The organism is Furfurilactobacillus entadae (genome assembly GCF_045862745.1).
Lineage (GTDB): Bacteria > Bacillota > Bacilli > Lactobacillales > Lactobacillaceae > Furfurilactobacillus > Furfurilactobacillus entadae.
In genome coordinates this window covers 1-46523 of record NZ_BQXN01000018.1, presented here as the reverse complement: position 1 = coordinate 46523, position 46523 = coordinate 1, and the positions used below count along the sequence as shown (strand labels likewise).

The window sequence follows — 46523 nt, the reverse complement described above, 5'->3', positions numbered from 1 at the left end:
TTTGAAATTTGTTAACCCAGTCAATAATTGTTTGTCTACTTGGAATATAGTATCTGTGGGTCAATGTCGTACTACCAATGCCCGCTAAGTATTCAGCGACAATTGTTGCTTTAAATTCATAATTATATTTAGCCATAGTAAAACCCCCAGAGTTGGATTTTGTCCAACTCTGGGGGTTCACTTCAAACTAGTCGTTTTTATTAATTCGCTGTTTAGTTCATGCTCAATGAACGGTTCAACCAGTTTTCATCGTTAGGGTCCTCAGATCCACGCTGGTTTTTATCTAGCTTTGCGATTGATGCCATTTCTTCATCTGTTAATGAAAAATCAAAAACGTCGATATTCTGGGCAATTCGTTCTGGGTGAATGGACTTTGGAATGACCACGATTCCACGCTGCAAGTGCCACCGTAAGATAACCTGAGCGACCGACTTGCCGTGGGCTTCAGCAATCTTAATCAACGTTTCGTCTTCAAGGACACCGCTCTTTCCTTGACCCAATGGGCCCCATGCCTCGTGTACAATACCGAGACCCGTTAAGTAGCTGTTTAAGTCGCCACGTTGGAAGTAAGGATGCGTTTCGATTTGGTCAATTGCTGGGGTGATTTCTGCACTTGCCAGTAGTTTATCCATTTGTGGCTTTTCAAAGTTTGAAACACCGATGGCCTTAATGCGACCAGCCTTGTACAAGTCTTCTAATGCACGCCACTTTTCCACGTACCCGTTACTTGGCCAATGGATTAAGTACAGATCCAGATAATCCGTTTGGAGCTTTTTCAAACTTTCCTCAAACGCCGTAATCGTATCATCGTATGTCTGAACACTATCCCACAGCTTTGATGTGATGAATAAATCCTCACGTTTCACGTCGCTTTCAGCAAGTGCTTCACCGACACCGGCTTCATTGTGATAAATGGCCGCCGTATCAAAATGACGGTATCCATCAGCTAGCGCAGTCGTAACAGATGTTTTTAAGTCATCCTCGTTTTCAACCAGAAAGACCCCTAAACCTAATTGAGGAATTTGAACCCCGTTGTTTAACGTTACGTTTTCCATGTGTTGACCTCCTCTTAGTTATACCCCTTATTCTACTAACATTTTTAAAGTAAGCAAGCAGGTACTTTTGGGTAACTGTCTTAAACGCGAAAAAAAGCGCAGACTTCGACGCTTCTAATGCCCACCAGTGCTCATGAATAAGGACCATTCATAAGTGCCCACCTTTTGAACTGCCTAAACGCGAAAAAAAGCGCAGACTTCGACTCATCTAATGCCCACCAGGTGCTCATGAATAAGGACCATTCATAAGCGCCCACCTTTTGAACTGCCTAAACGCGAAAAAAAGCGCAGACTTCGACTCAGGTAATGCCCACCAGTGCTCATGAATAAAAACCATTCATAAGCACTGGTGGGCATTACCTGAGGGAACCTCCCGCGCTTTTTTTCGCTCTCAGTCTATCTTTGCACCAAAATTGCTGAAAACAGTGGGTACACCGGATTTGCCGGATTATTCAGTCCTTGCTGGCTCATTGCCGTCAGCAGATCATCCAGTGCCGCTTTTCGTGCGTCGTTTCCCAACGCCTTAGCGTCAATCGCTTGAAATTTCTCTGCAAAGTCCACCGCATTCGGTAGTCGGTACTTTTGCCAATACGCCGGTGTTAACAACGTTGCGTTTAACTTACCATGATCCTTCATGTGTGAAGCCCCCGTGGTCGTTATTATTTACTGCTCACATTCAGTATAACGAATCACCGCAAAATCGCCGCACCAAACGGGCTGGTTACGCTTCATTTTCTTGCCAGAGCCGTTCAAAGCTATCAACAATGGTCGTTTTAACGAACCCGTAATCAGCCGCCACTGTTGGGCCCTTTCCACTGGCGCCAAAACGATCAACACAAACGTTGCATCCTCGTGATCCTGTGAATTCTGACCATCCAAAGGAACTCCCCATTTCGATGGCAATTCGTAAACTAACTTCCTTCGGCAACACCTGCTCTTGATAATCAGATGATTGCTGACGGAACAGTTCCATGCTTGGCATCGACACAACTGCCACATCGTAAGATCGTTGTCGGAGTTCTTCTTGTGCGGCCACGGCTAACGCAACTTCTGAACCTGTAGCAATCAAAAGCCCATCCGGCGTTTGGCTCTTAGCTGGTGATAAAACGTACGCGCCTTTTTTTACCCCTTCTGTTGATGAACCAGACAGCTGTGGTGTCGCTTGGCGCGTTAAAACCAGGGCACTTGGCCGATCCGTTGTGTTAGCGATCGTTTGCCATGCCCCTAACGTTTCCGTTGCATCAGCGGGCCGAATGACGTTAACGTTTGGAACGCTCCGTAATGCTGCTAACTGCTCAATGGGTTCGTGTGTCGGACCATCTTCACCAACAGCCAGAGAATCGTGGGTAAAAATAAACGTTGATGGCAAGTGTTGAAGTGCAGCTAACCGAATGGCCGGTTTTAGATAATCACTAAACACAAAGAATGTGCTACAGAACGCGCGGGTTCCCCCGTGCAAATTAATCCCATTCGTAGCCGCAGCCATTCCAAACTCACGAACACCAAAGTAAATGTTGCGTCCTGCTGGTGCTAATGGTGTCATGGCCTGTTCCATTGGCAAACTTGTTTTATTTGATGATGATAAATCGGCTGAGCCACCCCAAAATTGCGGATTATGCGCCGCAATTTGTTGTAATAAATCTGCGTTCACAACGCGCGTAGCAACTGGTTTGGCATATTTTTCTGTGTCTAACGCTACATCAGTCAGTGATAAAGACGATTGTTCAAATTGAGCTGCCAATTTCGGATATGCTTCCCGATAACGGCTCAATTGATCAACCCACGCTGCGTGAGCTTGCTGTTTTTTTGAGACAGCCGTTTTGTACTGGCCATAGATTACCGGGGCAATTTCAAACGGTTCCGCTGACCAATCATAGAACTGGCGCATTGCCGCTACGTTAGCTTCTCCCAGTGCCGATCCATGAACCTTATTGGTTCCGGCGTCTGGTGTTCCGTAACCAATCACCGTTTTAACTTCAATCAAGCTCGGTCGTTCACTGCGCTGAGCATGCTCAATCGCCCTTGTTAACGCAGGTAGATCATTTCCATCAAGCACCTCATCGTAGTCCCACTGAGCAGCTTCAAATCGTTTTCGCACATCATCATTCGTGCTCAATGCTAACGGACCGTCTAATGAAACGTCATTAGAGTCATACAAAACGATCAGCTTGTTTAATCGCTTGTCACCAGCAATCCCTAGGGCTTCATGGCTAATCCCCTCCATTAGGTCACCATCACCAACCAATGCGTAGGTGTAGTGATCAATCAGTGGATACCCCGGGCGGTTTAATTGAGCTGCTAAATGCTTTTCAGCAAGCGCCATCCCAACAGCCATCCCCAGGCCTTGTCCCAGTGGCCCCGTTGTCGCATCGATTCCTGGTGTCTCTAAAATTTCCGGATGACCTGGTGTCTTTGAACCGCGCTGACGAAATTGTTTTAGATCCGCCATGCTTAGGTCAAACCCATTCAAATGCAACAAGCTGTAAAGCAACGCTGAACCATGGCCAGCACTTAAGACAAATCGATCACGGTTTGCCCATTTGGGATCAGCTGGATCAAATTGCATAAATCGTTCCCACAGTACGTAGGCCATCGGTGCTGCGTCAATGGGAAGGCCTGGATGACCACTATTGGCGCGCTCAATCATATCAACACTCAGGAAACGGAGTGCATCAACTGCGTCCTGATCCGTCTTTGTAAACGTCATTTTCTTCCCCTTTCACTACTTTGCCATCCGTGCCTTTTCACGGTTCGTTAGAACAACACTCAATAACAAGACGGCCACTAAGAACCCGACAATTCCAATCACAACAGCAAGTGTTCCCGCGCTCCCCAGTTTTCCAAGTAAGATTCCGGGAACCAAGTAATCCGTGTCTGCGAACGTCGATGACGCAAGTTTCAACGTCCCTAAAACCGGCAGGATCAGCAATGGTAACCAGCTGATCAACAAACTATTCACCGCCGAGCCAATAATTGCCCCCCGGCGACCACCAGTTGCATTCCCGTAAATTGCAGCGGCAGCGCCACAGAAGAAGTGACCAACCACACCGGGGATAATCACCGTCGTCTTCAACGCTAACATTACAAACATGCTGAGCGTTCCGACAATAAAGCTTGTAAAGAACCCAATCAACACAGCATTAGGGGCATACGGAAAGATAATTGGAACGTCCAACGCTGGTTTTGAGTTAGGTACCAGACGCGTTGCAATTCCCTGAAACGCAGGAACAATTTCAGCTAAAATCATCCGAACACCTTGTAAAACAACCACAAATCCAGCCGCAAACGTTCCGGCCTGAACCAGTGCATAGACCAGATAGTTTGTCCCGGCGCTCAACTTGCTTTCAACAAAGTGCGGTCCAGCAATCAGTGCTAACGCAATGTAGACGATTCCCATCAATAACGTAATTGAAACGGTTGAGTTCCGAAGAAAGCTCAGTCCCTTTGGCATTTCCATATCTTCGGTGCTTTTCTGTTTATTACCAAACAGTTGGCCCATTAACCCAGCAGTTGCATAACCAATGTTCCCGGTATGCCCCATCGCAACGTCATCGCCACCCGTAATTTTTCGCATGTATGGCTGACATAATGCTGGCGTCACCGTCAATAATGTTCCTTCAAAGATCCCGCCTAAAATGATTGTTTGCCAGCCAGTTCCAAGGTTAGCACTCACTAGAATAACGGCCGTCAAACAAGAAACATACAGCATTGCTTGCCCCGTCAAAAAGATGTACTTAAACCGAGTCACGCGGGCTAACACAATGTTGACGATCATCCCAACCAACATGATCAATGCAGTCGGTGTTCCGTACTTCACAAGGGCAATGGCGACCACTGCTTCGTTACTTGGAACAACCCCTTGAACATGCAACGCAAATTGAAACATCTTTGCAAATGGGGTCAGTGAATTACTGAGAATTCCAGCCCCACCAACAAGCACCAAAAAGCCAGCAAACGTCTTAATGGTTCCTTGGACCACTTCAGTTGTCTTTTTCTTCTGTAAAATCAAACCTAACATTGCAATCAACGCGACTAAAATTGCCGGCTGAGTGGCAATGGAGACAAATAAATTCAGTGTGCTCTTCATAATTTAAGTTCTCCTTCAGTTAGTCATGAACGATCTGTTCACGATCTAAGACAGTGTTAACGTGCGCGGCTGTTTCTTTCTTATCGATCAGGCTCTTTAACAAGATCACCCGGTCTTCTGGGATCCCGCTTAATGCATCCGCTAGTGTTGACTCCACAAAGAAATAATCAGCTGAATTAGCTGTGGCACTGCCAACATCAGAATGATCGACCGTAATGTCGTTTGCATCGACATCCACGTGTTCATCCTTTAAAATTTGTTGAACGTTCATTTTAACCATGAAGCTACTTCCCAAACCACTTTGACACACCGCTAAAATTTTCATTTTTTCCTCCGTTTATAACGTCCGTGTTTGAATAATCTCGACTAGTTCAGCTGCCGTTGTTGCAGCCTTTAAGCGCTGAACTGTTTGTTCATCCATCAATAATTGCATCAACTGCTTTAACACTTCTAAATGGCTGTCACTGTCGACAGCAGAAAGAACGAACCATAGCGTCACGGGTGCTCATCGTTCACCAACGAAACTGGTTGAGCGGTCTTTAATAGTGCTAACGAAATTTTCTTTGCCCCATCCTCTGGTCGCGTGTGTGCCAGGGCAATATGTTCGCCAATGTTAATGTATGGCCCCTGTTCTTCAACTACGTTAACCATTGCGTCAACGTAGTCCGTTGTGACACTGCCATTGGTAACTAACGGCTGGGCCGCAAGTCGAATCACCGCACGCCAATCTAGGTCTGACGCGTCAACCACTTGCACCGTTTGATCGGTTAACCATTCGTTTAACATGTTTTCACCTCCTCTTGCTCATTGATGAGTTAATCGTAGCATTGATGTAAGCGCCAACAAGTGCAATACTGACACTAGCAAAAGTGCAAAAATTGCACCCTCTCACATTCATCAAAGAACATTTACGATGATCAACTATACGGACATTAAACATGGAAATGAGCTCCTCAATTTTCTGGTCAATAAGAATACGTTTGCCACGCTAACTGAGCTGGAAGACCACCTCAGCCTCTCTCGGCGTGGCGTTTTTTATGTTATTCACAAGGTCAATGCCGTTCTTAGCGAAGATCGCCTTGATACCATTTTGAACACCACTGGTGCGGGTTACTTTATTCCTGATGAGACCAAAAAAGAGCTCCTGAATCAACATTCAGGAGCTCAACCACCAGCCTACAGATTCACAAAAGCACAACGCTGCCAACTCATTATTTGGGATCTTATCAATCATCATAATCAGTCATTGACCCAGCTCGTTCACCAATTCCACATTTCTAAACACACAGCCATTGCTGACCTAAAAATTGTGCGGACAACCCTAACTGCCCATGGGCTCGATCTCGTTCAAACGTCAACGGGCAAGGCGATTGCCGGTGCGGAAATTGCTCAACGTAACTGGGTGTTGGAGGCGCTTAATGACCCACACTCTTTTCTTTTCAGTCAAATCACCACGACCTCAACACGGCTTGATTTGATTAACACCGAAATTCATCAACTGGAAAAGGCCACCGGTAACTACTTTACGGATGACGCCTTAACCACATTAGCTACGTTCATTCTGTGGTTTTTAGATAGCATCGCGACCCCTGAAGACCAGCTTCCAGACTCACCGGTTCGCAAAAGTTCGGTGGATTCCACTTCCATCAACTGGTCCATCAAGTTCTTAGCGGCACACGGTCACAATAACTTTAGTGAAGCCTACTTTCTTGGTCGCATTATTAACACGAGTCAATTTTATCAAGTCAACCAAACGGATACCCTTATCCAACAAATTTCCCCCATTGCTCGCCAGTTAATTGACCGGTTCAACACCGTTTCTGGTGCCAACATTGCCCCTCAAAAGCTGGAATTAACGTTAGCCACACATCTTCTGTCCACGTTTTATCGCGCGAAGTTTATGATTCCCTATCACCACCCCAACCTCAAACAGATCACCGAAGGCTTTAACGAACTATTCTCATTCACAAAGTACGCTGTTCATCCCTTTGAAGACTTCATCAATGGCCACCTTACTGATGATGAAGTGGCCCTTATTACCCTCTATTTCGGGGGCGAACTCCGGGCAATCGAAACTCAGCAAACGGGACAGCCAGACGTTCTTGTCGTCTGTTCCAGTGGCATCGGTACCTCGTTTATCCTGCAACAGCAGCTCACCCAGCGTTACCCAGAAATCGCCTTTTCACAACCACTCAGTGTCTTTCAGTATAAAAATCATGATTTAACGGCCACAAAACTAATCATTAGTACCATCACACTGCCCGTAACAACAAAAGTTCCGGTAGCCCAGGTTTCGCCCTTGCCGAACCGCCATGATTGGGAAACCATTGAAAAAGCACTTCTCAATGCTCATTTAACAGATACACATTTCAACGAAGCTAACGTCAATTCCCTTCTCGATGTCATTAGTAATTATGCCCGAATTGAAGACGTCGCCGGTTTAACGGATGCCCTCCGGGGGTATTTAAATCAGCGTGGTTCCATGTCAAAAACGCCTGCTGTAACAGGCCTGACCAGTTTAAGCCGCTTACTGCCGGCAACTCACTTAGGCGTCGCCACAACGCCAACAACCTGGCAGCAGGCCATCTCGATAGCCCTTCAACCGCTCCTTACAGAACACTTGATTGAACCGCGTTACCTACAGACTGTCCTTGACCTCACCACAACAAACGGGCCTTACATGGTTCTAGGCAATGGCATTGCATTATGCTGGCACATGCCACCCCAAATGATGGCGTTTATGACCTGGGAATGAGCCTACTTGTTCTGAATCACCCTGTCACAATTACTGTGCCAGATCACCCGCATTCAGAGCCGATTCACATCATTATCGGGTTGGCCCCGCTTGATCAAACCAGTCATCTCACCGCCTTGTCGCAACTTATGCAAAAGATTCAGGATGACAAGTGGGTTCATCGAATAAATCAGGCAAAAGATGTTGCAACCATCACCACCTTGTTAGAGCAACCGCTCAGCTAACCAAAAACGCCGTTTGATCAGTAATATTACTGACCAAACGGCGTTTTAAACGTTCTATTCGTGCTTATTTACTTTTGATGTAATCAAAAACTTGTTGACCAGCCTGACGTCCGAAGACAACGGTTTCGGCAATGGAGTTTCCGCCGATCCGGTTGTTTCCGTGCAGTCCGCCGACGACTTCACCACCGGCAAACAGGCCAGTGATGACTGAACCGTCTTCTGTGAGGACTTGGGCCTTGTGGTTGGCCTTAACGCCCCCCATCGTGTAGTGAACGGCTGGGGCGATGTGAATGGCGAAGAATGGTCCTTCGCTAATGTCACGATCCATCCCCGTTGTCCGTGAGAATTCGGCGTCATCATGGTTAGCAACGGCTGTGTTCCACTTAGCAACAGTCGCACCCAATGTGTCAGCGTCCATGTTCAACTTGCCGGCTAGGTCAGCCAAGCTTTCACCCGTAACAACAAGGCCAATGCTGTCGTAGAATTCAATGGCCTTGACCCGTGAACGAATGCCCTGATCAAGAATCAAGTAAGCACTGTGTTCTGGTAAGGCGGTGATTGAATCTGAAACGACCTTCCGCGTGTTTAATTCGTTAACAAACCGGCTTCCCGCTGCGTTAACCAGAATTGCACCTTCACCACGCACAGCTTCACCGATCAAGAACGTGTGGGGGTTGTCTTGTTGAACTGTTGGGTGAACCTGGATCTGATCCATTTGAACCAGGGCAGCACCTGCGTCCGTTGCCAACTTCAACCCATCACCAGTGGCCCCAGGTTGGTTCGTCGTCTTGTAACCCTTTAAGTCAGGACGGTAAGATTCGATCATTTCAGGGTTTGACCCAAATCCACCGGTAGCCAGGATAACTGCTTGGCCGTTAATGGTCTTGTGGTCACCGTTTGGCAACGTTGCTTCAACGCCAGTTATGACGCCGTCAGCATTCTTATCGATCCGGTTTACAGTCACTTGAGTGAACAGTGGTAATTGTTCAGCTTGCACTTGCTTTAATAATTCTGTAACCAGGAAGCCACCGATTGGGGCCATGCTTGATGGCCGGTGCGTCCGCATCTTGCTCATCCCACCGGTAATCGTCATGTCATCCAGTTTGATGCCGTGGTCAGCCAACCAGTCAATGGCAAGGGCTGAGTGTGTACTGAAGTATTGGAGCAAGTCCTTATCATTCAGCTCGCCACCACCCTTTAAGGTTTCAGCGTAGAAGTCTTCAAAACTGTCCACAACACCATGGTGCAACTGAACGTTTGTTTCAGCAGCGTTCATCCCGGATGAGGCACGGGTCGTGTTCCCACCGATTTTGTCCATCTTTTCAAGAATGACAGGCTTCAACCCCAGTTCATGTGCTTGCATCGCAGCCACTAAACCAGTGCTCCCGGAACCAATGACAACAACGTCGTATTGGTCTTGCAAGGTTGCAATATCGCTTGGAACAAACCGAAATTTTTCAGGCATAATAATAATTTCCTTTCTTACTTAACAAGTTTTTCTTCACTGACAATTTCGTGAGCACGAACAAAATCCACAAAGTTGTCAAAACAGGTATCCAAAAATTGAGCGCTTCGTTCATCCACCAGCTGGCCGTTATCGTCCAACTTTTGGGTAACGTTAGCGAGTTGAAATTCATTTCCGGGTAACACCTCGGCGTTGACACCAGGCGAATCCAGAATCTGACGCAAGTTCATTTGAGCACGAACCGTTCCCTGAATGCCGTACGAACCCCCGACAATCATCACGGGCTTGTGATTAAACGAATGGCGTGCTGATGATAACCATTCAATCAGGCTCTTTAAACATGCGGGAACGGAATGATCATACTCAGGAACCCCGAAAATGACACCATCCGCAGCTAGGATCTTCTGATCAATATTTTCAATAACCGTTGGGATATCAGTCATTGCGTCCTCGTTAAACAGTGGGACATCCTTGATCTCTTGAACTTCAATTTCTGCTTGATCAGCAAAATGTGACTTCATGTAATTCAGTAGAACACGATTATACGACTTACTCGCATTCGTGCCCACAATGGCAATAAACCGTGGCATAGTTGCTCTCCCTTGTTTCAGTTAGCACCGTTGATTGCTTAGCACCCGTCACTATTCATTGACTTGCGCTTTTTTTCACTTAGTAATCAAATGGTCCCCTTAACAATTCTCCCTTGTAGAATAACCGTTCACAGTGAGTATAGTCAAACGTTTGTGAATTAATTAATTTTATTTATATGACGCCCATTTTCTTTCTTTGTTATCGTTAGCGTCCATCCCCGTAAAGCGCTACAATAGCTCTAAAATTATCCCAGAGGAGTTTTCCCCATGACACTAAACTACCAAAGACATTGAGGCCGCTGTGAACGCTGAACAAGACGCAGGTGGCTTTGCTAAACTGATGCAGGCCTTTTCAGTGCTGGGCGTAACCCGTTATGATTACCTCGTTGCTGAGGGCCTTTACCGCTATTATGACGCGGATAGCCACGTTGACCTTGCAATGAACGGTGTGCCAAAGCCTGTTGCCAAGGTGGGCAATCAAGAAGCCATCATCGCTGCGGTTCGTGGTGCTCAGGCTGGTGACTTTGAGCGCTTTGCAGAACTTGCTGGTGAAGCCGGCGTGCCCGTTTGGACCAGCGATCTCGTTGCTAAAGAGGTCACTTATTACGATGGGGACCACAATGCCCTTCATGTTGAACCAATTCCCAGATTATAATAACTACAAAACGGCCATCATGACTGACATGTCTTTCACGTCAGCCATGATGGCCGTTTTACTCATTATTTTTCTTTTAGCCTTCAGAAGCGTCTGCTTCACTTCGTTTGACGACCATCACATTGACCTTGGCTTTGTTCACCACAAAGTCTGTGACGGATCCCAACACGGTTTGGCTAAACGCATCCATCCCGGTAGCACCAATGACGATTAAATCAATTTGGTGTTCTGCTGGGTAATCAAGGGCAATTGTCTTCTTCACGTTGCCCTCAACGACGTGCGCCTCGACGTTTGTAACCCCCGCCTTGTCTAACCGCGTCATGATCTTTTTGAGGTATGCCTTGAAATCGACTAGCAGATCGTTATCAAACTCACGAACAGCTAACCCGACACCAATGTTGGCCGCCATGTATGCAGGCAGATAAACCCGAATTAAGTGTAAATGGGCGCCGGTTTCTTTAGCGATATCAATCGCCGCCGTTAAGGCCTGTTCCGCATTTTCTGAACCATCTAGTGGCACTAAAATTTGTTTCGGTGAAAAACTCATTTTAAATCCCTCCTCGACTCGTCTAATCTTCCTTAACTATACGTGAACAAACCATGAAACAGCAATTATTTTGCTCTGCTGGTTCGGGCGCATCACCTTATTTAGCCGATAGTCAGCCTTCTTTTCGACCATGATTGCTTGTTCCCTGATATTTAACCATCGTTTCACGTGAAACACATCAATTTTTTGGCTTAAGCATGATAAAATAGGTCCACTATCATAATCTTGGGAACACCAATCAAACGAGGATAACACTATATGGATTTCATGCCGTACCTAACCTTTCACGGCCAAGCAGCACAGGCCTTAACCTTCTATCGCTCCATCTTTGGCGGCGAACTCAGCCTTAACCATGCTGGCGAGCTGTTTCCTGACGCCAGTGACGACGTTAAGGATCTAATCGTTCATGGAACACTTGCCATTCCTGATTCATTTACCATCACAGCCCTCGATGTCATTCCTGGCGCGCCGGACGTCACACCTGGCAACACCACTTCAATGGGCCTTCACCTAGAGTCAGTTGGTAAAGCCGTCATGTTGTTTCAACTCCTAGCAGATCAAGGCACCATGGTGCTCCCGTTAGAACAGCGCGACTGGGGCGGCTACTTTGGCGTCTTAACCGATCGTTTCGGCGTTCGCTGGAATATTGATGCATAAATTTAAAATCCCACTCAGAAAAATTTCTGAGTGGGATTTTGCTTACTTAGTGTATAGTGCGCTCACTTGTTCCTGAACGAGTTTATGATCCAAGAAGTCATCGTACGTTGTGTCTGCGCGTTCCACAACACCCTTATCGCTCACCTCGACAATGTGGTTTGCAATCGTCTGGATGAATTCGTGGTCATGTGAGGTAAAGACAATGGCACCCTTAAAATCAATCAGACTGTTGTTCAACGCTGTGATTGATTCCAAGTCCAAGTGGTTCGTTGGGTCATCCATCAACAGAACGTTGGCTTTACTCAACATCATCTTAGATAACATGGACCGAACCTTTTCGCCCCCTGACAAGACGTTTACCTCACGCATAACGTCTTCACCAGAGAAGAGCATTTTCCCTAAGAAACCACGGAGGAACGTGTTGTCATCCTCACCCTTTGGCGCAAACTGACGTAACCAGTCCAGGATCGTTAAACTCGAATCCTCAAACTGACTGTTAAAGTCACGTGGCAGATACGTTGTTGACGTCGTTTGCCCCCAAGTGACTGTTCCTGTATCAGGTTCCATTTCGCCAGCAATAATTTGCATCAGCGTAGTGGTTGCTAAATCATTCCGGCTGATCAACGCCGTCTTTTCATTTGGCCGCAGGGTAAACGTAATGTTATCCAAAATTTGGACCCCATCAATTGCCTTTGAAACACCATCCACCCGGAGTAAGTCATTCCCAATTTCACGGTCTGGCGTAAATTGGATGAATGGGTACTTACGTGACGATGGTTTGATGTCATCTAACGTAATTTTATCCAACTGCTTTTTCCGTGAAGTGGCCTGCTTTGACTTAGACGCGTTGGCACTAAACCGGGCGATAAAGTCTTGCAGTTCCTTAATTTGTTCTTCCTTTTTCTGGTTGGCGCTCGACGTTAACTTGGCAGCCAATTCGCTACTTCCCATCCAGAAATCGTAGTTCCCAACAAACAGTGTGATCTTTCCAAAGTCCACGTCACACATGTGCGTGCAGACCTGGTTCAAAAAGTGCCGGTCATGTGACACAACGATCACGGTGTTTTGGTAGTCGGCTAAGAAGTTTTCCAACCAGCTGATTGACTGAACGTCCAGCCCGTTGGTCGGTTCGTCCAGAAGCAGAATGTCAGGATTACCAAACAAGGCTTGTCCCAATAAAACCTTCACCTTTTGGGGTTCGGTCAATTCGCTCATCTTTACATGGTGCATGCTTTCATCAATTCCGAGCGCCTGCAACATCTGACTTGCTTCAACTTCAGCATTCCAGCCATCCAGTTCGGCAAATTCACCCTCTAATTCAGCGGCCTTCATGCCATCCTCATCAGAAAAATCAGGTTTTGCGTACAACGCATCCTTTTCCTTCATGATTTGGTACAGCTTTTCATGCCCCCGGATCACCGTATCCATCACTTCTTCGTCTTCAAAGGCAAAATGGTTTTGGTTCAGACTGGACATCCGCTCGTTTGGCCCGAGTGAAACGGTTCCCGTTGTTGGCTTCAATTCACCGTCGATAATCTTCAAAAACGTTGATTTACCGGCACCGTTAGCTCCGATAACACCGTAACAGTTCCCTGGTGTAAATTTTAAATTAATGTCTTCGTACAGTTTCCGTGTTCCAAACTGCATGCTGACGTTGTTAACAGTTAACATTAAGTCCCTCACATAATCTTTTTAAATGACAACAAACAACTTTTTGACCGCACCACTTCATGCGGTTGACTGACCATCAGGTAAGCGTTTCTTCGTTTACACGAAAGAGCACTTATGGAAGTAGCCCCCATAAGTGTTCTTTCACATAATCCGCGTGTGCCTCAAGCAAATGCACGCTTCTTTAATTACAATCAATTAGTTGTTCTAGGTTATCACATTTTTCGTGTTTCGTCTAAGGGAACCTACTTACTGGACGTCCGTTTGGTTAACGTCCCACCGGTCGTTTTGCCGGCTTGGTAACAACATCAAAATGAAGAACCAGATCCAACCAATGATTGGCAACGCGTACAACAAAATCCACCAGTTGCTGCGCCCGGTATCATGAAGCCGCCGGGCCCGAATCGTAAATTCTGCTAACCAGATCAACACTGCAAAAATCCCAAACAACAACGTGGGGCCACTAAAATGATGAATCAAATAATCGGGGCTAAACGTATTCGGATTTACATCTGTTAACCAGCCCACTACGGCCACCACGACAATGTTAATAAACCACGGAATCCAGTACTGAGACCGTGTTGCCGTTGCGTCCCAAACAAACATTTTGCGCCAAAACTCTTGATAACTTTGCATGTTTATCCACCCCTTTAATGATTGATTACATTCATTATATCGACTAGTAAATAACAATACAGCTAATTTGCCTTATCATTAATCTTTAGAACGTTGTCGCCATCGTTTGGGCCTGTTTAACGGCGTTTGCGATGATTTGATCCGCATGGTCTGGGTCAGCATCTGCGCCCTCTACATAGAGACCACGAACATCGTCAACACCAAAAAATTTCATCGTGTGCATTAAGTAGGCGTCGCCGAAATCAAACGTTGCGTGGTCCTGCGCCCCGGTTCCATGGTACACGCCACCAGCCGACTGAATGTGCACCATTTTCTTATCGTGAAGAAGCCCCTTAGGCCCCGCCGGCGTGTAAGCAAACGTCTTATGTGCCACGGAGATCACGTCAATGTACTGCTTCATTTCAGCCGGCAGAAAGTGATTATACATCGGATTAATAAAGACATAACGGTCGTAATCCACAAATTCATCAATTTCTTCCTGGTGCCGTTTCATCATCGTTTGAAGTTCAATTGGTAACGCTGATAGCGGTTTGCCATACTTCAGCTGTTTCCACGCATCAAACGTTTGGTTATTAATGGGTGGCACCCCTTCGGTATAGAGGTCGTGAATGGTGACAAGGTCATCTGGGTGTGCCGTTTGATACGCTTCGATAAACGCTTGGCCAACCGTCAATGATTTTGAATCGGTTTGTGTTTGTGGGTGTGCTTCAATAACTAACATTTTTTTCATAATAAAACTTCCTTTTCGTTTTTGTTGATGCGTAAACATTAGTCTTTTTTAGTTAACGTGTCAACAAAAATATAAACTCATTGGTTGGATTAACAAAAGAGCCCCGTTTCTCCCAAAATTCAAGGGAAAAACGGGGCTCTTTATCATGCGCTTATTAAACAGAACCTTAGTCTAAGCGTTTAATTTCGATTTGGTCATCCACCAAATCAGCTTCCAGCTTCTTTGCGTCAAGGTGATCCAGGTAGAAGTCCGTTACGCGATCACGAATCTCTTGTTCGATCACACGCCGTAATGGCCGTGCACCCATGGCTTCATCATACCCCTGGTCAATCAACCAGGCCTTGGCGTCATCTGTGACCGTTAACGTAATGTCTTTTTTCGCTAACGTCTTGTTCACATCCACGATCATAAGATCCACGATTTGTTGCAGATCATCTTTGGTCAAGTGGCTAAATTCCACGATGCCGTTAAACCGGTTCAAAAATTCAGGCCGGAAGTATGGTGTCAGCTTGTCCATCAATTTTTCATCGTGCTTTGTGTCCGCCGTTAATTGTTCGTTACCAAACCCGGCATTAGACGTCGCAATCACGATTGTGTTTTTGAAGTCCACAACGTTGCCTTGTCCGTCCGTTAACCGACCATCATCCATCACCTGAAGTAACAGGGTCAGGACCTGTGGGTTGGCCTTTTCAATTTCATCCAGCAACACAATGGAGTATGGGTTCCGACGAACCTTTTCCGTCAATGTGTTGGCGTTGTCTTCATAACCAACGTACCCGGCGGTCGTCCCGATCAACTTGGAAACTGCGGTCGTATCCGTGTATTCACTCATGTCCAACCGGATGATCGCGTCCTTGTTTCCAAACAGATCAAGGGCAAGTTGCTTGGCTAATTCAGTCTTTCCGACCCCGGTTGGACCAACAAACAGGAAGCTTCCAATTGGCCGGTTCCCTTCGTCAAAACCAGCCCGGTTCCGGCGAATGGCACGGGCTACAAGGTTCACCGCTTCATCTTGACCGATGACCTTACCCTTCAGCCGTTCGTTGATGGTCTTTAACCGTTCGATGTCGCTAGCACCCATTTGTGATACGGGAATGCCAGTCAGCCGCTCAACGGCTTCTGCCACATCGTTCACCGTTGCCACTGGCCGTTTTTCATCACCGTCATCACTAGCTAACTGGGCCTTCAGCTTGTCGACCATCGTCTTCGCTGTGCTAGCTGCTTCAAAGTCTTCCTTATCAGCGGCAGCCTGTTTATCTTGCTCAGCTTGCTTAAGCTGGGCTTCCAAACTGACTTTATCCGTCACCGGATGTTGCGCAGCCAAGTGAGCAGCCGTCATGTCCAACAGGTCAATGGCCTTATCTGGCAAGGAACGTTGTGGAATGTACTGGATGGAATAATCCACCGCAGCCTTCAACACATCATCTGGCAAGTCCACACTGTGGTGATCTTGGTACAACGCCCGAATCCCCTGAAGGATGGCAAACGTTGCTTCTGCACTTGGTGCGTTAACCGTAACGTCGTTAAACCGCCGTGCCAACGCTGCGTTTTTCATGATCGTATTCCGGTATTCGTCCTGCGTTGTGGCACCGATCACAGTCAGTTCACCACGACTCAACGCTGGCTTAATAATGTCAGCCAGTCCCTTACCACCATCTTCGCCACCAGTGGACCCGGTGCCCAAAATTTGATGGATTTCATCAAAGAACAAGATGACGTTGCCCGCCTGTTTAACTTCCTTGATCAAGTTTTGAATGTTTTCTTCAAAGCTTCCGCGGTATTGAGTCCCTGCTTCGAGTGATGACAGGTCGATGGACCATAATTCCTTGTCCTTAATGGCCGCTGGGACATCGCCACTAACAATCGCTTGGGCTAACCCTTCCACAACGGCGGTCTTTCCGACTCCGGCGTCCCCGACTAAAATCGGGTTATTTTTCGTCCGCCGACTTAAAATTTCAGCAGTTTCCTGAATTTCTTTGTTCCGGCCAATCACCGGATCCAGTTCACCATCACGCGCTTCCTGCGTTAAATTACGACCCAGCTTTGTCAACACGCCCTGCTTCCCAGCAGTGCCTGGTTGTTTTTGTGACGATTGGGCCGTTGGTTGTGATAACCGCCCCGTTTGCCGATATTCGGCAAATTCTTCCGGCGTCATCTCGCGACCGTTAACCAAGTAACGCGCTTCTGAATTAACGCCGTTCACGCGGCCCATTAATTGGTTAAAAATGTCATCCATGTTTGTGCCAAACGGGTCGTTTGAGTAATTTTGTTGTGCCATATTCAAGTACCTCCTCTGTACTATTGTTCCAGTTCAAAGTTCTTTAAAGGTTATTTCATGTAACGTGATTCAAGCTCCCGGAGAATCTCCCACATTTGGACGTGTTGTGCACGCGCTAGCGCATCCAAGTCACGCATGTTCAGTGGTGTTGCATCCGTTTGCCGTTTGTTGAACGATTTATGAAGGGTTGTGTAGCCGTAACCACTTCGCTTGGCAACCTCATAAATCGTGAGGTCATGCTCTGTTAGATAGGTCTTCACATCGATAATTTCCATCGCACTCTCGTTACCTCCCTTCAACAATGAATACTATAACACGTCTGTGGATGTAGCACAAGTGTGAACTAAACTTTTTTTAAAGCAGATTAATTGAGTGACTGGCAGAATCTTGGTACCGTAAAGATGACCAATCAATCATTTACTCAAAGGAGGACTTAATTATGGGCTGGTTATGGACATTAATTGTTGGTGGTGTCATTGGCGCAATCGCCGGGGCCATTACTAACCGTGATTTACCTGCCGGGATTATTGGCAACATTATTGCTGGGCTAGTTGGAGCCTCACTGGGGCAATGGTTACTCGGAAGTTGGGGGCCAAGTCTTGCCGGAATGGCGGTGGTTCCTGCCATCTTAGGGGCCGTGATCCTGGTCCTCATCATCTCAGCAATCTTCGGGATGCAAAAGCGTCACGACTGATGACATGTTACTCACCTAAATAACTGCAAAAAGCGCCGGTGGAAGGTCATTTCAAAGACTTTCCACCGGCGCTTTTATTTAGTTGTGTCACCATTTCGTTTATTGATCAACACGCACTTAGCAAATCTGGTTGCCTAATGCCGTGAGTTCTTCTTTTGTTAACGTTGGCTGACCTGCAAAGTGATTAATGGTCACTGCCCCATCTAGCAGCCCACTGTCATCCTTCAAAGCCAGTGTGTTGTGCACCAGAGCGAGCGTCAGCCCATTACTTAAAAACGGGGTTTCGTTATCACTTGTGAAAAATGACAGCCCGTCATCACTCCCCAAACTAACCGCATATTCTGGATCAGCTTGCGCAATTTCAACTAACTGAAATTTATCACCAATGGCACAGGTCCCGCCCACAGTAGAATACTTATTGGAGCCATCATCTGTTGCCAACAGTAAAGTTGCATTTGCCGCAACCTTGTCAGCTAAGTAACGCTTTGCATCATCTTTTACCGTTAATTTCATTTTAATGGCCTCCCTAACAAATTGTAAGCAATTAATTCATCACATACAGTAATCATTTTCGGGGCAGACTGCAAGCAACTTGCTCACCAGGTTGTTTCACATGAAACATTTCACTTATTTGGGCTGAAACGCAGCGGGGACTTCCCACGTTGTACAGTGCAAGGCCCCGCCCAGCGTTGATACCTTGTTGATTGGAATCCCGACGACCGTTTTATCCGTGTAGGATTGAATAAACTTAATGGCGCTGTGATCCGCTTTTAAATCAAACTGCGGGACATAAATGGTCTTATCCGTTTCAAGCATATTGATGTACAACCCCCGCGCGGAGGCAATGTTTGGATCAAACTGACCCTTTTCGGTGTAAGCCGACTTTATCGTCACCAACTTCACGTCTGGTAATTCACGGTGAATGATGCCCGCGACCTTTTTTCGAAACTGCGTGTCGCCCTCAAAGTCGCTAATAAACGCCAGCTTCGGGCTAAGAAACTTTATCATGCCGTCTGAATGGGCCAGCGTATCCCCCGGTTCAGCAGGAATGACCACAACCTTTTTGACGTTCAGCTTTGTCTTCAACTCATTGATCACTGCCTTGTGCGACCACTTCCGGTTATCCGCAAAGACCCGGTTTGTCACCACCACTGCGTCGCCATGATTCCACTGCACGTTGCCACCATCAAGAACCAGCGACGATGTTTGGTAGTTAAAGTGGTTTGACGTGAGCCACTTGGTAAACTGCGTGTTTAGCGCCCGGCTGTCACTCTTCTTCAGGTACGCAGGCGCATACTTAAACTTGACCATTTTCGTCGTAATAATCGGCGCTACATCACGAACCCAGATGTCATCATAGGTTGAAGGTGTTGTCGGAAACGGCATCGTCCGTTTGGTGATGCTTAGTAGCTGGTCGTTTTCGCCGAAGTGCGCCGCAAACGTTTGATTATAGCGAATCAGGTCATCATTGACCGGCCGATAATAGCGATCATCCGCCCGCGGCATTGCTGTATAAATCATGGTTTTCCCTCCGTTCGCAAACACTGGCGCACTAACCCCCATGACGAGCAGTGCGCCCATCATCATTTTAGATAAGCACTTTAACATTAACATCCCCACTTTCCATTCTTAGCGTCACCCTGACTGCGCTTAGCCAACCACATTACTCGCATCCTGTGAGTAAAGAGCCCATACTGATGACAATCCTTTTTCTACCAATCATGCAAAGGAGCTGAGTGCTGTGACAAAAATTTATGACTTTACCGAAACCGAAATGAATGGGCAACCATTACCACTTACGCAATACCAAGGGCACGTCGTTCTTATCGTCAACACCGCAAGTAAATGTGGCCTCGCACCACAGCTCGTTGGCTTAGAGAGCCTCTTTCAGGACTATCATGACCAGGGGTTTACCATCCTCGGCCTCCCGTCTGATCAGTTCAAACAGGAACTGGCCACCGATGAGGCTACCAGTGACTATTGCCAGGTCCACTACGGGGTGACCTTCCCCATGACCAAACGAATCTGGGTCAATGGGCCAAACGAAGATCCCCTCTTTACGTACCTAAAGGCCACAGCTGGTCACGGTCGCATTAAGTGGAACTACACTAAATTTCTTATCGGTCGTGATGGCACCGTGAACAAACGGTACGCACCGACCACAACCCCGGCCGCCATTGAAGCAGACATCGTCACTGCTTTAGGCCACGTTGCAACCCGTTTATGAGTTACCAAAAGCGCATTTATCACAACATCTCCGGTGACCGGTGGCGTGTGATTAGTGCGCTTTTTAATGTAAAAAGTCATTGCTTTTATCGAACGTTTGTTCGTATAATGAAGACAGTCTTGACTGCGGAGGTCTTCATTTTGAATTCAATTACAACTGAACGTTGGCTCGCCCAACTCATGCAAATTCCACACGGGGGTCACTTTAACTTGACCGCCCTACCGGTATACCAAGCACACCGGCATGATGCGCCCTTTTGTCGCGCTGTTGCCCAAGCCTTCAATCAGTGGATTGCGCTTACCAACGGTGCTTATGTCCGCATCGTGACGACTGGTTATCGCCGGTGTTAATGCGAATAGGTTCGAATTGCTGGCGGCGTATATGTTTTCATGAACGTCCACGCTTCTTCTAGTGATGTCGCAAATAGTAATTTATCGCGACCACTCGCCGTCAAGAAGCCAGTAGCCACCATTTGATCGTACATTGTTTCTAACGGATCGTAAAAATGAGCGACATTGTAAAACACGCACGGGGTCTCATTGTCACCAATTAGGGCCCATGAAAAGGCCTCACTAATTTCTTCTAACGTTCCCGGGCCACCGGGGAGCGCCAGACACCCATCCGCTTGGGTGAGCATCGCCACTTTACGGGCAGCCATATCAGGAACTACCGTTAGTTCTGTGAGATCTGCCGCGCCAGTGCCACGATCAGCCAGCTCCTGAGTGATAATGCCATGAACCTGGCCGTGATCCGCTAACACTGTTTCAGCCAGCAGACCCATCAGCCCCATGCGGCCACCACCATAAACCAACGTTAAGTCATGATCGACTAGCCAGTGACCCGTTTCTTCGGCGGCCGTTTTGTACACCTGGTGATTTCCCGGGGCCGCGCCACAGTATACTGCTACTTTTTCCATTACCACGTACTCCCTATGCGTTAAGTCTTCATTCATCATACTGCATTCACCACAAAAAACGACATTTACGGACGGAATCCCATCCATAAATGTCGTTTTGCGTTATTTTCTATGATTAAAGCGCTTCGGCCTTTAATTCTTTCGAATCAATGGCGTTCAACCGGTCTGCTAGATCAAACATGGCAGAGCGTGAGTTAACGTACGTCTCATCATCGTATTGTAATAAGCTTTGGCAGTCTGTGACCTTTTGGTAAATTTCGTCACGCTGCGACTTTGACTTTGCCGTCAACCGAACAACCACCTGGCGTTCGTCAATCTTTGACCGTGTCCGTTTAACCCAACCGCCTAATTCCAACCGGCGTAATAATGGGGTAAGCGTCCCACTATCTAAGTTTAACCGCTTGCCGATCTCGTTAACCGTCAGCTTGTCTTGTTCCCATAGGGCACACAAGGCGATGTACTGTGGAAAGGTCAGGTTATATGGCTTTAACGTTTCGATGTAGAAGTGGTTGAACAACTTGCTGGCGTTGTAAACCGCCACACACAACTGGTCATCTAACAACCGTGGTTCGATGTTTTGTTCCATGAACTTAATACCTCCATACTAAAGAAAATCTATCTGAAGTGAATTTTACGATACCAATTAGCGTATCACAAATAATCCCTCTCTGGCTACTCACCTTGTTAGCTTTGCTCATCGTTTGCTAACCATTTACTTGTTAGCAACGTTTAGTGAAACCAGCGATCTTGGCTCATTTGTAATACCCCCGCCCATATTGCGACGATTCATATAGATAATACTCCCTTTAGCCGAAAAATGGCACAATAATCGCTAACTTTTATTTAGAAGAATTTTTAAGCCTTGATTTAACGGGCGTTCTCAGCTTTTTTGTGGTGATTTATTTTCAATCTTAAGGCTCCTTAAAGGTCAACCCCCGATAGTAATGCCAACCACAAATGACATGGAGGACTTGCCAATGTTAACCACGACTGAACTATCCGAATCTGAATTCATGGCCTTTGAACAAACGTGTGCGAACGGCTGCTTTTACCAAAAGAGTTGGCAGCGCCAGCTCCTGGCTGATCAAGGCAACATCACCGTTTATCTAGGTCTTCGTGACGACACAAGCTTGTTTATGGCGGCCCTGTTGGTGGGGCGTAAAATCCACTTTGGTTACCGCTTTGAGGTGTACGGCGGCCCCGTTTTCCCGAAGGACGCGCTGACGTTTGACCGCCTTAAGACCTTTCTTGAATGCCTCACCACGTATGCTTACGATCACGAGGGGCTGGAATTTTCCTTGTTGCCCAACCTAGATCGCTACGTTTTAAATGACGACGGTGAGATCGTAACTGAGCAAAACGCCGAGCTCATTCATATGCTTGAGGTTCTCCACTATCGCTACACCGATTTCACCGCAACTGGTTACCAAAAGGCGACCCATGCAAATCACTTTGTTTATAAAAAGACGCTGAGCGGCTTGACCGCGGCAGAGCTGACCGCCAGCTACTCAAAGGCCACGCGCTACAACATCAATAAGGCCAAAGAGGTTGGTGTTGAGCTGCGCCAGTTGACCTTTGATGAACTCGCTGAGTTTAAAAACAATACCGAAGCCACGGCTGAACGGCTTCACTTCAAGGACAAACCGTTAAGCTATTACCAAAGTGCATTTCAAACTTACGGGGATCACGTTAAGTTTATGGTGGCAGAGCTGAATTTACCCCGCTACATGACACGCTACCAAGATAAAATCGATCAAAATCAGCACCAAATCGCGGAACTAGCTGCTAAACACAAAGCCTACAACGATAAAAAGATCGCCGAGTTGGAACGGCAAAACGCAAATCACCATCAGAAAATCACGCAAGCCAATACCTTCTTAGAAGCGTTTGGTCCTGTTCTGAATATTGCTGGTGCGATGTTCATCAGCCAACCACAAGAAATGGACTACGTTTTTAGCTATACCAACGAAACGTTTAAGGCCTTTCGCGGACCGTTCTTACTTCAGGACACAATGATGCACGAAGCTGCCGCGGCTGGCATCCCCACGTACAACTTTTTGGGCATCGCTGGTCAGTTTGACGGAAACGACGGCGTCTTCGAGTTCAAACGTGGCTTCAACGGCTACCCCACCGAGATCCTTGGTGAATTTACGAAGATCATCCGCCCTGCCAAACACCAGATGCTGTCGGTCTTCAAAGAATTGAAACAACTTGTTTCATAATTTTCATGCTCAATGCCACGCTTGTGAAAATTCCGGAATGTTTTTCGGAAAACACACTGAAAACGACAAGATAATCATATGCAAGCAATTCCTTACCAAAACTAGACCACTTAAGACAACAACTAGGTATTGATAATTGTAACTATGACAGTTATAGTTTACTTGTGAATAAAGTTACGACATGTTTTCACAAATTCCGAAAGAAGGTTTTTCATTTATGGTTGAACGTAGTTATGATTTCTTAATGCCAAGTGTTAATTTCTTTGGCCCTGGTGTCATCAGTAAGATTGGTGATCGCGCTAAGATGCTCGGCATGAAGAAGCCGGTCATCGTTACCGACAAGTTCCTTGAAGGATTAGAAGGCGGTGCCGTTCAACAAACGTTGGCTTCATTGGATGAAGCTGGTGTTGACTACGTCATTTACAATGGCGTTGAACCTAACCCAAAGATCCGCAACATTAAAGAAGTTAAAAAGTTATATGAAGATGAAGGCGCTGACTCAATCATCACTGTTGGTGGTGGGTCTGCCCATGATACTGGTAAAGGTGCCGGAATCATTTTGACAAACGGTGACGACATTACCACACTGGCTGGAATCGAAACCTTAGACAAGGCTTTGCCACCATTGATCGCCGTTAACACAACTGCCGGAACTGGTTCAGAATTGACCCGTCACGCAGTTATCACTAACGAAGAAACACACTTGAAGTTCGTTGTTGTTTCATGGCGGAACATTCCGTTGGTTTCATTCAACGACCCAAGTTTGATGTTAGATGTTCCAAAGAGCTTAACGGCCGCTACTGGGATGGACGCCTTTGTCCAAGCCGTTGAACCTTACGTTTCTGTTGACCATAACCCAATCACCGACTCACAATGTATCGAAGCCATCAAGTTGATCGAAACTTCCTTACGTGAAGCCGTTGCTAATGGTCACAACTTGGAAGCACGGACCAAGATGGTTGAAGCTGAAATGTTAGCCGGAATGGCCTTCAACAACGCCAACTTAGGTTACGTTCACGCCATGGCTCACCAATTGGGTGGTCAATATGACGCGCCTCATGGTGTCTGCTGTGCCCTGCTTCTGCCTTACGTTGAACAATACAACCTGATTGCTGACCCACAACGGTTCGCTGAATTAGCTGAAATCATGGGTGAAAACACTGAAGGTCTGTCAACACGTGACGCCGCTGAATTGTCCATCAAGGCCATGAAGCAATTGTCACAAGATGTTGGAATCCCTGCTTCCATCAAGGAAATCGGTGCTAAGCCTGAAGACTTTGAACTGATGGCTGAAAACGCCTTGAAGGATGGGAACGCCTTCTCTAACCCTCGTAAGGGAACTAAGGAAGACATCATCAAGATCTTCCAAGCAGCTTACGACGCTGAATAATTAACGCCTTAACCGTGCTTAATGCACAAATAAACCCTTCGTTATCTGACGAGGGGTTTTATTTTGGCCAAAAATCGGCATGACGTCGCCGTATAAATACGGTTTTCCACAAGCACAAATAGTTGGAACAACGCAAAATTACGGGTACCCTAATGACAAATTCACTGAATCTTATCGGGGGCTTTCACCATGAAAAATCAATCATCATCCGTCACCACCGGCCAAATGTTCCGGTTCGTGTTCGGACAAGTTTTAAACAAGAAATGGTTGCTCGGCCTAAACGTCGTGGCCCTGGCCATCATTTCATTGCTTGAGTTTGTGATTCCACAGTATGAGCAATTCATCATCGACCATGTTATTCCTCATCACGACATCGGTTTGTTAACGGAGGTCGTCCTCGGGTTGCTAGGCACAGCCGTCGTTCTTGGCATCCTCAACTACGTTTCCACCTATTACATGGGGGTGCTTAGTCAAGGTGCCATTACAAACCTGCGAACCGACCTCTATCGCTACATTTTGCGGTTGGACACCCACTTCTTTGAATCCAGCAAAACGGGGGATCTGATGGTGCGGCTCACAAGCGACATTGGTAACCTGCAAAGCCTCATTTCGGCCAACATGCTTTCCATGGTTGGCAGCATCGTGACGTTTATCTTTGTCTGGATCTACATCTTTATTATCAACTGGCAAATGGCTGTGGCCGTCACGTTGACCTTTCCACTGATGTTTCTCATCTACCGGGTCTTTCGGAACCGAATTCACAACGCCTTTCGTGCCGCCCGTGCCTCACAGGCGCAAATGTCCAACCAAATGCAAAATACCCTGACCCAGATCGACTTGATCAAAAGTTACACCAATGAGGAACTCGAGCAAGATCGGTTCAGTACGTTTGCCAACAAGAATAAACAGGACATGATTAACGCGACACAAAACCAGGCCCTGTTTTCACCGCTGATTGATTTCGTGAACTACCTGGGCATTGCCATCATCCTCGCATTGGGGGCGTACTTCGTCATTCAGCGCCAGTTAACGGTGGGACAATTAGTTGCTTACCTCACCTATGTCGCAATGCTCCAGAGTCCCATTCGGGCCTTCACCCAGATTCTTAACCAGTTGCAGCAATCTTTGGTCTCCTATGGCCGCGTGATGGACATCATGGCAATGAAACCAGCCATCGTCTCTGCACCGGACGCACAGGCCTTCCCCACCATTCGCCAAGGGATCGACCTTCAACAAGTTTCGTTTACGTACCAAGGGGATGACGACCAGGTCAAGGCCACGGTGCCCGCGGTTCATGACATCACCTTCACGATTCCGTTTGGTAAAACAACGGCCCTGGTCGGTCACTCTGGGTCCGGTAAAACCACCCTCACAAAGCTCATCGACCGGCTGTACGACTTAGATAGCGGTGACATTACGTTTGATGGCGCACCGATCAAACAGCTGCAAATTGCGTCCCTGCGCAAAAACATCGCCATCGTCTCGCAAGACGTATACATGCTGGATGGCACGATTGAGGAAAACATTCGCTACGGCCGCGAAGATGCCACCACAGAAGAACTTTGGAACGCAGCGACCATGGCCGACATTGCCGACTTCATCCACGGCCTACCCGATGGCATGCAGACCCAAATTGGAGAACGGGGTGTCAAGCTGTCTGGTGGTCAAAAGCAGCGGCTCTCCATCGCCCGTGCGTTGTTGAAGGACGCGCAAATCGTCATTTTAGACGAAGCCACCGCCAGCCTTGATAACGAATCTGAAAAGACGATTCAGCACGCCCTGGAAAACCTGATGCAATCACGGACCTCACTGGTCATTGCGCACCGCCTTTCCACCATCCACAACGCGGATCAAATTATCGTCATGGACGACGGCCGCCTCGTCGAACACGGGACCCATGAGCAACTGTTAGCTCAAAACGGCGCCTACGCGAAGCTGTATAACGCACAGTTTAATTAAGGGAAGTAACCGTCTGAACAATCGGCGTCAATGAAAATCAGCATAAAAAGTGTCCCTAAATGAACCAGCACCCGAAAGTTGAAGCAAACTTTTGAGAGAACTGGTCATTTAGGGACACTTTTGTTTAACACGCTTGTGTCCGTAAAACATAGGCCTTCAGAAAACATCAATTAGCTTTCTGAAGGCCTATGTTTGGCGAGGAAACGATTTTGATTCTATTGATCTGACATAGATCTAAAACATAACACCATCTTGGATAGCGTCGCGTACAGTTCTTGATCCTATTGATCTGACATAGATCTAAAACAACTATGATGGTGATAATTACCCAGACCGATTCTTGATCCTATTGATCTGACATAGATCTAAAACTTTTTAAAGTGGTCCCGTTGGGATTCGTCAGGTTCTTGATCCTATTGATCTGACATAGATCTAAAACGAAAGATTAAGTTCAGCCCAGGCTTGAACAGTTCTTGATCCTATTGATCTGACATAGATCTAAAACAAAGATTGAGACTTGTCGAACACGTTGCCGGTTCTTGATCCTATTGATCTGACATAGATCTAAAACATGAAAGGTTAGAGTAAATAAAAAAAGGTAGTTCTTGATCCTATTGATCTGACATAGATCTAAAACAATCATCCGGTGGGATTAACGCTGTATTAAGTTCTTGATCCTATTGATCTGACATAGATCTAAAACTGTAGTCAATCCGAGAAAGCAATAGCCGAAGTTCTTGATCCTATTGATCTGACATAGATCTAAAACCGTTCTTTTATCACAAAATTATCATAATGATTTTACCGCCAATCAACAAAGTCCTTGTCGATGTAGATATAATCACACTTTTCAAATATTGTGCGTCGATTGCAGTCTGAGAATTCTATGAGAAGCAATGGAACCTGAGCGTCAGCAACCACCTCCGCCAGCTGACAAAACTGGGTGACATTGAGGTAGTGACTCACGTTCGTTAAAACGAGCATCCGCTGTTCATTAATTTCAGTAATGATCTTGATCAACGTCTCCATTTTAACATACGGATCTTGATTCAAATGTTCAGGAATTGTAAGACCGGCACTTTTAATGACAGCCTCTAGGGAAAGGGACGATGATACTTCTAATGGCAAATCAAGCAAATAACTAGTCTCTAAGACATGGGTTTTAACGATTCGCACTTCGTCGGCAAGCTGACTCCACTCATCAGTTGCTAGGACGCTTAAACGTGCCAAAACCTTTTTCATAAAAACTTTATTGAGATCAAGTTCCAACATTGGATCTCCAAGCCAATAACTAAGCTTACTTGTTTGTGCTAATTCCCAGTCATCCGCGCTGACGTGAAGCTGATCCGTATCGTCTTTGAACCCGGTTATCAATTCCAAATAATGCTGGGGACTGGCCACATCAAGCACCGTAACGCGCCCAGACTTTACGTTTATTGGTTCAAAAGATTCAAATGCTAAATTCATATAATCAACGTCCTTTCCGCTGAATTTCGTGCATCATCTTTTGGTGTCCCTACCAAGAAATTCATTGATTGATACTGTTTTTCTGTCACAATCAGCGTTTGGACCAGACCCGCTAATGGTGTAATCATTGCGATTCTTTTTTCCATTAATTGTGCCGAACTCCGGTTAACGCACACTCGTACATAAACCGAATACTGCATCATTAAAAAGCCTTCGTTAATTAAGGCCTTACGAAACCGCCGATAGTTTCGTTTTTCTTCACTACTATCCATTGGCAAGTCAAACATGACCATTAATCGCATTATTCGATACCTCATTAGGAATTTTCACCTCGATTTTCAAACCATCGTCATCGCCACTTAAATAATTCACACAATTCCGGACATGTTCAGTTAATGCATTCCGAACTAGCATTGTCTTACCATTAAAATCAATTTCTAAATTAAGCAACTCTACAAGACCAAACTTAATGTCTGGTGTTAGTTCATTGAATCGCTGTTGACACAGCCAGTAGTCCACTATTGGTCGAAATGGTTCCATTAAATCCGAACCCAAATTATAAGGATTTTCATCACTATAATGGTGAACACCAATGCACGTCAGGTATCCATTATTCACAATTTCACGGTCAACAAGCGCCAAAATAATTGCGTAACCATAATTTAACGCAGCATTTGTTGCATCAAATTGACGCCGCGAAAATTTATCGCCAAATAATAACGGAAAATATTTCCGTGCGGCAACCGCTTCACGATTCGTGACGTCTCCTAGTTCCAACTGATCCAGTTCATCTTCCAACGCAGTCGCATCAATTGCCGCATTCGTTAAACATTGAATCTGATTTGTCACCTTCGCCTGAACCATCGTTGTCCATAAACGTTGACCCCGATCTGGCGACCAGTTGACCTGTTGTGCCACTAAATCTGCCGTTCGTCGATGCGTCGTTAGGCTTTCAAATTCACCAACCGGTTGACCATCCTTACCAGAAAAAATGATTTTTGTGTGCACTTGTGCCAGTGCTGCAATTACTGCCGTTGTAATGACTGCCTGTGTGGTGCTAATTAGTAGAACGTCAATGTCATCAATCGGCACCCTTACGACCCCTTGATCCGTTTGCACCACCAAACAATTTGCCGATAATGAAATTTTTGAATGTTGTGTCACAACTACACTTCGCCATCCCATGAAATGACCCCTCCTTGTGTCACCAATTATTCTGTGCTATATTACTGGTGTTGGAACTGACATATTCCAATTTTTGATCCTATTGATCTGACATAGAGCGTTAAAATCAAGCAAGGCTTCGGCCGAGTTTAAACCTGTGGGTTCGCTATTCGGACCACTACATAACAAAAGGTGTCATCGAAATTATTTTCGATGGCACCTTTTTAATTTTACAAAGAACTAAATGGAACCGTTCGAGTAAAAAGACCGGTTGGTGATGTATAAATTAACTGCGCGTCTTTGGATAGATATATTTTTTTCATCTGTAATTGACCAAGATTAACCTTTATTCCTAACGCCTTTAAATCAGTTGTCTTTTTATTTGCATGTAATCCAACCAAAATATTATTTATTGCATCCAGTTTAGTGAACCCTTCTCCACCAACTGGTAAGGCCACGAATTTATCCCTTGAAGATAATAAACTATTACGGAAATTACCAACATCATATAGTGAAAAATACCTATCAACCTGAGTCAAAATATGATCAAAAATTTCATTTAAGTGCTGATCGTAATCTCCATCATTATGATCAACCAACAACTGCTGATCTGCTCTCGAGAGAAATAGCTGTTGTAAATTGTGATAATATTGTGCGCTGCTAAAGGAAAATTTCGTTCCATTATCCTTAATTTGCTGGCCAAGTAAAAGTTTTTTAATAACAATCTTAAAACCATCATGGGCAATGCCACGTTTGCTTTCGCCATTTAGCGTTTTATAAATAGCCTCATATAAAAAGGCGTCAGCAGCTGTATCACCTTGATCTCGACGAACCCTTTCTAGTTCATCAACAGTCAATGTGTCGATTCCAACAACCCGGTACTCCTTTCCAATGGTACTTTTTGCTAATTTCACGACACTCAAATAAGAAACTTCGCGCTTTGTATACCCACCGTAAACATCAGTTGGCATCCCTTTTTTAATCGGAATGAGCTTCTTTGATTGATCGTCCTTAGCCTTATAAATGGTCTGCTTAAACATTGGCCCATGATTCGTCGTTGTTTCATGAGTTACAAGCATGGTCTTAAAGTTATAAACACGATCCAATTCGGCCAGTTCGGCCTCTTTTGACCAATAAATTTCACCCGTCTCATGATCAACTACATCACTCTTTAACTGGCTGACGAAATTAAAACTTCGCATCTTTTGCGTTGCATCCTTGTATGGTGTGTACTCTCCATACACAAAAAATGGCGTTAGTTTGGGATACCGGTTCAACAAATAACTTCCAATTTTTGCGGTTAACAATGCGTCAAAAGCATGATGGTAATCATTAACGTTTCGCAGTTTGGGGAAATTAAACGTAGTTCGAAAATCATGATTCAATCCTGCTTTAATCATCACAATTTGGGTTTGATCTGTCGAATACACGTCATTTAATAAATCAGCCGTTAGTTTAATAATCTGGCGGGTTTCTGTTAACTGACGGGCAATAAACCCGGTCGCGTACTTATCAATGTCTCCTGGTCGCATCATTAAATGCTGCAATTTCCGCTGGGAAATTAAGCCTTGTTTTTGCCAAGTTTGCCACAAATTCCCCATGGACTTCTGGAATAATTCTGAAGCAAACCGATCGTTTTTCTCACGGTTAATTTCGGAATGAACCAAAACCCGATTATCAAGTGAATCATCCTTGATTAAATTCTGCGGCAAAATATGCTCAATATCATAGCTACTGAGTGCATCAATTGACAGCTGCTTCCCTGTATAGATGTCGCGTCCATTTTGCATAAAGTACAGAACCAATCGATCCGTAAACGTGGCTTTATCCTTAATTTTTTCATCCAGTTCCTGAACAATCTTTGGATCAATCAACGTTTTAGCAACATCCTGATACAAATTCTTTAATTGTTGGCCACGGCTGACCGTTCGGCCTGTGTTCCGTCCTTTTTCACGGGGACTTTCGATGTAAATCCACGAAGGCGCCTGACCGTGTTTTGCTCGCTGAATATCAGCAACAACCTTCATCACCTCACGCAGCGCCTTTTTGTTTTCAGGTGACGTGTAGAAGCCGTCGATCAATTCATCACTTGTTTGTCCCTGCATGGCAAGACCGTTTGCTTCATTGATTTTTTGGGCAATGGCCTCATCGGTTTGAATCTGCATGAAGTTTTTATTGGTCGCCCACATCAAATCAATGACACTATTTCCGTCTATATCAGTCAGCTCAGTTAGTAATTTCTTTGAGAGTTGCCCCCACCCACGATACCGAATCCAGCTCAGCTTCTTTTGTTGCTCCGCCGTCAGCCACTCAATTCCGGCCAGCTTTTCACTAAAAATGGTTGCGTCCTCAAAGAGTGTTGACCATGCGATGATTTGTTCAATGTCATCACGTTTTGTTGGGTCATCGACGACATCGCCCAACACATTTTTGAAGTCAATGTAGCTACTTAATGTGCTAGTAAACTTCTTCGGATCTGACAATCCCGTAATGACATCCTCTTCGGTTTGATGCTCATTATGTGCAGTAAGGTTCTTTTGAATTTCCTTAACCGTAACGCCCTTTTTATGCTTAAATAACTCATTGAAAAAGCGCTGCTTTTGCTTTGTTGTCACAGGTTTACCGTTAATGCGAATTTTGTTCAGTTCGTTCAACACTTCGAATTTTTGGTAAAGCAAACTTTGTGCCGGGAGAACATCTTCACCAATCAAGTAAGTGTCAGTTGTCTTCATTCGTTCAATAAAGGCCTCTGCAGAAGCTGATCGATCAACTTTATCATCGAAGTTCCATGGTGTAATCGTTCCAGTTGCCTTTCTGACCATCCACGCAAACTGAGTTTCTGGTGTTTCCTTCCCGGTGGAGCTAGTCACCATGGGACCAACATAGTACGGAACGCGGAAACTAACCAATTCATCTAATTTATACGGTAAGCTCAAACGATGGTCTTCCACCGGATTCGGCTCAGCTAACCACGGATAATAAGCACGTTGATTCTCAATGATTGCATCCAATTCAGATTGATGCACTTGATGTGGCACAACTCCGTTAGCTTTGGTTCGCAACTTAGGCATAAACTTCCCTGTCGCGATTTCGTCAGCAATTGTTTTGGCAGCGTCGCTTTCCTTAGCGTCCACATCAACATACTTTTTAAGTGCCTTGTAAAAATCATCTTGAGGAACGGCCTTGCCATCTTTTCCGGCAATATAGACATCGTACGTAGCCCGAATTTCACGCGCACGAGTTACATCCGACTGTTCCTTGCAGTAGTTCTTCAATAGCGCCAAATCGTCACTGTGTTGCTTATACAGAGCCATCATCCCCTGTGAGAACGTCTTTCCTTCGGGGATAATCCCGGCCAATGCAATGACACCATAAAGGTCATTTAGCTCTGCCAAAAAGCTTTGAAAATCGTCCGGTAAATTACCACCTAGGGTATCAAAAAATTCTGCAAACCCATCAAACTTAATCTCGAGGCCAGCATCCTTTTCACCGTCTTGAAGCACCCACAAACGCGTCTTCATTCCAACAATGGCTTTGATCAGTTCTGTCACAAGTTTTTTCCGAATTGCTTTTTGCTCGCGGTCACCAGCTTCGTTCACGACGGCAAGAATTAGCGTTGTTACTTCTTTTTGACGATCTGACTGACTGCGTTCGTTTGCCATTAAAACCGCTTTAATCTCAGTCAATCCGTGTTCATCGGTTGGTAATATTAAGTCGACCTCTGGCATGTTCACTTGGAAATAGTCGTTAATGGCCTCAAAATGAGCCTTTAAGTTTAATTCACCAGTTTTAAAATCCGCGGCCCGCCCTGCTAGTAAAAAGTGGCCTCGTGACTTCACAATGTGGTGAATGGCCAGATAAATTTCACGCACATCAAACTGCCGGTGTTCTGTCATTAATGCGTTACGCAGATGGTACATCGTTGCATATTTAGCGTAAAATTCTTCATCCAATTGGTCGTTAAACAGTCCTTTTTCAGCTGGCAACTCACCGGCCTTAGCAGAACTTCCAGAGTATTTTTGCCGTAAAAAGAACTCAGGATCTTTTTCAGTAATATAGGGGTCAAAAATTTCCCGTAGTAACCTTAGCCGCCAGCGGCGCCGACCTAACCGCCGCCGTGTCGTCCGAAAACCGCGGCGATCTGCGGCAGAGACTCCTGTTTCAAACAAATGCGCACCAATGGCTGTTTTCCCCTTCACCCGCGTAACGTGTCCGTCCTCATCCGTGACAGCAAACCCCACTGAATTCGTCCCAATATCTAAACCGATTCCGTATCGTTGTTGCATCATCATGAGCCCTCCTAGAATTAATTCCTTATCAAATGCTAAGTTCATTTTATAACAAAGTTCAACCAATACAATCAATTTCAGGTAATGAGCCAGTTCAATTTATCATGTAACGATACTAAAAACGTCCGCACTCCATACAAGGAGCGCGGACGTCTTTGATTGAAAAATTCGCATTACAATTCGTGTTGATAGCTTACATTCGTTTGCCCGTTTACTTGCGAAACCACCCGTAGTTGGTCCGGAATCTGCTCCTGCATCTCGGTCACGTGACTGATGATGCCGATCATCCGGTTGCGACCCTCAATGCTTTGTAACGCCTCCATCGCCATCTGAAGCGCTTCTTCATCAAGAGAACCAAAGCCTTCATCCACGAACAAGGCTTCGATAGAAATCCCACCAGCCTCGTTTTGAATGACCTCACCAAGGGCCAACGCCAGGGACAGCGCCGCGATGAAACTTTCACCACCAGACAGCGTGTGAACGCTCCGTGATTTACCGGCCTGATCGTCAAAGACATTGATTTCCAACCCGGTATCCGTTGTCCGTGAGCCAACGGCCGTATCTAGTTGGAACTGATAGCGGTTGCTGGTCAGCGCCGCTAACCGCACGTTTGCGACTTCCAGCACCTTTTGCAGATAGGTCTGGAGAATGTACCGTTCCAAACTAAGGTTAAGGTGATTCTTACCATTAGCGGTATCAGACAACTCCGTTAGTTGTGCCAGCGTTGTTTGTGCGGCCTTGGTTTCACCCATTCCGGTCGTCAACTTATCAGCCAGCTCAACATTGCCGTTGACCAACTGGCGATATTCATAAAAGGCCGCCTGAACCGTCTGTTGGACTGCTTGCTGGGCGTCACGAGCCGCCACCAATTCAGCCACATTGGGCCGTTTTTGCGAACCAATTTGTGCTTCAAGTGTTTCTAATTGCCCGGTCACCTTGGCCACCTGCTCAGCGTATTGCTGTTGTTGCTCACGGAGCCCCGCTAACTGTGGCAGCATCGTAAGCAGTGTTTGTAATTGTGGCAACGTTGCGTCATGCGCCGTCAAGGCGTCGTTTAACACGCGTTCTGCGTCATCACGGGCCACCGTTTGCTGGTCACGCTCCGTCGTCAGGTTTTGAACCTGTGTGGCTAACCGGGTGTGGGCATCGCGGGCCGTTGCTTGCTGATCACGAAGCTGTGCTTCCGTTGCTTTAAACGTGGCACTGGCATTCTGGACGGCCTCAAGGTGCGCGTCCAGCGCCGCTAAGTCAACGTACTCAGTTGGTAAGCCGTGTTGCCGTTCTGTTAACTGGGCGCTTACCGTTGCGAGCGTTGTCTGATCTGCATGAAGTGTCTCGACCAACTTTTTTTGTTGCGCTGTCTGATCTGTTTGGGTGACCGTTGCTGTGCTCAGTGTCTGCGTTAATTGCGTTCGCTGCTCAAGTTGATCAGCTAGGGCCGCTTCGTTGGCCGCTTGCTGGTTCACCTGCTCAGCGACCGCCTCATCCGCAGTTGCCAACTCAACCAACGCCTCATCAGTGACGGTCGAAACAGCCGCTAGCCACGCCGTCTGCGCCGTTTCACACGCCGTTACGTGACCCGCCAGTTCATCCGTCAGTGTCCGTAGCTGTCCCGTCAATCGCTCAACCGTCGTACTAGCCTGTTGGCGCCGGGCATCCGCGGCCTTCACGTCTTCTTCGACCACCGTAGCTGTCGCTACCAGCGCCACCTGCGGATGATCCACCGCGCCACACACCGGACACGGTTCACCGGGCACTAGCTTTGCGCTGAGTCGTTGAATCTGGGCAACGGTCCACTCGCGATCCACCGTTTCATACGCAGCGATTGCCTGCGCCTGTTCCGCTGTTGCCGTGGCTAACGTTGCCTTAACTTCAGCAATTCGGTTTGTAGTCTGCGTCACCGTTTCCTGTAACTGCTGTAGATCCGTTCGCTGTTTTTGAATGGTTGTCAGTGCATGTGCATGATCTCGTAACGCAAGTTGGGCCGCTTCCAGATCGCCAAGTTTCTCCACCTGCGCTGTTGCCGTCTGAATCGTTGTGGTCGTTGCCACCTGCGCCTGTTTTAGTGCAGCGACCGCGGCCTCATCTTTTGCGACGCGTTTGCGTTGCTCAGTCACCGTTTCAGTCAGCGTCGCGACCTGTTTAAACAACGGTCGTTGCTGGGTCAACGTGGTTAATTCTTGCTGGCGCTGCTGTTCTTCAGGCGCTTTTGCAACGTGTGCCGTTAGGGCGGTTGTTGCCGCTTCAAGGGTTACGGTCGCCGTTTTTGAAGCCGCTGTTGTCTCTGCAAGGGTCGCCGAAGTTTTGGTTAACTGGTCAGCAGTCGCTTCCTTCGCTACCAGTAGCGGCTGCACTTCACTGGCCCAGCCTAGTTCCGTTATCTGCGCCGCTAGTGCCGCCATTTTGGGCGCCTGAGCCGTTAATTCGGCTTTAGCAGCTAATGCGTCATCACGTTGTTTAAACACCGCTAATAACGTCTCAGCCGCCTTCACCTGGTTTTCCAGCTTAGTCAATTTCGTCGTTTCGTCATCGTGGTGGTGTTGGCGTTCCGTCAGTTCCGCCGTCATCTGTTCGTTTTGGGTCGTCAATGCTTGAAGCACATCTGCCAGTGGCGCCGTTTCGTCAGGATGCTCATCCGCTTGCCACTGGATCATTTTTGCGTAGGCTGCCAATTGCGACGTCTGCCCCTGAACGGTTTGCTTCATGGCTTTCAATTGATCCGCAAGTTCAGCGGCCCAGCGTGCGTATAGATCCGTGCTAAACAGGTCAGCCAATAGCTTCTGCTTTTCATTACTATTGGCCTCTAAAAAGTGGCGAAACTGCCCTTGAGGAAGTAAAACGATCTGGGTAAACTGCTCCGGTGTTAGGTGAAGCAGATCCGTTAATTTATCTCTGACGGGGCCCACCTTGGTCCACGCCTTTTCCTGCCCGTTGCGATCAGTCACCGTCAGTTCAACACTGGCGTTTTGCGTCGTCGTTCCGGTCCCACGTTTTTTCGCAAGCACTTGGGCCGGCTTTCGGACAATGACGTACTGCTCCCCTTGGTGCTCAAAAATAAACGTCACCGCCGTTTCTTCCGTCGGTGTCGCAAAGTCAGAGCGCATCTGTGCAGGGTCACGGTCACCACCAGAAGACCGCCCAAACAGTGCAAAACACATCGCGTCAAAAATGGTGGTTTTTCCGGCACCCGTTTTCCCGCTGATCAAAAATAACGGTGCTTCATTAAACGCTTCAAAATCAATGGTTTGATCCCGGTACGGGCCGAAATTAACGAGTCGAATTCTAAGTGGTCGCATGGCTTATTCCTCGTGTTCCGCTTTCTGCAGGCTGTCCTTGGCCCACTGTGTTTGTTGCTCGTTCATCGTCTCTTCGTTGACGTACTCAAAAAAGTCCCCGAAAAGAGTCAGCGGGGCGGCGGAAGTGTCGACCGTCGCCACCGTTGGCAACGCCTCGCGACCAAATTGCCGTTCCAAACTAACGATCCGTGGATAGACCTGGCGTAACTGGTTCATCACATCGGGAATGATGGCCTTATCCGTTAACGTCAGCCCGTAATACGCATCGCGATCCAACGTTTGATAGTAATCTGGTTCCGTTAAATGTTCGAAGGAATCCGTCAGTGTAACGACATCACGCACGGGTGTCAGTGCTTCATACGTTTCCGTCATCGCCGTCGTGTCCACCACCCAAACACCCTTCGTTTCGCCAGCTTCTGATAAGGAAAACTTCACCGGCGACCCACTGTAACGCATCCTGGGCTGGTTCAGGGCGTGGTGGTTGTGCAAATGGCCGAGCGCCACATAATCAAACGGTTCGAGTAGGTCCAGTGGCACAGCGTTTAGGCCCCCAACCACCACCTTCGTTTCTGAATCCGTCGTACTACTTCCTGCCGCAAAGAAATGGGCCACTAACACGTGCTTTTTGGCCGGATCAAAGTGTTCTTGCTGTTTTGCCACCACTAACTTCATGGCCTGTTCCACGGTTCGGATCGAATCGTCTTCAAACACATTGCGCACCTGCCACGGTTCGAAGTATGGCAGTAAAAAGAACTGCGTGTCGCCCAAATCGACCGGTTCAAACGCACCACTAAGCTCAGTGTTTAAAAAATAGTTCGTTTGGGCGTACCATTCGCTCCCCACGTGGAGCCGGGTTGCACTATCATGGTTCCCACTGATTGCCAGTAACGGCAACTTGTTGGTCAAATTCAAATCAATGAGCATGTGGTTCAACTGCGAAACGTTATCTTCACTTGGCAACGCCCGGTCATATAAGTCACCCGCAATCACCACCGCATCGACCTGTTCGCGCAACGCAATGGCTAAAATTTGCCGGTACGCGTCTGCCTGTTCATCGTGGAGGTCGAATCCGTGGAGCTTCTTACCAATGTGCCAATCAGCCGTGTGTAAAAACTTCATGCTATCCCCTTTACTCGCTTCGTGTTGTTTCAAGTAGTCTTAGTTTACACCGTTTCGCCACCGCAAGGACGATCAAAAGTAACATCACTAAACTGACGATTCATGTCCACATTTAGCGGATTATCATACGGAACAACTGCATCAAAAAAGGAACATTCACGGCTCATTGACCACGAATGTTCCTTTTTAGCGTTTGATTGCCACTTTTTAGGTTAATTGCCGTGAGCCACACACCGTGGTGGCGGTTCCGTCATCATCAGTGTTTTTCGCACCCAATCACTTTTGTGCCCAGATTGATCATCCACTCGGCCACACTCGGTTGTTGCCGTTTAAATCGTAGTCAATCGGTGCTATGGTTGGTAATTGTTCACGACTTTATTCCGCCATTAAAGTGACGCCAGCCCTAGTTTTGATCAGCCAAACATCGTACATGCACTATTGAAAATATCGTCTAATCAATCATCATTTACCGTCATTTGCGCTCATCATCGAAGCGCGCAAAAAGACCTCATAAATCCTTTGGTATCAACGTTTTAGCGTTTTAATAATCGCATTTCCGCCTAGTACATGCACTAGCATATGTACTAGGCGGAAAGCGGCGTTTTTTCATCCAAAAATGAGGTTGCGATCATCAGCCAAATTTGTTCGGTGGAATCAAAATCGAACCCGTTCGAAACGAAAAATCCGTGCTAAAATTATTGTGAATCCCTAAAATTTTTAGAGCCAAAAATGCCCGTTCAAAATTTTTAGACGCTTTTTTAATTCCGTTTATTAATCTTCTTTAACTCTACCAGATTAACTACTGACCCTGTTAATCATCGTCACTTTAAATTTATTTTCAAACGGCCATTTTCTCCGTTTCACTTGTTTCATTTTCGCTATCTCCGAATATTCTTGTCACGATTCCTATTTGACCGTAACGCACATTAATCAAAATAAAGGACCTTTTTTATGCCACTAAGTGATGCTCAAAAACTCGCCCAAAAGAAATATAATGACACCCACAAAGATCGGCGCCGTTATCTTTCTTACCGAAACACCGCCAAAACATTTCTTAGAAATTACGCCACGGATAGTGATCTTGATGAATTAGCAAGTTTGGTTGCTGATCGGCGCCAAATTAATAAACAATTATCCGCGTTAGCTTTAATTGAAGAATTGATCAGTGATCCTAGCTTTGAGTCCAAGACGCACGCCGCAGTGACCGTGTGGCAAAAGCCAGCTGACCTTCTTTCTCATCATTTGACGTTGCCTAATGCCGACCCAGTTCACGTGACCACGTGGTTCACACAAACCGTGGCCACTAAGTTTGATGAGAACCTGCCCCTCGTTGAAATCGTCTTTAACAACCAAACACTCGTTTACGATGCCTTTTCCGCGCGTGACATTGTTGAATGGCTTTCCAAAACGGCAAATTAAGGCCGCCGTTATCTAAGAACCAATTTTCACGCAAAAAAAGCTCATCCAATCTGGATGAGCTTTTTTGCTAGATACAACCCTGGGTATCAGGACGAATCCTCATTGTTTTCTAATTTAACAAGTCGTCCACAAACCCCGGAATTTTCTCCAGATAAGCTGCTAAGGCAGGCCGATCTTTCATAAGAATATCGCCCTGGTTATGCCACGTAATTTGCTTTGCACCCACTGAGGCCAACGGATAATTGACAACCCGTTCAATGGCACCATCAAACCCAACGGCCATTTCTTCGTTTGACAGTTGAGATGTGGTCAACACAAGCGCGCCGGTTACATTTGTATGACTGACTGCTTTTCGATCGACAAAGTTTACAATCCGGTTCATTAAAAAGACTTTGTCAAAAAAGCCCTTCAAAATGGCCGGCATACCCGCCCACCATAACGGAAACAGCAAAATGATTTTATCCGTCTTTTTAATGATCTCAATATACTTAGCAACCTGTGGATCCTTGTAGTCGCCACGCCCATAAACGGACAAATCGCTTTGTGTCATCACCGGGTTAAAACCATCCGCATTTAAATTGATTACCGTGTAGGGTTGTTTCCGTTCATCGAGGCGCTTTTTTACGGTCGTCAATTCTGCTTGATTAAAACTTCCGTCCCACGGGTGCGCATAAATAATCGTTACTTGTTCGCTTTGATTCATTTCAAAATCCTCCCTCACTTGATGTTATTCACCATAAACTGTAACGTTGGGTTACAGTCAACCATCAATTTTTGGGAGAAATTATGCTTAAAATCACCGAATTTGCGAAGCTTGCACAAACCACCCGTCGGACATTAATTCTTTATGATCAACAGGATATTTTTAAACCAGCGCTGACGAATGAAGAGGGCTACCGCTTCTACAATTATGATCAGCTTTATAAACTCTCATTCATTTTGACCCTCCGCCGCCTTGGCCTTTCGCTCAGTGAAATCAAACAGGTTAGCCCATCAACAAACAAAACATCACCAAACGAGCTCCTGGATAAGTTACAATCTCGGATTGATGACCAGATTCATGATCTCTTACAGATCAAACAATCACTGACCACCAGACATCAGAGCATTGTTGCCAGCGATCCGGTGCTCCACGACCACCCATACATTACCCACCGTGTCGCACAACTGTTTTGGTTTTCACCGATCCTCAAAGAATGTTCACCTCAACAAATCGCTGAAGCTTTTACAACGTTTTATCAGCACCTAGAACCCTTAGTCCTCATTAACGGCAAATGCTCAGGTTTTTTATTAACGGTTCCGCCCCTTGACCCGCATCCGTCAAAAAATGGCCCCTTTCAGTTACTTAAAGAGGCAACAAGCGTCATTAACGATGATTTTGTCGAAACCATAACCCGACCTGCTGGTGACTTTTTAGCCATTGAAACAAAGACAACTGACACTGCCATTAATCACGGCATTGATTTGCTTCGACACTACTTAGTCGCTCATCAGTTAACTGTAAATGACAAGCTTTGGCAAATTAACATGAATGAAGATATTCGACTTGCGGAGGCCACAACCGCAAAAGTTCGGCTTGAGTATCAACTTGCTCCGTCACAAATAACGCCGTCAAAAGGAATTCATTTAATCACCATGAATGAACGGCCACGTTTATCATTCAAATGTTTCATGTGAAACATCATCATTTCATCCTAAGCGGCTTTACCAGATGCTCACCAACAACTCCGCATCTGGTAAAAGCGCTTTTTTTAAATCAAATTTTATATTGACAATTATAGTATTGATGATTATAGTATGAACCATAGATTTTATACTATAATTGTTAATATGAAAGCTGTGATTACCATGAAAAACAAACAAATGCTCCTTATTCTCACAATGTGCATTGGCACCTTTTTGTGTATGCTCGATACCACGGTCATGAACATTGCGCTGCCTGCCATCCAAAGTAACATGAACGTTTCCCTCGATCGGCTCTCGTGGGCCCTCAACATTTACACCATTACATTTGCGGTTTTAACCATTCCGTTAGCACGGTTGGCAGATATTTTTGGTCGAAACAAAGTGTACCTCATTGGTCTTCTCACCTTTGCCATCGGCTCATTTGTTTCAGGAAATGCAGGCATTCCGGCCACCTTAATCATTGGCCGGGGCATTCAAAGTATTGGTGCTGCCATTATTTTCCCAACCAGCATGACCATCGCCATCGCTTCCACCACCCAGGCAAAACGGAAAACTGCCTTACTTACCATCGGTTTAACCCAAGGATTAGCTTCAACATTAGGGCCAACGATTGGTGGCGTTGTCACCCAATTTCTGGGGTGGCGGTGGGTTTTCTACATTAATTTACCGCTTCTTTTGATTGCTTTTGTCGGTGTCGTCCTTCAACTACCCATTCGCAACGAAACAAAGATTAACGCCAAAATTGATTTTGGTGGCATGATTCTTCTCATGGTGACACTGTTTTCACTAACATTGGCCTTAACGCAAGGAACTGATTGGGGGTGGACCAGTTCACGAATCATCAGTCTGGCCGTTCTCACAATCGTCGCTTTCGTCGGTTTCATTCTCTTGGAATCGCGGGTTGAGTCACCCATGGTGCGGCTGGATCTTTTTGCCGATCGTCAATTTTCTGGCGCTGCCCTGACCGTGATTCTTGCTGGGTTGTTATTGGTCGCCGTTATGGTCATCATGCCCACCTTCTTCACCCAGGTTCAAAATAAGACAGAGCTTGTTGCGGCACTATTGGTCACCCCTGCGTCCTTCATGATTTTTTTGACCTCACCCATTGCTGGAAACCTTATTGAGCATTTTGGTCCACGCCTTATTATCACCAGTGGTTTTATCGCCATGGCAGCCGGTTATGCTGTTCTTGGTTACATGAATCCGGCTCATTATTGGCAGACCTTACTTGGATTAATGTTGTTGGGCATTGGCTATGGTGTTGTCATCGGTCCGATTACTGTCCTGGCCGCCTCTGATTTCGAGGGTGAAAAATTGACTGCTTCACAATCCGTTATGGGTGTTTTGCGCCAAATCGGAAACGTACTGGCCGTTGCCATTTTCGTTTCATTGTTAACAAGTAACATCAGTACCGCTAAAACAACTGCTTGGCACCAAGCCCAAAATCAAATCAATCAAACAACGTTACCGCAAAACGTTAAAACTAAAATGCTGTCTGCAACACACCAACACTTTACTGGAACCGGTGCCTCAACCACCCATCATCAGGAAAGTGGGATTTCAAAACAACAAGCAGCGCTCATTATTCGGCAACAAACGACAGCTGCAATTGCCAAGGCAAATGTTGATCAACTGCCCGCTGCCCAGCAGACCATCATTCGCCCCAAAATTAAAACTGCCGTTACCCAAAAAGTAACGACCACGGTTGCCAATAATAATCACATCATCAAACAGACCAGCAACCACATTTCAACCCATACACATACGCTCATCAGTCAGGCCTTTCTTAGCCTTTACCGTTCTGCCTTTCCCATCACGATTAGTTTCATCTTCGTTGGGTTCATCTTCTACCGGCGCCATGATTATCAGGCGTTGATTCACCATGACGTCAAAGCAGACTAGCGTTGTTTATGCTAAGCTAGACTTAATTCACCAAAGGAGTTGCCAACCATGAAAAGTCGCCACATTGTTCTTGGCATTTTAAAATCCGGTCCCCAGACTGGTTATGACATTACCCAGATGTTTCAAACAAGCTTCACCTTCTTTTTCGACAGTTCTGCCGGGATGGTCTATCCTGCCCTTCGCAAACTGGAAGCGGATGGCTTAGTGACCAAGAAGGTGGTTCCACAAGAAGGCAAACCCGACAAAAACGTCTTTTCCATCACCCCCGCTGGTGAGCAGGAATTCGCAAATTACTTGGCGGCACCCGTGGAACCAGAGAGCATCAAATCAGATTTTTTGGCCCGCTTAATGTTTGGTGAATTTGTTGATCCAAAACAGATCTCTGACCTCGTTAAGGAAAAGATCCGCCAAGAAACAGCGGAAATGAAGATGCTTCAAGAACGCCTTGATGCTTACTTACCAGACCATGACCGCATTATGTCCGCTGGTCAAAAACTGGCTTTCGCCTATGGCATCCAGGCAAGCCAAATGAAGATCGATTTTTTCACCCAGTGGCTGGTCGATCATCCTGACGGAAAATAACGCTCTCACTAAAAGCCCCGCCATGTTGCGCTAAGTCAACATGGCGGGGCTTTCTGGCGTTCTCCGTTTTGATATTGTTTAGTCCACGTTGTGGTGCTAAACTACTCGCATTACACCTGTTATGGAGGCCTTCTCATGGAACCATCTGCATTAAACCACCGCAGCCTTCGCCGGTTTAAACCAGTCGCCGTCAATTATCAACGGTTGGAAGCTGTGGCCCAAGCCACCTCTTCCAGTGAATTTCTTCAGGAGTTTACACTCATTCGCATTACAGACCCACAGCTTCGTGCACGCATTGCCACCATTAGCGGGAGCCAAGTATTGTTCCAGCCCAACGGTGAGCTCTTCATTTTCGTCGTTGATACAAACCGGGATCTCCGTTTAACAACAGATCAAGACGGGCATAACTTTACCAATTGGAATGCCTTTTTGGCCGGTGCATTTGATGCAACCCTCGCCGTTCAAAACGTTCTCACCGACGCTGAGCAAAATGGTCTTGGTGGCGTTGTTTTGGGGAGTATTCTAAATGATCCTCAACAGCTAATTGATTTACTCCACCTTCCTAAGCATACATTTCCGCTGATTGGGTTAATGGTGGGGGTTCCTGATAGCGATCCTGATCAAAAGCCCCGGTTACCTAAAGAACTTGTTGTCGGCGAAAACACGTATCCAACGTTTGACCCAGCCGTGCTGGCCCAGTACGATCGTGCCATTACGGATTACTATAAACAACGCGGTGCAAACGCACGGATAGAGACTTTCACCAGTCTTGTCCAACATCATCTGAGCGCTGACCAAAAGCACCGAGATGAAATTGGCACCATTTTGAAAGCTCAGGGCTTTTCACTACCACAGTCATAAACAAAAATAGCCGTTAAATGATGTGTCTTTCGCCGGAACATAATTTAACGGTCTTTTTATTCCCCGGGAAATAGAATTGCTTGCGTTAACATGGTCTGACTCCAATCGGAAGACTGAATATTGGTCTTCACACCGGCCGAAATCCGGCATCGGCTAAGAAACGTTCTTGTTTTTCTACAGCAAAGTCAATCCGTTGTGGCACAAACGATTGAAGCGTTTTTTGTTGCTGAATTTTCGAATGATCTTGCGACCACCAAAAAGGATTCAGGCGCGATTTTCGTCCTTGTTTAGTAGATTGCATTTTTGGCTTCATCAACCATCGGCTAGGACCAATCTCCCGAACCACTTTCTTTTTCGTCGAGCCTTCCTAAACAATCATTCACTTTAAATGCGTAATTTTCTATCCTGATCAACGAGCTGTCCTCGCATTCATTTTCACCAACCACACTCAACGGCAAAATCATGGCTTCAATTTGCCGGGTAAAAATCACGCTTCCATCCTAATGATTCAATCGACTCATTTATGTTCTCAGTTTGCGGTACTCGTTTACGCCAAATAGGTTAACTAGTTAAATATTATTCTTTTAGATAAACTGTTATCACTTATCTGTTTAACACACCCCACTCAAAAAGAGGTCAGTGTTTGTCAGCCAACGATCTTGTTTCACATGAAACAAATAGGTTTGCATGTTCCTGATCTGAACCTGTAAAATGAGCTTGTGCCTAACACATTATCTCGGGGGAGAAATTAATGGATTCAAAAACAATTATCGCTGAAGCACAACAGACAATTGATGACCTTTACAACTTACTTTATTCACGTAAAGATCAGTCTGCTGAAATGCAGGATATTACAGATGTTTTGTTACAAGTCTACAAAACGTTACCAACCAATAAAAATCCGGAAGCGTTATTAAATCATTTGGTCAATTACATCCGCAGTGTTTCACTCGCAGGTCGCATTCATTTTCCAACGGATCAAGAGACACTCATCATCAATCTGGGGGTCATGGGGCACCGTGCCGGTTTGAACGGTTCCTACATGGCTGACTTCTCTGATAAAAGTCAATTTTATTCAATCACTGAACCTGTACCACATCGCCACTAAAAAATCGCTTAACGTTTTGAAGTCAAAACGTTAAGCGATTTTGATTACGCCAACAAGTCCTTTAGAATTTTTCTGCTAGCGTCTGCATCGTTTGCCAAGCATTGGCGTCATTTTGAACAGTCGTTGTTGCTGCCTTTAAACTAAATGAAGCAATCGGTGTGTTGACCCAGCCTGCGTCCGCTGCGGATGGGAAATGATATAGGTTAACGGTGTCACCGGTAATCGTGTACCCAAGTGCACTCAGCCCACCCGGTGTGTTAAAGACATATTCTTGGTTATCATCACCGGGAACACTAACCGCCCACGGTGACTGTTGCGTCACAACGTTTAAGGAGGAATAACCCGTCAATTGTTGAGCAGCGCTACCAGCATTCATTAAGATGAGTGCCTGCTTTTGTGCCGTCGTTAACGTCGTCTGCTCTGTCGTTGTTTTAACTGCTTGTGATTTTGAAACAACGTGTGTGGTCATTACTGGAATTGCTCCGGAAGCAACGACCGGCATTGCGGACACACCCATCGCCCCAACTGCTAACACACCCATGATTGTCATTTTTAATAATTGCTTTTTCATGGTAATCCCTCCAAACGTCTGACTCGCTTTCTATACCTTTATATTACATCTATATTACAAAAATTACACATTTATTTCATTCTTTTAGGATTTCTTAACCTGCCTTTATGAATCCTGTGACGCCTTTTCCATAAAAAAGGGGACGCAACCGTGGCTTCTGACCTTTACCCCGAAAGTTGAAACAAACTTTCGGGGTTTTCTTATGACTAAAATTTCTATTGAAACTAAAATCATTGCTGTTGAAGCGTATCTAACAGGAATGGATTCAAAACTTGCTGTTCGAAACAGATATCACATTGCCGGA

General features: G+C 46.1%; 44 protein-coding genes and 1 CRISPR repeat array. Of the genes, 16 read left to right on the top strand and 28 right to left on the bottom strand.

The window, feature by feature from the left end; genetic code table 11:
* Positions 1 to 212: 212 nt before the first annotated feature.
* The 7 genes from ACKTR5_RS08365 to ACKTR5_RS08335 all read right to left on the bottom strand — a co-directional run bounded on the left by ACKTR5_RS08365 (position 213) and on the right by ACKTR5_RS08335 (position 5928).
* Entirely contained in the window at positions 213 to 1055 is an 843-nt protein-coding gene (locus ACKTR5_RS08365) for an aldo/keto reductase (protein ID WP_407880729.1), read from the bottom strand.
* Positions 1056 to 1451: 396 nt separating this feature from the next.
* Complete coding sequence (locus ACKTR5_RS08360) at positions 1452 to 1691, bottom strand: hypothetical protein (protein WP_407880727.1); 240 nt, start codon at positions 1689 to 1691, stop codon at positions 1452 to 1454.
* A gap of 85 nt (positions 1692 to 1776) precedes the next feature.
* The gene (gene tkt, locus ACKTR5_RS08355) at positions 1777 to 3762 is read right to left on the bottom strand and encodes a transketolase (RefSeq protein WP_407880726.1); all 1986 of its coding nucleotides are present in this window, start codon (positions 3760 to 3762) and stop codon (positions 1777 to 1779) included.
* A gap of 15 nt (positions 3763 to 3777) precedes the next feature.
* The gene (locus tag ACKTR5_RS08350; RefSeq protein WP_407880725.1) at positions 3778 to 5142 is read right to left on the bottom strand and encodes a PTS ascorbate transporter subunit IIC; all 1365 of its coding nucleotides are present in this window, start codon (positions 5140 to 5142) and stop codon (positions 3778 to 3780) included.
* Between the two features lie 19 nt (positions 5143 to 5161).
* Positions 5162 to 5467: a PTS sugar transporter subunit IIB gene (locus tag ACKTR5_RS08345; protein ID WP_407880724.1), complete on the bottom strand. Its 306-nt coding sequence runs from the start codon at positions 5465 to 5467 to the stop codon at positions 5162 to 5164.
* Between the two features lie 12 nt (positions 5468 to 5479).
* On the bottom strand, positions 5480 to 5641 hold the full coding sequence (locus tag ACKTR5_RS08340; protein WP_407880722.1) for a PTS sugar transporter subunit IIA: 162 nt from the start codon (positions 5639 to 5641) through the stop codon (positions 5480 to 5482).
* Entirely contained in the window at positions 5638 to 5928 is a 291-nt protein-coding gene (locus ACKTR5_RS08335; protein ID WP_407880721.1) for a PTS sugar transporter subunit IIA, read from the bottom strand. The genes ACKTR5_RS08340 and ACKTR5_RS08335 overlap by 4 nt, the downstream gene beginning before the upstream one ends.
* Positions 5929 to 6055: 127 nt before the next feature.
* On the opposite strand from ACKTR5_RS08335, the gene ACKTR5_RS08330 reads away from it, so the two are divergent.
* Together ACKTR5_RS08330 and ACKTR5_RS08325 are read left to right on the top strand one after the other, a co-directional pair.
* Positions 6056 to 7897: a BglG family transcription antiterminator gene (locus ACKTR5_RS08330; RefSeq protein WP_407880720.1), complete on the top strand. Its 1842-nt coding sequence runs from the start codon at positions 6056 to 6058 to the stop codon at positions 7895 to 7897.
* The gene (locus tag ACKTR5_RS08325) at positions 7894 to 8121 is read left to right on the top strand and encodes a PTS sugar transporter subunit IIA (RefSeq protein WP_407880718.1); all 228 of its coding nucleotides are present in this window, start codon (positions 7894 to 7896) and stop codon (positions 8119 to 8121) included. The genes ACKTR5_RS08330 and ACKTR5_RS08325 overlap by 4 nt, the downstream gene beginning before the upstream one ends.
* A gap of 64 nt (positions 8122 to 8185) precedes the next feature.
* Here ACKTR5_RS08325 and ACKTR5_RS08320 read toward each other — a convergent pair whose 3' ends face one another.
* Both ACKTR5_RS08320 and ACKTR5_RS08315 read right to left on the bottom strand, forming a co-directional pair.
* Positions 8186 to 9586: a flavocytochrome c gene (locus ACKTR5_RS08320; protein ID WP_407880717.1), complete on the bottom strand. Its 1401-nt coding sequence runs from the start codon at positions 9584 to 9586 to the stop codon at positions 8186 to 8188.
* 17 nt (positions 9587 to 9603) lie between these two features.
* Complete coding sequence (locus ACKTR5_RS08315) at positions 9604 to 10176, bottom strand: NADPH-dependent FMN reductase (protein ID WP_407880715.1); 573 nt, start codon at positions 10174 to 10176, stop codon at positions 9604 to 9606.
* Positions 10177 to 10477: 301 nt separating this feature from the next.
* On the opposite strand from ACKTR5_RS08315, the gene ACKTR5_RS08310 reads away from it, so the two are divergent.
* A complete protein-coding gene (locus ACKTR5_RS08310) occupies positions 10478 to 10831 on the top strand; it encodes a DUF1398 family protein (protein WP_407880713.1) in 354 nt (117 codons plus the stop codon).
* 76 nt (positions 10832 to 10907) lie between these two features.
* Here the strand turns inward: ACKTR5_RS08310 and ACKTR5_RS08305 are convergent, their stop codons facing one another.
* Positions 10908 to 11378, bottom strand: a complete 471-nt coding sequence (locus tag ACKTR5_RS08305; protein ID WP_407880712.1) for a universal stress protein — start codon at positions 11376 to 11378, stop codon at positions 10908 to 10910.
* Positions 11379 to 11636: 258 nt separating this feature from the next.
* On the opposite strand from ACKTR5_RS08305, the gene ACKTR5_RS08300 reads away from it, so the two are divergent.
* The gene (locus ACKTR5_RS08300) at positions 11637 to 12035 is read left to right on the top strand and encodes a VOC family protein (RefSeq protein WP_407880710.1); all 399 of its coding nucleotides are present in this window, start codon (positions 11637 to 11639) and stop codon (positions 12033 to 12035) included.
* Positions 12036 to 12077: 42 nt separating this feature from the next.
* Here ACKTR5_RS08300 and ACKTR5_RS08295 read toward each other — a convergent pair whose 3' ends face one another.
* From ACKTR5_RS08295 to ACKTR5_RS08275, 5 genes are all read right to left on the bottom strand, one after another.
* Positions 12078 to 13706 carry an ABC-F family ATP-binding cassette domain-containing protein gene (locus ACKTR5_RS08295; protein WP_407880708.1) on the bottom strand — a complete coding sequence of 543 codons (1629 nt, stop codon included), beginning with the start codon at positions 13704 to 13706 and terminating at the stop codon, positions 12078 to 12080.
* A gap of 246 nt (positions 13707 to 13952) precedes the next feature.
* Positions 13953 to 14339 carry a DUF805 domain-containing protein gene (locus ACKTR5_RS08290; RefSeq protein ID WP_407880706.1) on the bottom strand — a complete coding sequence of 129 codons (387 nt, stop codon included), beginning with the start codon at positions 14337 to 14339 and terminating at the stop codon, positions 13953 to 13955.
* An 85-nt stretch (positions 14340 to 14424) separates the two neighbouring features.
* Positions 14425 to 15069 (bottom strand): FMN-dependent NADH-azoreductase, encoded by a 645-nt coding sequence (locus ACKTR5_RS08285; RefSeq protein WP_407880705.1) that lies wholly within the window; start codon positions 15067 to 15069, stop codon positions 14425 to 14427.
* A 166-nt stretch (positions 15070 to 15235) separates the two neighbouring features.
* Positions 15236 to 17347 carry an ATP-dependent Clp protease ATP-binding subunit gene (locus ACKTR5_RS08280; RefSeq protein ID WP_407880703.1) on the bottom strand — a complete coding sequence of 704 codons (2112 nt, stop codon included), beginning with the start codon at positions 17345 to 17347 and terminating at the stop codon, positions 15236 to 15238.
* A 50-nt stretch (positions 17348 to 17397) separates the two neighbouring features.
* Positions 17398 to 17622: a helix-turn-helix domain-containing protein gene (locus ACKTR5_RS08275; protein WP_407880701.1), complete on the bottom strand. Its 225-nt coding sequence runs from the start codon at positions 17620 to 17622 to the stop codon at positions 17398 to 17400.
* A 161-nt stretch (positions 17623 to 17783) separates the two neighbouring features.
* On the opposite strand from ACKTR5_RS08275, the gene ACKTR5_RS08270 reads away from it, so the two are divergent.
* Positions 17784 to 18041: a GlsB/YeaQ/YmgE family stress response membrane protein gene (locus ACKTR5_RS08270; RefSeq protein ID WP_407880730.1), complete on the top strand. Its 258-nt coding sequence runs from the start codon at positions 17784 to 17786 to the stop codon at positions 18039 to 18041.
* A 117-nt stretch (positions 18042 to 18158) separates the two neighbouring features.
* On the opposite strand, the gene ACKTR5_RS08265 is transcribed toward ACKTR5_RS08270, so the two are convergent.
* Positions 18159 to 18554: an iron-sulfur cluster biosynthesis family protein gene (locus ACKTR5_RS08265; RefSeq protein WP_407880699.1), complete on the bottom strand. Its 396-nt coding sequence runs from the start codon at positions 18552 to 18554 to the stop codon at positions 18159 to 18161.
* A gap of 114 nt (positions 18555 to 18668) precedes the next feature.
* Positions 18669 to 19562, bottom strand: coding sequence for an agmatine deiminase family protein (locus ACKTR5_RS08260; protein ID WP_407880698.1), 894 nt, complete (start codon positions 19560 to 19562; stop codon positions 18669 to 18671).
* 220 nt (positions 19563 to 19782) lie between these two features.
* Between ACKTR5_RS08260 and ACKTR5_RS08255 the strand changes: the two genes are divergently transcribed.
* Both ACKTR5_RS08255 and ACKTR5_RS08250 read left to right on the top strand, forming a co-directional pair.
* Positions 19783 to 20268, top strand: a complete 486-nt coding sequence (locus ACKTR5_RS08255; RefSeq protein ID WP_407880696.1) for a glutathione peroxidase — start codon at positions 19783 to 19785, stop codon at positions 20266 to 20268.
* A 140-nt stretch (positions 20269 to 20408) separates the two neighbouring features.
* Positions 20409 to 20618 (top strand): hypothetical protein, encoded by a 210-nt coding sequence (locus ACKTR5_RS08250; protein WP_407880694.1) that lies wholly within the window; start codon positions 20409 to 20411, stop codon positions 20616 to 20618.
* Here ACKTR5_RS08250 and ACKTR5_RS08245 read toward each other — a convergent pair.
* Both ACKTR5_RS08245 and ACKTR5_RS08240 read right to left on the bottom strand, forming a co-directional pair.
* Positions 20615 to 21184: an LOG family protein gene (locus ACKTR5_RS08245; RefSeq protein WP_407880692.1), complete on the bottom strand. Its 570-nt coding sequence runs from the start codon at positions 21182 to 21184 to the stop codon at positions 20615 to 20617. The two genes, ACKTR5_RS08250 and ACKTR5_RS08245, sit on opposite strands and share 4 nt — an antisense overlap.
* 115 nt (positions 21185 to 21299) lie before the next feature.
* Positions 21300 to 21770 (bottom strand): MarR family winged helix-turn-helix transcriptional regulator, encoded by a 471-nt coding sequence (locus ACKTR5_RS08240; RefSeq protein ID WP_407880690.1) that lies wholly within the window; start codon positions 21768 to 21770, stop codon positions 21300 to 21302.
* Between the two features lie 391 nt (positions 21771 to 22161).
* Here ACKTR5_RS08240 and ACKTR5_RS08235 point away from each other — a divergent pair, with 391 nt between their 5' ends.
* The 3 genes from ACKTR5_RS08235 to ACKTR5_RS08225 all read left to right on the top strand — a co-directional run bounded on the left by ACKTR5_RS08235 (position 22162) and on the right by ACKTR5_RS08225 (position 26755).
* Positions 22162 to 23406: a peptidoglycan bridge formation glycyltransferase FemA/FemB family protein gene (locus ACKTR5_RS08235; protein WP_407880688.1), complete on the top strand. Its 1245-nt coding sequence runs from the start codon at positions 22162 to 22164 to the stop codon at positions 23404 to 23406.
* 217 nt (positions 23407 to 23623) lie between these two features.
* On the top strand, positions 23624 to 24796 hold the full coding sequence (locus tag ACKTR5_RS08230) for an iron-containing alcohol dehydrogenase (protein ID WP_407880687.1): 1173 nt from the start codon (positions 23624 to 23626) through the stop codon (positions 24794 to 24796).
* Between the two features lie 189 nt (positions 24797 to 24985).
* Positions 24986 to 26755, top strand: a complete 1770-nt coding sequence (locus tag ACKTR5_RS08225) for an ABC transporter ATP-binding protein (RefSeq protein ID WP_407880685.1) — start codon at positions 24986 to 24988, stop codon at positions 26753 to 26755.
* A 206-nt stretch (positions 26756 to 26961) separates the two neighbouring features.
* Positions 26962 to 27524: a CRISPR direct-repeat array (repeat unit 35 nt; unit sequence TTCTTGATCCTATTGATCTGACATAGATCTAAAAC).
* 32 nt (positions 27525 to 27556) lie between these two features.
* On the opposite strand, the gene csn2 is transcribed toward ACKTR5_RS08225, so the two are convergent.
* The 6 genes from csn2 to ACKTR5_RS08195 all read right to left on the bottom strand — a co-directional run bounded on the left by csn2 (position 27557) and on the right by ACKTR5_RS08195 (position 38090).
* On the bottom strand, positions 27557 to 28222 hold the full coding sequence (csn2, locus tag ACKTR5_RS08220) for a type II-A CRISPR-associated protein Csn2 (RefSeq protein WP_407880683.1): 666 nt from the start codon (positions 28220 to 28222) through the stop codon (positions 27557 to 27559).
* On the bottom strand, positions 28219 to 28524 hold the full coding sequence (gene cas2 / locus ACKTR5_RS08215) for a CRISPR-associated endonuclease Cas2 (protein WP_407880681.1): 306 nt from the start codon (positions 28522 to 28524) through the stop codon (positions 28219 to 28221). The genes csn2 and cas2 overlap by 4 nt, the downstream gene beginning before the upstream one ends.
* Positions 28502 to 29407, bottom strand: a complete 906-nt coding sequence (cas1, locus tag ACKTR5_RS08210) for a type II CRISPR-associated endonuclease Cas1 (RefSeq protein ID WP_407880679.1) — start codon at positions 29405 to 29407, stop codon at positions 28502 to 28504. Before cas1 ends, cas2 begins: the two co-directional genes overlap by 23 nt.
* A 209-nt stretch (positions 29408 to 29616) precedes the next feature.
* Entirely contained in the window at positions 29617 to 33675 is a 4059-nt protein-coding gene (cas9, locus tag ACKTR5_RS08205; protein WP_407880678.1) for a type II CRISPR RNA-guided endonuclease Cas9, read from the bottom strand.
* A 173-nt stretch (positions 33676 to 33848) separates the two neighbouring features.
* Positions 33849 to 36971, bottom strand: coding sequence for an AAA family ATPase (locus ACKTR5_RS08200; RefSeq protein ID WP_407880676.1), 3123 nt, complete (start codon positions 36969 to 36971; stop codon positions 33849 to 33851).
* Positions 36972 to 36974: 3 nt separating this feature from the next.
* On the bottom strand, positions 36975 to 38090 hold the full coding sequence (locus tag ACKTR5_RS08195) for an exonuclease SbcCD subunit D (RefSeq protein WP_407880675.1): 1116 nt from the start codon (positions 38088 to 38090) through the stop codon (positions 36975 to 36977).
* Positions 38091 to 39041: 951 nt separating this feature from the next.
* On the opposite strand from ACKTR5_RS08195, the gene ACKTR5_RS08190 reads away from it, so the two are divergent.
* A complete protein-coding gene (locus ACKTR5_RS08190) occupies positions 39042 to 39509 on the top strand; it encodes a hypothetical protein (protein WP_407880673.1) in 468 nt (155 codons plus the stop codon).
* A 109-nt stretch (positions 39510 to 39618) separates the two neighbouring features.
* Here the strand turns inward: ACKTR5_RS08190 and ACKTR5_RS08185 are convergent, their stop codons facing one another.
* Positions 39619 to 40212 carry an NAD(P)H-dependent oxidoreductase gene (locus ACKTR5_RS08185; protein WP_407880671.1) on the bottom strand — a complete coding sequence of 198 codons (594 nt, stop codon included), beginning with the start codon at positions 40210 to 40212 and terminating at the stop codon, positions 39619 to 39621.
* Between the two features lie 83 nt (positions 40213 to 40295).
* Between ACKTR5_RS08185 and ACKTR5_RS08180 the strand changes: the two genes are divergently transcribed.
* The 4 genes from ACKTR5_RS08180 (at position 40296) to ACKTR5_RS08165 (ending at position 44540) form a co-directional block, all read left to right on the top strand.
* Entirely contained in the window at positions 40296 to 41186 is an 891-nt protein-coding gene (locus ACKTR5_RS08180; RefSeq protein WP_407880670.1) for a MerR family transcriptional regulator, read from the top strand.
* A 171-nt stretch (positions 41187 to 41357) separates the two neighbouring features.
* Positions 41358 to 43097, top strand: a complete 1740-nt coding sequence (locus ACKTR5_RS08175; protein ID WP_407880668.1) for a DHA2 family efflux MFS transporter permease subunit — start codon at positions 41358 to 41360, stop codon at positions 43095 to 43097.
* Positions 43098 to 43145: 48 nt separating this feature from the next.
* Complete coding sequence (locus tag ACKTR5_RS08170; RefSeq protein WP_407880666.1) at positions 43146 to 43679, top strand: PadR family transcriptional regulator; 534 nt, start codon at positions 43146 to 43148, stop codon at positions 43677 to 43679.
* Positions 43680 to 43814: 135 nt separating this feature from the next.
* Entirely contained in the window at positions 43815 to 44540 is a 726-nt protein-coding gene (locus ACKTR5_RS08165; RefSeq protein WP_407880664.1) for a nitroreductase family protein, read from the top strand.
* A gap of 323 nt (positions 44541 to 44863) precedes the next feature.
* Here the strand turns inward: ACKTR5_RS08165 and ACKTR5_RS08160 are convergent, their stop codons facing one another.
* The gene (locus ACKTR5_RS08160) at positions 44864 to 45031 is read right to left on the bottom strand and encodes a hypothetical protein (protein ID WP_407880663.1); all 168 of its coding nucleotides are present in this window, start codon (positions 45029 to 45031) and stop codon (positions 44864 to 44866) included.
* 260 nt (positions 45032 to 45291) lie between these two features.
* Here ACKTR5_RS08160 and ACKTR5_RS08155 point away from each other — a divergent pair, with 260 nt between their 5' ends.
* The gene (locus tag ACKTR5_RS08155; RefSeq protein ID WP_407880661.1) at positions 45292 to 45648 is read left to right on the top strand and encodes a bacteriocin immunity protein; all 357 of its coding nucleotides are present in this window, start codon (positions 45292 to 45294) and stop codon (positions 45646 to 45648) included.
* A 61-nt stretch (positions 45649 to 45709) separates the two neighbouring features.
* Here the strand turns inward: ACKTR5_RS08155 and ACKTR5_RS08150 are convergent, their stop codons facing one another.
* Positions 45710 to 46219: a hypothetical protein gene (locus ACKTR5_RS08150; RefSeq protein WP_407880660.1), complete on the bottom strand. Its 510-nt coding sequence runs from the start codon at positions 46217 to 46219 to the stop codon at positions 45710 to 45712.
* Positions 46220 to 46523: the final 304 nt, after the last annotated feature.

What these genes read in the sequence shown, in the direction of transcription:
- ACKTR5_RS08245 (WP_407880692.1), bottom strand. Translation starts at nt 21,184, where the DNA reads ATGGAAAAAGTAGCAGTATACTGTGGCGCGGCCCCGGGAAATCACCAG.
- cas2 (WP_407880681.1), bottom strand. Translation starts at nt 28,524, where the DNA reads ATGCGATTAATGGTCATGTTTGACTTGCCAATGGATAGTAGTGAAGAA.
- ACKTR5_RS08275 (WP_407880701.1), bottom strand. Translation starts at nt 17,622, where the DNA reads ATGGAAATTATCGATGTGAAGACCTATCTAACAGAGCATGACCTCACG.
- ACKTR5_RS08345 (WP_407880724.1), bottom strand. Translation starts at nt 5,467, where the DNA reads ATGAAAATTTTAGCGGTGTGTCAAAGTGGTTTGGGAAGTAGCTTCATG.
- ACKTR5_RS08265 (WP_407880699.1), bottom strand. Translation starts at nt 18,554, where the DNA reads ATGAAATTAACGGTAAAAGATGATGCAAAGCGTTACTTAGCTGACAAG.
- tkt (WP_407880726.1), bottom strand. Translation starts at nt 3,762, where the DNA reads ATGACGTTTACAAAGACGGATCAGGACGCAGTTGATGCACTCCGTTTC.
- ACKTR5_RS08230 (WP_407880687.1), top strand. Translation starts at nt 23,624, where the DNA reads ATGGTTGAACGTAGTTATGATTTCTTAATGCCAAGTGTTAATTTCTTT.
- ACKTR5_RS08180 (WP_407880670.1), top strand. Translation starts at nt 40,296, where the DNA reads ATGCTTAAAATCACCGAATTTGCGAAGCTTGCACAAACCACCCGTCGG.
- ACKTR5_RS08320 (WP_407880717.1), bottom strand. Translation starts at nt 9,586, where the DNA reads ATGCCTGAAAAATTTCGGTTTGTTCCAAGCGATATTGCAACCTTGCAA.
- ACKTR5_RS08175 (WP_407880668.1), top strand. Translation starts at nt 41,358, where the DNA reads ATGAAAAACAAACAAATGCTCCTTATTCTCACAATGTGCATTGGCACC.
- ACKTR5_RS08260 (WP_407880698.1), bottom strand. Translation starts at nt 19,562, where the DNA reads ATGATTTATACAGCAATGCCGCGGGCGGATGATCGCTATTATCGGCCG.
- ACKTR5_RS08365 (WP_407880729.1), bottom strand. Translation starts at nt 1,055, where the DNA reads ATGGAAAACGTAACGTTAAACAACGGGGTTCAAATTCCTCAATTAGGT.
- csn2 (WP_407880683.1), bottom strand. Translation starts at nt 28,222, where the DNA reads ATGAATTTAGCATTTGAATCTTTTGAACCAATAAACGTAAAGTCTGGG.
- ACKTR5_RS08295 (WP_407880708.1), bottom strand. Translation starts at nt 13,706, where the DNA reads ATGTTAACTGTTAACAACGTCAGCATGCAGTTTGGAACACGGAAACTG.
- ACKTR5_RS08155 (WP_407880661.1), top strand. Translation starts at nt 45,292, where the DNA reads ATGGATTCAAAAACAATTATCGCTGAAGCACAACAGACAATTGATGAC.
- ACKTR5_RS08350 (WP_407880725.1), bottom strand. Translation starts at nt 5,142, where the DNA reads ATGAAGAGCACACTGAATTTATTTGTCTCCATTGCCACTCAGCCGGCA.
- ACKTR5_RS08305 (WP_407880712.1), bottom strand. Translation starts at nt 11,378, where the DNA reads ATGAGTTTTTCACCGAAACAAATTTTAGTGCCACTAGATGGTTCAGAA.
- ACKTR5_RS08225 (WP_407880685.1), top strand. Translation starts at nt 24,986, where the DNA reads ATGAAAAATCAATCATCATCCGTCACCACCGGCCAAATGTTCCGGTTC.
- ACKTR5_RS08150 (WP_407880660.1), bottom strand. Translation starts at nt 46,219, where the DNA reads ATGAAAAAGCAATTATTAAAAATGACAATCATGGGTGTGTTAGCAGTT.
- ACKTR5_RS08235 (WP_407880688.1), top strand. Translation starts at nt 22,162, where the DNA reads ATGTTAACCACGACTGAACTATCCGAATCTGAATTCATGGCCTTTGAA.
- ACKTR5_RS08290 (WP_407880706.1), bottom strand. Translation starts at nt 14,339, where the DNA reads ATGCAAAGTTATCAAGAGTTTTGGCGCAAAATGTTTGTTTGGGACGCA.
- ACKTR5_RS08325 (WP_407880718.1), top strand. Translation starts at nt 7,894, where the DNA reads ATGAGCCTACTTGTTCTGAATCACCCTGTCACAATTACTGTGCCAGAT.
- ACKTR5_RS08300 (WP_407880710.1), top strand. Translation starts at nt 11,637, where the DNA reads ATGGATTTCATGCCGTACCTAACCTTTCACGGCCAAGCAGCACAGGCC.
- ACKTR5_RS08330 (WP_407880720.1), top strand. Translation starts at nt 6,056, where the DNA reads ATGATCAACTATACGGACATTAAACATGGAAATGAGCTCCTCAATTTT.
- ACKTR5_RS08360 (WP_407880727.1), bottom strand. Translation starts at nt 1,691, where the DNA reads ATGAAGGATCATGGTAAGTTAAACGCAACGTTGTTAACACCGGCGTAT.
- ACKTR5_RS08240 (WP_407880690.1), bottom strand. Translation starts at nt 21,770, where the DNA reads ATGGAACAAAACATCGAACCACGGTTGTTAGATGACCAGTTGTGTGTG.
- cas9 (WP_407880678.1), bottom strand. Translation starts at nt 33,675, where the DNA reads ATGATGCAACAACGATACGGAATCGGTTTAGATATTGGGACGAATTCA.
- ACKTR5_RS08335 (WP_407880721.1), bottom strand. Translation starts at nt 5,928, where the DNA reads ATGTTAAACGAATGGTTAACCGATCAAACGGTGCAAGTGGTTGACGCG.
- ACKTR5_RS08280 (WP_407880703.1), bottom strand. Translation starts at nt 17,347, where the DNA reads ATGGCACAACAAAATTACTCAAACGACCCGTTTGGCACAAACATGGAT.
- ACKTR5_RS08165 (WP_407880664.1), top strand. Translation starts at nt 43,815, where the DNA reads ATGGAACCATCTGCATTAAACCACCGCAGCCTTCGCCGGTTTAAACCA.
- ACKTR5_RS08200 (WP_407880676.1), bottom strand. Translation starts at nt 36,971, where the DNA reads ATGCGACCACTTAGAATTCGACTCGTTAATTTCGGCCCGTACCGGGAT.
- ACKTR5_RS08185 (WP_407880671.1), bottom strand. Translation starts at nt 40,212, where the DNA reads ATGAATCAAAGCGAACAAGTAACGATTATTTATGCGCACCCGTGGGAC.
- ACKTR5_RS08285 (WP_407880705.1), bottom strand. Translation starts at nt 15,069, where the DNA reads ATGAAAAAAATGTTAGTTATTGAAGCACACCCACAAACACAAACCGAT.
- cas1 (WP_407880679.1), bottom strand. Translation starts at nt 29,407, where the DNA reads ATGGGATGGCGAAGTGTAGTTGTGACACAACATTCAAAAATTTCATTA.
- ACKTR5_RS08170 (WP_407880666.1), top strand. Translation starts at nt 43,146, where the DNA reads ATGAAAAGTCGCCACATTGTTCTTGGCATTTTAAAATCCGGTCCCCAG.
- ACKTR5_RS08190 (WP_407880673.1), top strand. Translation starts at nt 39,042, where the DNA reads ATGCCACTAAGTGATGCTCAAAAACTCGCCCAAAAGAAATATAATGAC.
- ACKTR5_RS08195 (WP_407880675.1), bottom strand. Translation starts at nt 38,090, where the DNA reads ATGAAGTTTTTACACACGGCTGATTGGCACATTGGTAAGAAGCTCCAC.
- ACKTR5_RS08315 (WP_407880715.1), bottom strand. Translation starts at nt 10,176, where the DNA reads ATGCCACGGTTTATTGCCATTGTGGGCACGAATGCGAGTAAGTCGTAT.